The organism is Serratia sp. NA_112.1 (assembly GCF_052691715.1).
The window spans coordinates 1-49231 of record NZ_JBQZFO010000018.1 but is presented as its reverse complement, the minus strand read 5'-3'; the positions used below and the strand labels follow the sequence as shown (position 1 = coordinate 49231).

General features: G+C 56.1%; 48 protein-coding genes. 16 read left to right on the top strand and 32 right to left on the bottom strand.

What is annotated here, in order from left to right; all coding sequences use genetic code 11:
* From tuf to fkpA, 9 genes are all read right to left on the bottom strand, one after another.
* The coding region (tuf, locus tag ACUTQ5_RS21395) for an elongation factor Tu (protein ID WP_445652878.1) at positions 1–915 on the bottom strand (915 nt) is incomplete at its 3' end.
* Between the two features lie 70 nt (positions 916–985).
* Positions 986–3100 carry an elongation factor G gene (gene fusA, locus ACUTQ5_RS21390; protein ID WP_445652877.1) on the bottom strand — a complete coding sequence of 705 codons (2115 nt, stop codon included), beginning with the start codon at positions 3098–3100 and terminating at the stop codon, positions 986–988.
* Between the two features lie 97 nt (positions 3101–3197).
* Entirely contained in the window at positions 3198–3668 is a 471-nt protein-coding gene (rpsG, locus tag ACUTQ5_RS21385; RefSeq protein WP_012147229.1) for a 30S ribosomal protein S7, read from the bottom strand.
* A 96-nt stretch (positions 3669–3764) separates the two neighbouring features.
* Positions 3765–4139, bottom strand: coding sequence for a 30S ribosomal protein S12 (gene rpsL, locus ACUTQ5_RS21380; protein ID WP_004930426.1), 375 nt, complete (start codon positions 4137–4139; stop codon positions 3765–3767).
* Positions 4140–4281: 142 nt separating this feature from the next.
* Positions 4282–4569, bottom strand: a complete 288-nt coding sequence (gene tusB, locus ACUTQ5_RS21375) for a sulfurtransferase complex subunit TusB (RefSeq protein WP_445652876.1) — start codon at positions 4567–4569, stop codon at positions 4282–4284.
* A gap of 9 nt (positions 4570–4578) precedes the next feature.
* Positions 4579–4938 (bottom strand): sulfurtransferase complex subunit TusC, encoded by a 360-nt coding sequence (gene tusC, locus ACUTQ5_RS21370; protein ID WP_012147231.1) that lies wholly within the window; start codon positions 4936–4938, stop codon positions 4579–4581.
* An 8-nt stretch (positions 4939–4946) separates the two neighbouring features.
* Positions 4947–5336 (bottom strand): sulfurtransferase complex subunit TusD, encoded by a 390-nt coding sequence (gene tusD / locus ACUTQ5_RS21365; protein ID WP_445652875.1) that lies wholly within the window; start codon positions 5334–5336, stop codon positions 4947–4949.
* Complete coding sequence (locus tag ACUTQ5_RS21360) at positions 5336–6058, bottom strand: helix-turn-helix transcriptional regulator (RefSeq protein WP_012147233.1); 723 nt, start codon at positions 6056–6058, stop codon at positions 5336–5338. Before ACUTQ5_RS21360 ends, tusD begins: the two co-directional genes overlap by 1 nt.
* A 400-nt stretch (positions 6059–6458) precedes the next feature.
* The gene (gene fkpA, locus ACUTQ5_RS21355) at positions 6459–7292 is read right to left on the bottom strand and encodes an FKBP-type peptidyl-prolyl cis-trans isomerase (RefSeq protein WP_445652874.1); all 834 of its coding nucleotides are present in this window, start codon (positions 7290–7292) and stop codon (positions 6459–6461) included.
* Positions 7293–7661: 369 nt separating this feature from the next.
* On the opposite strand from fkpA, the gene ACUTQ5_RS21350 reads away from it, so the two are divergent.
* Positions 7662–7889, top strand: a complete 228-nt coding sequence (locus ACUTQ5_RS21350; protein WP_012147235.1) for a SlyX family protein — start codon at positions 7662–7664, stop codon at positions 7887–7889.
* 58 nt (positions 7890–7947) lie between these two features.
* On the opposite strand, the gene slyD is transcribed toward ACUTQ5_RS21350, so the two are convergent.
* From slyD to kefG, 4 genes are all read right to left on the bottom strand, one after another.
* Positions 7948–8550, bottom strand: coding sequence for a peptidylprolyl isomerase (slyD, locus tag ACUTQ5_RS21345; RefSeq protein WP_012147236.1), 603 nt, complete (start codon positions 8548–8550; stop codon positions 7948–7950).
* Positions 8551–8672: 122 nt separating this feature from the next.
* Positions 8673–8876 carry a YheV family putative zinc ribbon protein gene (locus tag ACUTQ5_RS21340; protein ID WP_445652873.1) on the bottom strand — a complete coding sequence of 68 codons (204 nt, stop codon included), beginning with the start codon at positions 8874–8876 and terminating at the stop codon, positions 8673–8675.
* A 14-nt stretch (positions 8877–8890) separates the two neighbouring features.
* Positions 8891–10699 (bottom strand): glutathione-regulated potassium-efflux system protein KefB, encoded by a 1809-nt coding sequence (gene kefB / locus ACUTQ5_RS21335; RefSeq protein ID WP_445652872.1) that lies wholly within the window; start codon positions 10697–10699, stop codon positions 8891–8893.
* 2 nt (positions 10700–10701) lie between these two features.
* Positions 10702–11253, bottom strand: a complete 552-nt coding sequence (kefG, locus tag ACUTQ5_RS21330; RefSeq protein ID WP_445652883.1) for a glutathione-regulated potassium-efflux system ancillary protein KefG — start codon at positions 11251–11253, stop codon at positions 10702–10704.
* A gap of 133 nt (positions 11254–11386) precedes the next feature.
* Here kefG and ACUTQ5_RS21325 point away from each other — a divergent pair, with 133 nt between their 5' ends.
* Positions 11387–13300, top strand: a complete 1914-nt coding sequence (locus tag ACUTQ5_RS21325) for an ABC transporter ATP-binding protein (RefSeq protein WP_445652871.1) — start codon at positions 11387–11389, stop codon at positions 13298–13300.
* Positions 13301–13311: 11 nt separating this feature from the next.
* Here the strand turns inward: ACUTQ5_RS21325 and tauD are convergent, their stop codons facing one another.
* The 9 genes from tauD to ACUTQ5_RS21280 all read right to left on the bottom strand — a co-directional run bounded on the left by tauD (position 13312) and on the right by ACUTQ5_RS21280 (position 22333).
* Positions 13312–14160, bottom strand: coding sequence for a taurine dioxygenase (gene tauD / locus ACUTQ5_RS21320; RefSeq protein WP_445652870.1), 849 nt, complete (start codon positions 14158–14160; stop codon positions 13312–13314).
* The gene (gene tauC / locus ACUTQ5_RS21315) at positions 14157–14996 is read right to left on the bottom strand and encodes a taurine ABC transporter permease TauC (RefSeq protein ID WP_445652869.1); all 840 of its coding nucleotides are present in this window, start codon (positions 14994–14996) and stop codon (positions 14157–14159) included. The genes tauD and tauC overlap by 4 nt, the downstream gene beginning before the upstream one ends.
* Positions 14993–15760, bottom strand: coding sequence for a taurine ABC transporter ATP-binding subunit (gene tauB / locus ACUTQ5_RS21310; protein WP_445652868.1), 768 nt, complete (start codon positions 15758–15760; stop codon positions 14993–14995). Before tauB ends, tauC begins: the two co-directional genes overlap by 4 nt.
* Before the next feature lie 9 nt (positions 15761–15769).
* Positions 15770–16765, bottom strand: a complete 996-nt coding sequence (gene tauA / locus ACUTQ5_RS21305) for a taurine ABC transporter substrate-binding protein (protein ID WP_445652867.1) — start codon at positions 16763–16765, stop codon at positions 15770–15772.
* Between the two features lie 93 nt (positions 16766–16858).
* Complete coding sequence (locus ACUTQ5_RS21300) at positions 16859–17995, bottom strand: Gfo/Idh/MocA family protein (RefSeq protein ID WP_445652866.1); 1137 nt, start codon at positions 17993–17995, stop codon at positions 16859–16861.
* A complete protein-coding gene (locus tag ACUTQ5_RS21295) occupies positions 17992–19056 on the bottom strand; it encodes a sugar phosphate isomerase/epimerase family protein (protein ID WP_445652865.1) in 1065 nt (354 codons plus the stop codon). The genes ACUTQ5_RS21300 and ACUTQ5_RS21295 overlap by 4 nt, the downstream gene beginning before the upstream one ends.
* The gene (locus ACUTQ5_RS21290) at positions 19053–20132 is read right to left on the bottom strand and encodes a Gfo/Idh/MocA family protein (protein ID WP_445652864.1); all 1080 of its coding nucleotides are present in this window, start codon (positions 20130–20132) and stop codon (positions 19053–19055) included. The genes ACUTQ5_RS21295 and ACUTQ5_RS21290 overlap by 4 nt, the downstream gene beginning before the upstream one ends.
* Positions 20125–21384 (bottom strand): MFS transporter, encoded by a 1260-nt coding sequence (locus ACUTQ5_RS21285; RefSeq protein WP_445652863.1) that lies wholly within the window; start codon positions 21382–21384, stop codon positions 20125–20127. The genes ACUTQ5_RS21290 and ACUTQ5_RS21285 overlap by 8 nt, the downstream gene beginning before the upstream one ends.
* 31 nt (positions 21385–21415) lie before the next feature.
* Positions 21416–22333, bottom strand: coding sequence for a GNAT family N-acetyltransferase (locus ACUTQ5_RS21280; RefSeq protein WP_445652862.1), 918 nt, complete (start codon positions 22331–22333; stop codon positions 21416–21418).
* Between the two features lie 243 nt (positions 22334–22576).
* Between ACUTQ5_RS21280 and ACUTQ5_RS21275 the strand changes: the two genes are divergently transcribed.
* Positions 22577–23557: a LacI family DNA-binding transcriptional regulator gene (locus ACUTQ5_RS21275; protein WP_445652861.1), complete on the top strand. Its 981-nt coding sequence runs from the start codon at positions 22577–22579 to the stop codon at positions 23555–23557.
* On the opposite strand, the gene ACUTQ5_RS21270 is transcribed toward ACUTQ5_RS21275, so the two are convergent.
* Positions 23558–24340, bottom strand: coding sequence for a PhzF family phenazine biosynthesis protein (locus tag ACUTQ5_RS21270; RefSeq protein WP_445652860.1), 783 nt, complete (start codon positions 24338–24340; stop codon positions 23558–23560). It abuts the gene before it with no gap.
* Between the two features lie 10 nt (positions 24341–24350).
* A complete protein-coding gene (locus ACUTQ5_RS21265; RefSeq protein WP_174355160.1) occupies positions 24351–24953 on the bottom strand; it encodes a LysE family translocator in 603 nt (200 codons plus the stop codon).
* Positions 24954–25071: 118 nt separating this feature from the next.
* Here ACUTQ5_RS21265 and ACUTQ5_RS21260 point away from each other — a divergent pair, with 118 nt between their 5' ends.
* From ACUTQ5_RS21260 to ACUTQ5_RS21250, 3 genes are all read left to right on the top strand, one after another.
* On the top strand, positions 25072–26052 hold the full coding sequence (locus ACUTQ5_RS21260) for a hydrolase (protein WP_445652859.1): 981 nt from the start codon (positions 25072–25074) through the stop codon (positions 26050–26052).
* Complete coding sequence (locus tag ACUTQ5_RS21255) at positions 26049–26282, top strand: YheU family protein (protein ID WP_445652858.1); 234 nt, start codon at positions 26049–26051, stop codon at positions 26280–26282. The genes ACUTQ5_RS21260 and ACUTQ5_RS21255 overlap by 4 nt, the downstream gene beginning before the upstream one ends.
* A 151-nt stretch (positions 26283–26433) precedes the next feature.
* Positions 26434–27303 carry a phosphoribulokinase gene (locus ACUTQ5_RS21250; protein WP_261097093.1) on the top strand — a complete coding sequence of 290 codons (870 nt, stop codon included), beginning with the start codon at positions 26434–26436 and terminating at the stop codon, positions 27301–27303.
* 39 nt (positions 27304–27342) lie between these two features.
* On the opposite strand, the gene ACUTQ5_RS21245 is transcribed toward ACUTQ5_RS21250, so the two are convergent.
* A complete protein-coding gene (locus ACUTQ5_RS21245; protein WP_012147257.1) occupies positions 27343–27750 on the bottom strand; it encodes an OsmC family protein in 408 nt (135 codons plus the stop codon).
* 379 nt (positions 27751–28129) lie between these two features.
* On the opposite strand from ACUTQ5_RS21245, the gene crp reads away from it, so the two are divergent.
* Positions 28130–28762: a cAMP-activated global transcriptional regulator CRP gene (crp, locus tag ACUTQ5_RS21240; protein ID WP_004718520.1), complete on the top strand. Its 633-nt coding sequence runs from the start codon at positions 28130–28132 to the stop codon at positions 28760–28762.
* Positions 28763–28816: 54 nt separating this feature from the next.
* Positions 28817–30892: a YccS/YhfK family putative transporter gene (locus ACUTQ5_RS21235; RefSeq protein WP_445652882.1), complete on the top strand. Its 2076-nt coding sequence runs from the start codon at positions 28817–28819 to the stop codon at positions 30890–30892.
* 43 nt (positions 30893–30935) lie between these two features.
* On the opposite strand, the gene argD is transcribed toward ACUTQ5_RS21235, so the two are convergent.
* The 6 genes from argD to ppiA form a co-directional block, all read right to left on the bottom strand.
* Positions 30936–32153: a bifunctional acetylornithine/succinyldiaminopimelate transaminase gene (gene argD / locus ACUTQ5_RS21230; protein WP_445652857.1), complete on the bottom strand. Its 1218-nt coding sequence runs from the start codon at positions 32151–32153 to the stop codon at positions 30936–30938.
* 131 nt (positions 32154–32284) lie between these two features.
* Positions 32285–32860 (bottom strand): aminodeoxychorismate synthase component II, encoded by a 576-nt coding sequence (locus ACUTQ5_RS21225; RefSeq protein ID WP_445652856.1) that lies wholly within the window; start codon positions 32858–32860, stop codon positions 32285–32287.
* A gap of 98 nt (positions 32861–32958) precedes the next feature.
* Complete coding sequence (locus ACUTQ5_RS21220) at positions 32959–34485, bottom strand: helicase HerA-like domain-containing protein (RefSeq protein WP_445652855.1); 1527 nt, start codon at positions 34483–34485, stop codon at positions 32959–32961.
* 140 nt (positions 34486–34625) lie between these two features.
* Positions 34626–35351, bottom strand: coding sequence for a two-component system response regulator BtsR (gene btsR / locus ACUTQ5_RS21215; RefSeq protein ID WP_445652854.1), 726 nt, complete (start codon positions 35349–35351; stop codon positions 34626–34628).
* Positions 35351–37036: a LytS/YhcK type 5TM receptor domain-containing protein gene (locus ACUTQ5_RS21210; RefSeq protein ID WP_445652853.1), complete on the bottom strand. Its 1686-nt coding sequence runs from the start codon at positions 37034–37036 to the stop codon at positions 35351–35353. Before ACUTQ5_RS21210 ends, btsR begins: the two co-directional genes overlap by 1 nt.
* A 161-nt stretch (positions 37037–37197) precedes the next feature.
* On the bottom strand, positions 37198–37767 hold the full coding sequence (gene ppiA, locus ACUTQ5_RS21205; protein WP_012147266.1) for a peptidylprolyl isomerase A: 570 nt from the start codon (positions 37765–37767) through the stop codon (positions 37198–37200).
* 355 nt (positions 37768–38122) lie between these two features.
* On the opposite strand from ppiA, the gene ACUTQ5_RS21200 reads away from it, so the two are divergent.
* From ACUTQ5_RS21200 to tsgA, 4 genes are all read left to right on the top strand, one after another.
* The gene (locus tag ACUTQ5_RS21200; RefSeq protein WP_445652881.1) at positions 38123–38467 is read left to right on the top strand and encodes a PTS lactose/cellobiose transporter subunit IIA; all 345 of its coding nucleotides are present in this window, start codon (positions 38123–38125) and stop codon (positions 38465–38467) included.
* Positions 38464–39771 carry a 6-phospho-beta-glucosidase gene (locus ACUTQ5_RS21195; protein WP_445652852.1) on the top strand — a complete coding sequence of 436 codons (1308 nt, stop codon included), beginning with the start codon at positions 38464–38466 and terminating at the stop codon, positions 39769–39771. Before ACUTQ5_RS21200 ends, ACUTQ5_RS21195 begins: the two co-directional genes overlap by 4 nt.
* A 95-nt stretch (positions 39772–39866) precedes the next feature.
* Positions 39867–40847 carry a LacI family DNA-binding transcriptional regulator gene (locus ACUTQ5_RS21190; RefSeq protein WP_445652880.1) on the top strand — a complete coding sequence of 327 codons (981 nt, stop codon included), beginning with the start codon at positions 39867–39869 and terminating at the stop codon, positions 40845–40847.
* Between the two features lie 312 nt (positions 40848–41159).
* A complete protein-coding gene (tsgA, locus tag ACUTQ5_RS21185) occupies positions 41160–42344 on the top strand; it encodes an MFS transporter TsgA (RefSeq protein WP_445652851.1) in 1185 nt (394 codons plus the stop codon).
* Positions 42345–42409: 65 nt separating this feature from the next.
* Here the strand turns inward: tsgA and ACUTQ5_RS21180 are convergent, their stop codons facing one another.
* Positions 42410–43678, bottom strand: coding sequence for a cytosine deaminase (locus ACUTQ5_RS21180; protein WP_445652879.1), 1269 nt, complete (start codon positions 43676–43678; stop codon positions 42410–42412).
* A gap of 303 nt (positions 43679–43981) precedes the next feature.
* On the opposite strand from ACUTQ5_RS21180, the gene nirB reads away from it, so the two are divergent.
* Genes nirB through cysG form a run of 4 tightly spaced genes read left to right on the top strand, consistent with a single transcriptional unit; the run spans position 43982 to position 49138 of the window.
* Positions 43982–46531 (top strand): nitrite reductase large subunit NirB, encoded by a 2550-nt coding sequence (gene nirB / locus ACUTQ5_RS21175; protein ID WP_445652850.1) that lies wholly within the window; start codon positions 43982–43984, stop codon positions 46529–46531.
* Positions 46528–46854 (top strand): nitrite reductase small subunit NirD, encoded by a 327-nt coding sequence (nirD, locus tag ACUTQ5_RS21170; protein ID WP_445652849.1) that lies wholly within the window; start codon positions 46528–46530, stop codon positions 46852–46854. Before nirB ends, nirD begins: the two co-directional genes overlap by 4 nt.
* A 30-nt stretch (positions 46855–46884) precedes the next feature.
* Positions 46885–47685, top strand: coding sequence for a nitrite transporter NirC (gene nirC, locus ACUTQ5_RS21165; protein ID WP_445652848.1), 801 nt, complete (start codon positions 46885–46887; stop codon positions 47683–47685).
* Between the two features lie 49 nt (positions 47686–47734).
* Positions 47735–49138, top strand: coding sequence for a siroheme synthase CysG (cysG, locus tag ACUTQ5_RS21160; protein ID WP_445652847.1), 1404 nt, complete (start codon positions 47735–47737; stop codon positions 49136–49138).
* Positions 49139–49231 lie beyond the last annotated feature (93 nt).

Below are 49231 nucleotides of genomic sequence, written 5' to 3'. Positions count from 1 at the left end.
GGCTTTGGTGTGTGGCTTGATAGAACCTGGTTTAGCCAGTACCTGACCACGTTCGATGTCTTCACGCTTGATACCACGCAGCAGAACACCAACGTTCTCACCAGCACGGCCTTCGTCCAGCAGTTTGCGGAACATTTCAACGCCAGTACAGGTAGACTTAACGGTGTCTTTGATACCCACGATTTCAACTTCTTCGCCAACTTTAACGATACCGCGCTCAACACGACCGGTAACAACGGTACCACGACCGGAGATGGAGAATACGTCTTCGATTGGCAGCAGGAACGGCTTGTCGATAGCACGCTCTGGTTCTGGGATGTAAGAATCCAGGTGACCAGCCAGCTCGATGATTTTAGCTTCCCACTCAGCTTCGCCTTCCAGTGCTTTCAGCGCTGAACCACGAACAACCGGCAGGTCATCACCAGGGAAGTCATAAGCAGACAGAAGTTCACGAACTTCCATTTCTACCAGTTCCAGCAGCTCTTCATCATCAACCATGTCGCATTTGTTCATGAATACGATGATGAAAGGAACGCCAACCTGACGACCCAGCAGGATGTGCTCACGGGTCTGAGGCATAGGGCCATCAGTCGCAGCAACAACCAGGATAGCGCCGTCCATCTGAGCAGCACCGGTGATCATGTTTTTAACGTAGTCGGCGTGCCCTGGGCAGTCAACGTGCGCGTAGTGACGAGTCGGGGTGTCATATTCAACGTGAGAAGTGTTGATGGTGATACCACGAGCTTTTTCTTCTGGCGCGTTATCGATCTGGTCGAAAGCACGTGCAGAACCGCCGTAGGTTTTAGCCAGAACGGTAGTGATTGCTGCAGTCAGGGTAGTTTTACCGTGGTCAACGTGGCCGATAGTACCAACGTTAACGTGCGGTTTGGAACGTTCAAATTTTTCTTTAGACACGGCTATATTCCTTACTCTTATGCTCTCCCCTCATGGAGAGAGCACTGATCAATGTGTTAAACCCGAAAGCTTATTTACCACGGGCTTCAATAACGGCCTGAGCGACGTTGTTCGGCGCATCATCGTACTTCAGGAACTCCATGGAGTAAGAAGCACGGCCTTTGGTCAGAGAACGCAGTTGAGTTGCGTAGCCGAACATCTCGGACAACGGAACTTCAGCGTGAATCTGAACGCCAGTAGCGTTGGATTCCTGACCTTTCAGTTGACCACGACGACGGCTAAGGTCACCGATGACGTCACCAGTGTTCTCTTCCGGCGTTTCAACTTCAACCTTCATGATTGGCTCAAGCAAAACAGGTTTCGCTTTCTTAAAGCCATCTTTAAAGGCGATAGAAGCGGCCAGTTTAAACGCCAATTCGGAGGAGTCAACATCGTGGTAAGAACCGAAATGCAGACGCACACCGAGATCAACTACCGGGTAACCGGCCAGTGGACCAGACTTAAGCTGCTCCTGGAGGCCTTTATCAATGGCACCGATGTATTCCGTTGGGATCACACCACCTTTAATGTCATTGATGAACTCGAAACCTTTCGGATTTGAGCCCGGCTCCAGTGGGTACATGTCGATCACAACGTGACCATACTGACCACGACCACCAGACTGCTTGGCGTGTTTACCTTCGATATCGGTAACTTTCGAACGAATCGCTTCACGGTAAGCAACCTGAGGTTTGCCCACGTTTGCTTCAACGTTGAATTCACGACGCATACGGTCAACCAGGATGTCCAGGTGAAGTTCACCCATACCTGCGATGATAGTCTGACCTGATTCTTCGTCAGTCCATACGCGGAATGATGGATCTTCCTTCGCCAGACGGCCCAGAGCCAGACCCATTTTTTCCTGGTCAGCTTTGGTTTTTGGTTCAACTGCAACGGAGATTACCGGCTCTGGGAACTCCATGCGCTCCAGAATGATCACGTTGTTCGGATCACACAGAGTGTCACCGGTAGTCACGTCTTTCAGGCCGATAGCTGCAGCGATGTCGCCTGCGCGAACTTCTTTGATCTCTTCACGCTTGTTAGCATGCATCTGAACGATACGGCCCAGACGTTCACGCTGAGATTTCACTGGGTTAAATACAGTGTCACCTGAGTTAACAAGACCGGAGTAAACACGGAAGAACGTCAGGTTACCCACGAATGGGTCAGTAGCGATTTTGAACGCCAGAGCAGAGAACGGCTCAGCATCGTCAGAACGACGAACTGCTGGAGTGTCTTTACCGTCATCCAAAATACCGTTGATTGCTTCAACGTCAGTTGGTGCTGGCAGATACTCAACAACAGCATCCAGCATTGCCTGTACGCCTTTGTTTTTAAACGCAGAACCACAGGTAACCAGGATGATTTCGTTTTTCAGAACGCGCTTACGCAGAGAAGCTTTGATCTCTTCTTCAGTCAGCTCTTCGCCACCAAAGAATTTCTCCATCAGCTCATCAGAACCTTCAGCAGCGGACTCAACCAGCTTCTGACGCCATTCTTCAGCCAGTTCTTGCATATCAGCCGGGATCTCTTCGTATTCGAAGGTCACGCCCTGATCGGCTTCGTTCCAGTTGATGGCTTTCATTTTCACCAGGTCAACAACACCGGTGAATTTCTCTTCTGCGCCGATAGCCAGCTGCAGAGGAACCGGAGTTGCGCCCAGACGTTTTTCAATCTGATCAACAACTTTCAGGAAGTTAGCACCCATGCGGTCCATTTTGTTAACGAACGCGATGCGTGGAACTTTATATTTGTTAGCCTGACGCCATACGGTTTCAGACTGTGGCTGAACGCCACCAACTGCACAGTAAACCATTACCGCGCCATCAAGAACACGCATGGAACGTTCTACTTCGATGGTGAAGTCAACGTGTCCTGGGGTGTCGATGATGTTGATGTGGTGTGCGTCGAACTGCTTGGCCATACCAGACCAGAAACAAGTAGTCGCAGCGGACGTGATGGTAATACCACGTTCCTGCTCCTGCTCCATCCAGTCCATGGTAGCAGCGCCGTCGTGCACTTCACCGATTTTGTGGTTTACACCGGTGTAGAACAAAACACGTTCGGTAGTGGTCGTTTTACCGGCGTCGATGTGGGCGCTGATACCGATGTTACGATAGCGCTCAATGGGTGTTTTACGAGCCATTTGATTCCTCTATTGCCTTAGGCGTTCAAGTTCAGTTAACCCAAGCGGGTTGGCTTCTTGAAGCGCCCGCTTGGTTAGCATAACTACTGCGTGGCAATTACCAGCGGTAGTGGGCGAACGCCTTGTTGGCTTCTGCCATACGGTGAACGTCTTCACGTTTCTTAACAGCAGAACCTTTGTTCTCAACTGCATCAGAAAGTTCGTTCGCCAAGCGCAGAGCCATGGATTTATCACCGCGTTTACGAGCAGCATCAACGATCCAGCGCATTGCCAGAGCATTACGACGGACCGGGCGGACTTCAACTGGTACCTGATAAGTAGAACCACCAACGCGGCGCGACTTAACTTCTACAGTCGGGCGAACGTTGTCGAGAGCTACTTCGAAAGCTTCCAGGTGATCTTTACCAGAACGCTGAGCCAGGGTTTCCAGCGCGGTATAGACGATTGCTTCTGCAGTAGATTTTTTACCATCTACCATCAGGATGTTTACAAATTTGGCCAACAGTTCGGATCCGAACTTAGGATCTGGAAGGATTTTACGTTGGCCGATTACGCGACGACGTGGCATGGAAATACTCCGTTGTTAATTCAGGATTGTCCAAAACTCTACGAGTTTATTTTGACATTAAAGTGAAAATGTTTGGCCTTACTTAACGGAGAACCATTAAGCCTTTGGCTTCTTCACGCCGTACTTGGAACGCGCTTGCTTACGGTCTTTAACACCGGAGCAGTCAAGTGCACCACGGACGGTGTGGTAACGCACACCTGGCAAGTCTTTTACACGACCGCCACGGATCAGGATCACGGAGTGTTCCTGCAGGTTATGACCTTCACCACCGATGTAGGAGGTAACTTCAAAACCGTTAGTCAAACGCACACGGCATACTTTACGCAGTGCGGAGTTTGGTTTCTTAGGAGTGGTGGTATATACGCGAGTACATACGCCACGTTTCTGCGGGCAAGCTTCCAGCGCTGGAACGTTGCTTTTAGCAGCCTTCACAGAGCGTGGTTTGCGTACCAGCTGATTAATTGTTGCCATTAAAAAGCTCCTGGTTTTTGCTTCGTTTGTTGCTTCGTAAACATATGATAAATCCCCCCGTATGCACTACAGGCAAAGTACGGGACGCAGAATTTTATGGCTGAGTAGTAGAGGTGTCAAGAAATATACAACATTACTCTCATCACCAAGACATTTGGCTGCAATGCTTTTCGGTTAATTCAACGAAGTGATTATAGCCGACGACGGTGATTTTGTGCGAAAAATAACCAATCAAGCCTCTGGCCTCCAGGTCATCTTGCAGCGCATAAAGGGATATGGGGGCATTAAGCAGCAATTCAAGATGCGCACTACCGGCCAGACCAGCCAGCACGCCATTCTGTAACAGCAGCAGGTCGTCGCTCGATGTAGTTAGCCGCAGCAGTGCAGGCAAATCGCATTGAGTGGGGGAACGGCTAAGGGTATACAGCATCAGAATTTCCTAAAAAGTCATCACCGCATCATAGCCGGCCAATAGCTGGCCCAGCGCGTCCGGTGCCAATACCTCGGCGTCCAGCACCCAGTCAGTCACCTGACTCAGACCGCGCTCCTGCAAGGATGCCTGGCACAGATAGCACCGTTCAACGTCATACAATGGCAGTACACCAAAGGTGGCGATATAATTACGCGCCAAAATTTTTTCCGGTTGCTGACCCGGCAATAGCTGCAGTACCCCATCGCCGATAAAAAACACGCCCAGATCTTCACTCAGCGCCGAGGTGGCCAGTAACGCATCAAGCCCTTCCCTGCCGCCGGCGTTGCCGTGAGGCCCCTGGGTAAAAACAAAAGCAACTCGTTTCATAAATTCTCTCAGAACTGCACCAGGCGGTCACTGCTCAGCGCAGCCTCGGCCAGTGAGCCCAACCCGCTGAGGATAAAACCCGGCTGGAGGTTTGCCGCAGGCAGCCCCTGTTGCGCCGCCTCCTGCTCATCGGTTACCCCACGTCGCAACGCGGCGGCAACGCAGACATTGAGCTCGATGCCATGCTGCTGCGCCAATTGTGCCCAGCCACGGACCAAATCAAACTCATCACCGGCGGGTGCAGTCAGTTGGTTGGCATTCAACACCCCTTCACGGTAAAAAAACACGCTGGATAGGCGGTGTCCTTTCGCCAAGAGAGCCAGAGCAAACTGATAGGCGCTACTGGCCTGCTGAGTGCCATATGCCGGGCCGGTGACCAAAAGGCAGTAATTCAGCATCAGCGCTCAGTTCCCAGCAGATCGCCGCTTTTGAACTGGCGGATGTACAGATAGACGGTGTGCTTGGAGATATTCAGACGATCCGCCACCTGATTAATCGCATCCTTGATATCAAAAATGCCCTTCTCATAGAGGTTCAGCACCACCTGACGATTTTTTGCATTGTTGGAAACATTGCGGTCGGCATTAACTTCTTCGATGGTGAACTCCAGCGTTTGTGCCACCAGATCGTCAACGGAGGACGCAAAGTTGACCGAAGGGGCCACTTCCTGGGTTTCCGGTGGCATAAAGGTCTGCATCACCTGCGAGAAAGGCACGTCGAGGTTCATGTTGATACACAGCAGGCCGATCACTCGCTGCTCGCGATTGCGGATGGCGATAGTCACCGACTTCATCAGCACACCGCTCTTGGCGCGAGTAAAATAGGCCTGCGATACGCTACTGTCATTGCCGGCCATATCGTGCAACATGCGCAGCGCCAGATCGGTAATCGGCGAACCGATTTGCCGCCCGGTATGCTCACCGTTGGCAATACGTACCGCCGAGCATTTCAAATCTTCCAGTGCGTGCAGCACGATCTCACAGTGCCCGCCGATCAACATCGCCAGGCCGTCAACTACTGCTTCGTAAGACTTCAAAATTTCATGATCCGTTTGGGTAAACGGACGTTCGTTCAGCAAATCAAGTTCGCTGGCTTCGCTGGATAAAAGCGAATTAGACATCGAAAATACCACCCTCAAAGATCGCCTGTGCCAGGGGGCGCAGCTAAAACTGCTCGTGCGGGTTCCCTTCCACAGGCGGCACACCCTTGTGATTACGCAGGGTGGCTGGCTGATATCAGTCTGAAACAGCACGATGTGCGTCCGCCGGCCTTGACGACCAGGAACAGTTTTAGGTACACGCCCTAAGGGGCAGGCGCATGACTTATAAGTCCGGACAATTAGTCTAGCAAAACAGCCAGAGTAAAGTCCTTGCGTTTGCGCGTGGTATTGACGTTAAGCCCGATGCCCGGCAGGCGTCAAGCGATCAGTGGGGGAGGAAGCGAAAGTTGCGCCTGATTTGGCAGGCTGAAATGAACACCGCCGCAAAGAATGTTCGCGGCGGTGTGGGGCTCAGGCAGACTTACTTCGCTTTGGCATCAGCCGCTGCATCAGCCGGTTTCTCAGCCTTGGCGTCCGCCTTCGGCGTGGCTTTCACATCCAGCAGCTCGACGTCGAACACCAGAGTGGAGTTAGCCGGAATACCCGGGACGCCAGTTTTACCGTAGGCCAGCGCCGGTGGGATAACCAGCTTGATTTTGCCGCCTTTCTTGATGTGTTTCAGGCCTTCAGTCCAGCCTGGGATCACACCGTCCAGACGGAATGACAGTGGCTCACCACGGGTGTAGGAGTTATCAAACTCGGTACCGTCGGTCAGGGTGCCTTTGTAGTTCACCACAACGGTATCGCTGTCTTTAGGTGCCGCGCCGGTACCTGGTTTCTCTACCTGATACAGCAGGCCAGACTCGGTTTTCTTCACGCCTTTTTCTTTAGCGAAGGTATCACGGTACTTGGTGCCTTTCGCTTCGTTATCTTTCGCGTCCTGCTCCATCTTCGCCTGAGCGGAAGCCTTCACGCGTGCTTCAAAGCTTTGCAGGGTTTTTTCGATATCTGCATCGTTCAGCTTGCTCTTGTTGGCAAAAGCGTCCTGAACGCCTGAGATCAACTGTTCTTTATCCAGCTTAATGCCCAGTTTTTCTTGCTCTTTCAGCGAGTTGTCCATGTAACGGCCAAGGGATGCACCCAATGCGTAGGCCGCTTGTTCGTCATCGTTCTTGAACTTGCCAGTGCTTGGTGCCGCGTCAGCAGCTTTAGCCGCTTCTGCTGGTTTAGCTGCATCAGCAGCCATAACCTGGGTCGCATTCAAAGCAAAAGCCATGGTGGTTGCCAGAAGCGTGACTTTAAACAAAGATTTCATCCATTTCTCCAGTGTCTGAAGCAATGCCCCAAACAATCATTAAGTAAGATAACCGGGCTACTATAGCTGTCCGAAACAAAACAAAACAGTCACACAGGTAACCAATCGAGTCAAAGTGTGACTCCAGCTTTAAACAGAAGTTTCCTTTAATGTGCTACCCGTATGATAAATCAGATTTTTCCATCATCCGACGCCCAACGATAACAAATCCGCCCGAGGTAAGCGCTCTATTTTTCAGCACTTTACACAGTGCTCTGAAGCGTTCGGTTATCACCCCCACGAAACGAGGTGAAATAGCGCAGCGCAAAGCCGGCGGCAGCTGTTAACATAACGTCAGATTCAGGATTAAACCGCGTCAGAGGTAGCACCATGCACAACGCCGATAACCACAGCCTGTTACTGCGGCTGGAAGAACTGGAGAGCCGCCAGGCCTTCCAAGAAGTCACCATCGAAGAGCTTAATCAGATCGTGGTGCAACACCAGTTTGAAATGCTGAAATTACAAGAGCACCTGCGCGTGCTGACCGATAAACTGCGTTCGAGCCAGACGTCGATGATCGCTTCGCAGTCGGAAGAAACTCCACCGCCACATTATTGATAAACAATAAAAAAGGCAGCCCCAGGGCCGCCCTTTTTTTGCCGTTACAGTATTGCGATTAGTGGCAACCGCAACCGCCGTTACCGCAACCGCCTTTCTTGGCTGGAGCCTGGTCGTGTGCATGGTCATGATCGTGGTCATGGCCATGACCGCCGCAGCAGCCTTCACCGTGTTCATGGTCGTGGTGATGATCGTGCTCGCCATGTACGTGGCCATGAGCCAGTTCTTCAGCGGTAGCTTCGCGGATCGCGACAACTTCCACGTTGAAGTTCAGGTTCTGACCCGCCAGCATGTGGTTACCGTCAACCACTACGTGGTCGCCGTCCACTTCGGTGATTTCGACCGGCACAGGGCCCTGATCGGTATCAGCCAGGAAGCGCATACCCACTTCCAACTCGTCAACGCCCATAAAGACGTCTTTCGGCACGCGCTGCACCAGGTTTTCGTCGTAGTTGCCGTACGCATCGTTAGCGCCAACATTCACGTCAAAACGATCGCCCGCTTCGTGGCCTTCGAGTGCTTTTTCCAGACCCGCAATCAGTGAACCATGCCCATGCAGATAGTCCAGCGGCGCACTCACCGGAGACTCATCAACCAACACACCGTCTTCTGTACGTACTTGGTAAGCCAGGCTGACCACCAAGTCTTTTGCTACTTTCATGATATCTCCTACCGTTGGATACTTGGACGCAACCGTCATGGGGGCCGCGCCTTAACCGGACAGATTGTATCGGAAATCTTTCCCGCTGTACCCTTCAGCATAAAAAATCGCGCCCAATAACGCTACTCCGGATGGAAAATACCGATCACCTGCTCCTGCGGCCGGACGTGCTTTTCCACCTGTTCTTCGGTCTGTCGCTGGTGATGGTCACACTTGACGCACTCCACCACTTCGACCTGGTCTTCCCGCCAAACTGCCAGCGTATCCATAGCCTTACAGCTCGGGCAGACAGCTCCGGCGATAAATCTTTTACGTGTTGCAGACATCTCAATGCTCCAAATTATTCGTATTCATCCCAGCCGTCGAACTGGCGACTCTCTTTTTGCATTTCTCGGTGGAAAAGTTCTTCCAACTCACGCCGCGCTTCTTTCACGCGGGAAATTTGCGCCACATCGCCGTGATGCGGCGGCATCAACTCACGCAGCATGCGCATGTCCAGCCGGCGGAAGTGCTGTTGCGCACGATAGGCCTGATGCGGATGCATGCCTAACTCCATCAGTGCCTTTCGCCCCAGCTCCAGCGCACTGGAGAAGGTTTCACGGCTGAACTGCTTGACCCCGGCCTGCAGCAATTCGTGAGCCTCCACACGACCACGTGCTCGCGCCAAAATGCTCAGATCGGGGAAATGCTGCTGGCACAGCCGCACAATTTCCATGGTGTCTTCCGGCTCATTACAGGTGATCACGATCGACCTGGCCTTCGCCGCACCGGCCGCTCGCAGCAGCTCCAGTTCGGTGGCGTCGCCGTAATAGACCTTGTAACCGTAGCGGCGCAGCACGCCAACGGCGCTGACATCGCGCTCCAATACGGTGATGCGCATCTTGTTGGCCATCAGCAACCGGCCGATCACCTGGCCAAAACGCCCGAAGCCAACAATAATCACCTGCGGGTCATCGTCCTCCACATACGGCGTCTCTTCGTCTTCATCCCTGGCGTTGTATCGCCGCACCAGAATACGGTCAATAATTTGCATCAACAGCGGCGTAGTCATCATCGACAAGGTCACCACCACCAGCAACAGCGCGAGTTGATCGGGCTGCAGCACCTTCTGCGTGCCCGCCGCCGAAAACAGTACGAAGGCAAACTCTCCGCCCTGGCTAAGCACGCCGGCAAACTGCAAACGCACCGAACTACGCAGGCCAAAAATACGCGACAACGAATACAGTACCCCTGACTTGATCGTCACCAGCAGCACCACTCCCAGCAGCACTTCGGCCAGATGGGTATAGAGTACGCCGATATTCAGCGCCATGCCCACCGAGATAAAGAACAACCCCAGCAGCAGCCCCTTGAACGGCTCGATTGAAATCTCCAGCTCATGGCGATATTCACTCTCCGCCAGCAACACGCCAGCGATAAAGGTGCCGAGCGCCATCGACAGGCCGAGCGCATCCATAAACAGCGCTGCCCCCAACACCACCAGCAGAGCGGCAGCGGTGAAGATTTCGCGTACCCCGGAAGAGGCGATATAGCGGAACAGTGGCCGCAACAGGAACCGCCCGCCAATCAGCATGCCGCCGAACGCCGCCACCTTGAGTGCAATTTGTGCCCAGTCGTCACTGCTGCCACCGGCCCCGGCAAGGATGGGGATCAACGCCAGCGCCGGGATCACCGCCATATCCTGGAATAGCAGCACCGAGAACCCCAGTTGGCCGCCCTCATTGCGGTTCATGCCTTTCTCGCGCATCAGCTGCAACGCCATGGCGGTTGACGACATCGCCAGCCCGATGCCGCCTATCACCGCGGCCTGCCAGGCAAAATGAGTCAGGTAAAGCAGGGCCCCCAGCACTGTGGCGGTAATCAGCACCTGCCCGGCACCGACGCCAAAGATTGAACGCCGCAACTCCCACAGCTTGCTGGGGTTCAGTTCCAGCCCGATGATAAACATCAGGAAAACCACGCCCAGTTCAGAGAAGTGCAGGATCTCATCGACATCGCGAATGAAGCCCAGCCCCCAGGGGCCGATGGCAATGCCGGCTATCAGGTAGCCCAATACCGCGCCAATACCCAGGCGGCGTGCAATCGGCACCGTGACCACCGCAGCGAACAGAAACAATAAAATTGCGGTCAGTAAAGTTGAGCCTTCCATGTTTACCTCCCTCCGTGTGGCAGCGGGTTGCGCAGCCAGTCGCCATACGCCGTGGCATGGCTTTCCAGCACCTCCGGCTTCTGCCGACGCGCCCAATACACCAGCATCGGCGTCAGCCAGTGCATATGGCACATGGCGGCGGTCAACTCAAACGGGCGCAAAATATCTTCTATCGGATAGCGGTTATAGCCGCCGGTACGGTAGGCTCCCTCCGGTTCACCGGTGGTGATCACCGAACGCCAGTACTTTCCCGTCAGCGCATTGCCCCCCATGCCGCTGGCAAAACCACGCGACAGCACGCGATCCAGCCATTCTTTCAGCAGAGCCGGGCAACTATAGGTATAGAGAGGATGTTGAAAAACAATGACCTGATGTTCACGCAGCAGTTGTTGTTCGTGGTGAATATCAATAAAAAAATCAGGATAGTGCGCGTATAAATCGTGCACGGTGACATGTTCCAACTGCTGTGCCGGTCGAAGCAAAACCCGATTCGCGACCGAGTCCTGGGATTCCGGATGGGCATACAGCAGCAAGACCTTCGGCGGCTGCGACATCATTCCCCTCCAAAGCGTCGTCAGGGTAGCGGTTTTCCGTTACCATGCTCCGCAAAGACTAATAATAGGACAGTCTGCGTCCTGTTAACTTAGAACTCACTCAATTTAACATACTCTGAACATACGGCACTTTATGATTGTATTTTCCTCGCTACAAATCCGACGCGGCACCCGCGTCCTGTTGGACAACGCCACGGCGACGGTTAATCCAGGTCAGAAGGTCGGCCTGGTGGGTAAAAACGGCTGCGGCAAATCCACGCTGCTGTCATTGCTGAAAGGCGAGATGGCCGCAGACGGCGGCAGCTACACCTTTCCAAGCAACTGGGCCCTGGCCTGGGTTAATCAGGAAACACCGGCGCTGGACGTCCCTGCGCTTGAGTATGTGATCGACGGTGACCGCGAATTCCGCCAGCTTGAAGCCGAACTGCAGGTGGCAAACGATAAAAACGACGGCCACGCCATCGCCACGTTGCACGGCAAACTCGATGCCCTTGATGCCTGGACCATCCGTTCACGCGCCGCCAGCCTGCTGCACGGCCTGGGCTTTTCCAACGAACAGTTGCTCAATCCGGTACGCGCCTTCTCGGGCGGCTGGCGTATGCGTCTGAACCTGGCACAAGCCCTGGTCTGTCGTTCAGACCTGCTGCTGCTCGACGAACCCACCAACCACCTGGATTTGGACGCGGTGATCTGGCTGGAACGCTGGTTGAAAAGCTACCCAGGCACGCTGGTGCTGATTTCGCACGACCGCGATTTCCTCGATCCGATCGTCGATAAGATTCTGCATATCGAACAAGAAACCATTAACGAATATACCGGTAACTACTCCTCGTTCGAACGTCAACGTTCGACCAAACTGGCACAGCAGCAGGCGCTGTACCAGAACCAACAGGAGAAAGTGGCACACCTGCAAAGCTACATTGACCGCTTCCGCGCCCAGGCCACCAAGGCTAAACAGGCGCAAAGCCGTATCAAAATGCTTGAACGCATGGAGCTGATTGCGCCTGCCCACGTCGATAACCCATTCAGCTTCAGCTTCCGTCAGCCGGAAAGCCTGCCGAATCCGCTGCTGCGCATGGAGAAGGTCAGCGCCGGTTATGGCGACAAGGTGATCCTGAACTCGATCAAACTCAACCTGGTACCCGGCTCACGTATCGGTCTGCTGGGCCGTAATGGCGCCGGTAAATCCACCCTGATCAAAATGCTGGCCGGTTCGCTGGAGCCGCTAAGCGGTGAGATTGGTCTGGCGAAAGGCATCAAACTGGGTTACTTCGCCCAGCATCAGTTGGAGTTCCTGCGCGCCGACGAATCCCCGCTGCAGCATCTGAGCCGCATCGCCCCGCGAGTGCTGGAGCAGCAGTTGCGCGACTACCTGGGCGGCTTTGGCTTCCAGGGCGATAAGGTCACCGAGATTACCGAACGTTTCTCCGGTGGCGAAAAGGCGCGGTTGGTGCTGGCGCTGATTGTCTGGCAGCGCCCTAACCTGCTGCTGCTCGATGAACCGACCAACCACCTGGATCTGGATATGCGTCAGGCGCTGACCGAAGCGCTGATCGACTTTGAAGGTGCGTTAGTGGTGGTCTCGCACGACCGTCACCTGTTGCGCTCCACCACCGACGATCTCTATCTGGTGCACGACGGCCAGGTGGAAGTATTCGACGGCGATTTGGACGACTATCAGCAATGGTTGGCTGACCTGCAACGCCAGGAAAACCAGCAGGATGCGCCGGACAAGGAAAACAACGCCAACAGCGCGCAAGCCCGTAAAGATCAGAAACGTCGGGAAGCCGAGTTCCGTAGCCAGACCCAGCCACTGCGCAAGCAGATCGCCAAGCTGGAACAGCAGATGGAAAAACTGAGTGCCGAACTGGCGGCGGTGGAAGAGAAGCTGGCGGACTCCGCGTTGTACGACATCAGCCGCAAGGCCGATTTAACGCTTTGTCTGCAACAGCAAAGCCAGGCCAAATCCGCGTTGGAAGAAACGGAAATGACCTGGCTGGATGCGCAAGAGCAGTTGGAACAGTTCACCAACGAGTTTAACCTTTAAGGCCTCTGCCCTTAAACCTTGTAGAAAGGTTTATCCCCCAGAATGGTCGCGCGGTGCATAATGCGCCGCTGTGGCAGATAATCCGCGTTGGCGTAATGCTGCGTCACGCGGTTATCCCAGATGGCAATGTCATTTTCCTGCCAGCGCCAACGCACCTGAAATTCCGGCTTGGTGACGTGGGCGAACAGGAAATTCAGCAGCGCGTCGCTTTCCTTCGGTGCCAGATCAACAATCCGCGTAGTGAAACCTTCATTGACGAACAGAGCCTGCCGGCCGCTGACCGGATGCGTGCGCACTACCGGATGCAGCAACGGTGGGTTTTTCTGTACCGCTGCCTGCCAGCGCTGATGTTCTTCCTCGCTGCCACGATGCTTGTGTTCCGGGAATGACTTGGTGAAGTCATGCTCCGCCTTCAGCCCAGCCAGCAGTTGCCGGAATGGCTCAGACAGCGCTTCATAGGCCGCAATCCCACTGGCCCATAGCGTATCACCACCGGTGGAAGGCAGGGTTTTCGCCGCCAGAATCGCCCCCAACGGTGGGTTTTCGATAAAGGTCACGTCGGTATGCCAGTTATCGTTGTCCGGCGGATTATTGTCATGGGTATCCAGCACGATAATCTCTTTCACCTCGGCGGCTTGCGGATAGACCGGGTGGATATGCAGGTCGCCGAAGCGACCGGCCAAATCCCGCTGTTGCAACGGGGTGATTGGCTGATTACGCAGGAACAGCACCTGATGTTTCAGCAGCGCATGGTAGAGCTGTTCGAATTGGCCGTCACCCAAGGGGCGTGCCAGATCAACGTTTTCCACCAGCGCACCGATATAAGGCCCCAACGGGGTGATACTTAAACGTTCGTTCATTGGTTTACTCCGTGCCACGGGGTCAATCGGCGCTGCAGGGCGCGTAACCCCAGCTCCAGCCCAAATGCAATAATCGCAATCACACCGATACCGGCCAGCACCACATCGGTAGCCAGAAACTCACCGGCGGATTGCACCATAAATCCCAGGCCGCGGGTGGCAGCGATCAGTTCTGCGGCCACCAGCGTCGACCAACCAACCCCCAGCCCAATTCGGATGCCGGTTAAAATCTCCGGCAAGGCGCTAGGCAGCACCACAAAACGCAGCAGCTGCCAACGGTTTGCCCCCAGCGCTTGGGCGGCCCGCACACGAACCAGCGCCACACTGCGCACACCGGCTACGGCAGAAAGCGTCACCGGGGCGAAGATCGCCAGATAAATCAGCAAGATTTTCGAGGTTTCGCCAATGCCGAACCAAATCACCATCAGCGGTAAATAGGCCAGCGGCGGCACCGGACGGTAAATCTCAATCAACGGATCGAGAATGCCGCGCACCGTATCGTTCAGCCCCATGGCGATACCCACCGGCACGCCGATAATCACCGCTGCCAACAGCGCCACCAGAATGCGCCCCAGGCTGGCGGCCAAATGCTGCCATAACGTGGCGTCCATAAAGCCTTGCGGGCTGGCGATGGTAATCAGTTGATGCAGCACCTGCTGCGGCGCCGGCAAGAACAACGGGCTGATCAGATTCAACGCGGTCACGCCCCACCAGATGGCCAATACCACCAGCAGGGTGATACTGCTTAGCCAAACATTACGCGGTACGCTAAAACGACGCGTCGGTGCTGCAACCTGCGGCTGAACCACCTCTTTGAGAGCGGAGTGCAGACTCATAGCAAGGCCTCGCGCTGTTGAAAGACTTTGCCCAGCACATATTCGCGCTGCGCAATAAATTCAGGGTCGGACTTAATCGAACGGCAGGGCTCTCCGTTGGCATAACGTTGACCAAAGTTAAGCGCCAGGCGTTCCACCACCTGCCCCGGTCCCGGTGATAGCAACAGCAGTTCACTGGCCAGAAACACCGCTTCTTCAATGTCATGGGTGATCAGCAGCACCTGTTTGCCGGTATCACGCCAAATGGTCAACAGCAGTTCCTGCATTTGCTCGCGGGTAAAAGCATCCAGCGCGCCAAACGGCTCATCCAGCAACAACAGGCGCGGATCGGCAGCCAAGGCACGGGCAATCCCTACCCGCTGACGCATACCACCGGAGAGCTGCCAGATAAAGTGCTGTTCATAGCCAGCCAAGCCGACGCGTTGCAACATCTTTTGCGCCACCTGACGTCGCTGCTGTTTGCCGACACCGGCCAGTTGCAGACCAAACTCCACGTTATCCACTACGTTGCGCCACGGCAGTAAACCCTCATGCTGGAACACCACACCCCGCTCGGCTCCGGGGCCGCTAACGGTCGTTCCATCAAGCGTGATGCTGCCAGCTGAAGGCTCAATAAACCCGGCGATCAAATTCAGCAGCGTGGTTTTGCCACAGCCCGAAGGCCCGAGCACCACCACCAGTTGCCCGGTGGCAATCTGGAAAGAGACGTCGCGCAGCGCGGGGCGGCCCTGATACTCTGCTGAAAGGTGATTAGCGTTTAACATTCTGCTCCCCTACGACTGCGGCGCAGCCTGCACCTGTTTTACAAACCGATCGGTGACGTAGGTACTGTAATCGCTGTCGACTCGTGGAATTTTTCCCTGTTGTTTAAGGAACTCGGCAGTATCGCGAATGGCCTTGTCCACAGGCTGGCCCAATTGAGTGATTTGTTCCGCCACCGGCAAATAGGTATTGCCCTTCACCAGCACCGGTATCTGTTCTTCCGGCACGCCGCTCAAGTGGGCCAGCGTGCTGAGATTGCCCTTGTCCTTCAGCCACTGCTCCGGCTGCGCCAGATAGGCTTTTTGCGCGTTCAGCGCGCTCGCAGCAAAGGCGGTCACCACTTCCGGGTGTTTTTCGGCAAAGTCTTTGCGCACTACCCAAACGTCGAGCGTTGGCGCGCCCCATTGTCCAACCTGGGCGGAATCGGTCAGTACCTTGCCCTGTTTGGCTAATTCATTCACCACCGGTGCCCAGACGTAAGCCCCGTCGATATCACCACGCTGCCAGGCTGCGGCAATGGCCGGCGGTTGCAGATTAATAATTTTGACCTGTTCAGGCTTGATGCCCCAATGCTTCAGCGAGGCCAGCAGGCTGTAGTGAGTGGTTGAGATAAAGGGCACGGCGATACGCTTGCCGATCAACTCCTGCGGGCTTTTGAGCTCTTTTTTCACCACCAGGGCTTCGGAGCTGCCGAGTTGGGAGGCGATAAGGAAGACTTCGATAGGGAGTTTTTGGCTGGCGGCCACCGCCAGTGGGCTGGAACCGATATTACCGATCTGCACGTCACCGGAAGCCAACGCGCGTAGCACGCTGGAGCCGCTGTCGAATTTACGCCAGTCGACGGTGGCGCCGGATTGTTTGGCGAAGCTGTTTTCCGCCTGCGCCACCTTGGCAGGTTCCGCAGACGTCTGGTAAGCCACGGTCACGTCCACCGCATAGGCGCTGGCTGCGCTGAGTGACAACACCAAAAGTGCCGCGCTGCGTAATGAAAACCGTTTGCTCGCCATGTTCCGCTCCGTTGATAAAAGTCTGTTCAGTTGCTGACAGTTTTATCTGAGCGGTGACGAGCTATAAAAGAATAAAAAAAACTGCGTTATTACTTATGGGAATAAAAGTTCATTCAGGTCGATCCATTGCCCTCCAGCAGCACTGCTACGTTGGGCAGCATCGATAAATGCCATGCCCTGCACCCCGGTATCAATCCCCGGTAACAGGGGGGCCGCCTGCGCCCCATCCCGCAATCGTGCCGCCGCCTCGCGGTAAATCTGACCAAATCCTTCCAGATAGCCTTCAGGATGCCCTGCCGGTACCCGTGCCAGTGAACGATTCTCCGTATACTGGAATGAAGAGGCGCGGGTTATGCAATAGGCTGGCGCATCCCGGGGCCGCATCCACAGCTGATTAGGTTGCTCCTGACAAAATTCCAGGCTGCCGTCGCTACCATAGATTCTCAAACGCAGGTCGTTCTCATGGCCGCAAGCCACCTGACTGGCCCACAGTCGACCTCTGGCACCGTTGGCGTAGCGCATTTGCACCCGCACATCGTCGTCTATCTGACGCCCAGCAATAAACGCAGTGAGTTCAGCGCTGATCGCCTGCGGCAACAGGCCGCTGACAAAGTGCGCCAACTGCCAGGCATGGGTACCCACATCACCAATACAGCCGGCCCCGGCCTTTTCTGGCTGGGAACGCCAGTCAGCCTGCTTGTTGTCGGTCAGTTCCAGCGGCTGCGCCAGCCATTCTTGTAAATACTCCACCTCGATAAAGCGGATTGCCCCCAATTCACCGGCTAATACCCGACTACGCGCCTCGCGCACCAATGGATAGGCACTGTAGTTATGGGTCAATATCAGCTGCTTTCCGCTACGCCGCACCGTCTCGGCCAACTGCAAGGCCTCGGCATAGCTGTTGCACAGAGGCTTGTCGCAGATGACGTCGATGCCGGCGTTAAGAAACGCGGTCGCCACCGGCGCATGCAGATAATTGGGGGTGACGATAGCCACCACATCGATGCCGTTTTCACGCGCCACCTCTGCCTGCGCCATTTGGTTAAAATCGTGATAACAGCGCTGTGGGTCGAGGTGTAGCCGTTCGCCGGTGCGGCGACAGTTTTCCCAATCCGCAGAGAAAGCCCCGGCTACCAGCTCAAACTCATCGTCCATCCGCGCCGCCAGACGATGCACTGCGCCGATAAAGGCTCCTTCGCCCCCGCCGACCATCCCCAAGCGTAATCTCATGGTTGCTCTCCCATACCCAACATCTGTCTGACCTGTTTGCGTTCACCGCCGACAGCGGCAAAGTCATCAAACGCCCTCTCAGCAACCGGAATAATATGGCGGGCGATAAACTCAGCCCCTTCCCGCGCACCGTCCTCCGATGATTTCAGACAGCACTCCCACTCCAGCGTGGCCCAGCCGGGAAAATCGTACTGCGCCAGCTTGCTGAAGATTGCCGGGAAGTCGATCTGCCCATCGCCGAGTGAACGAAAACGTCCGGGTCTTTCCAGCCACGGCTGATAACCGCCGTACACGCCGCTGCGAGCACTGGGCCGATATTCAGCATCCTTGACGTGAAACGCCCGGATGCGCGGGTGATAAACATCAAGAAAGCCAAGATAGTCCATCTGCTGCAAATGCAGATGGCTGGGGTCATACAGGATATGGCAACGCGGGTGATTACCAACCTGCCGCAGGAAGCGCTCAAAGGTCACACCGTCATGCAGATCCTCCCCCGGGTGCAGTTCATAGCAAAGGTCGACACCGACGTCGTCAAAAGCATCGAGGATCGGCCGCCAACGTTGTGCCAGTTGTCCGAAGGCTTCCTCCAGCAACAGCGCATTGTGCGGTGGCCAGGGGTAAAAATAGGGCCAGGCCAGCGCGCCGGAAAAAGTCACGTGTGCCGCTAAACCCAACCGCTGCGATGCCTGTGCTGCCATCAGCAATTGCTCCGTTGCCCATGCCTGCCGGGCCTGAGGATTGCCGCGCACCTGGACCGGAGCAAAGCCGTCAAAAGCCGGATCGTAAGCCGGATGCACCGCCACCAATTGCCCCTGCAAATGGGTGGATAACTCGGAGATCGTCAGGCCGTGTCCCGCCAGCAACGCGCGCACCTCATCACAATATTCCTGACTGTGGGCCGCCCGCTTGAGATCAAAAATAGCAGGGGACGTGGTCGGGATCTGCAGGCTTTTAAACCCCAGCCCGGCGGCCCAACCGGCCAACCCGTTCAGCGAATCAAACGGCGCTTGCGGGCCGATAAACTGGGCCAGAAACAGCCCCGGCCCCTGAATGGTTTTCATGCTGATGACCTCCCTAATATTACTGTTTGTCGGCTGCGCACCGCTTCGTCCGCCGCCAGTACCACCCGCAGGCTGTTCAGGGCATCCTGCCAATGCCGGTCGAGATCCAACCCGCCCTGGATCGCCTGAAGAAAATAGCGCTGCTCGCTCAGGCACAGCGCCAGATGGTCCGGTTCGTCCTGACAGTCAATCCAGCGGTCCGATTGGATAAACTGATTAGTGCTATCCAACGCCGCACTGTGGATACGCAACGAGTCGGTACGGGTGTGGCCGTCGACGTTATCTGAATCCGCATCCGCCTGCCGCGCGACGATCGAGACTGAGCCACGCGGCCCAATCACGTCTTTGACGAAGTAGGCGGTTTCGCTGATCATCGGCCCCCAGCCGGCTTCGTACCAGCCAACGGAGCCATCGGCAAAACGCACCTGTAACTGGCCATAGTTGTACATTTCCGGCGGCAGCTCCTCACTCAGTCGTGCACCGATGGCGCTGACGCTGACCGGCTCCGACTGGGTCATCTGGCACATCACGTCGAGGTAATGCACGCCACAGTCGACAATCGGCGACAGCGACTGCATCAAATTGCGGTGTACATCCCACATCGCACCGTGACTCTGTTGATTGAGGTTCATGCGCATCACCAGCGGTTTGCCCAGGTCACGGGCCAATGCGACAAATTGTTGCCATGACGGATGGTGACGCAGAATATAGCCGACCACCAGTTGCCGCCCGGTGGCCCGTGCGGCGGCAATCACTCGCTCCGCACCGACCAGGGTAGTGGCGAGCGGTTTTTCAATGAACAGATGGCAACCGGCAGCCAGCGCCGCCAACGCGTAGGCCTCATGGGTATCTGGCCAGGTGGTCAGGCAAACCGCATCCGGACGCGTCACCGTCAGCGCCTGGGCGAAATCACCGAACACCGGGTAGCCGCCCCCCAACCGAGTATTGAGCCGATGTCGGGAATCACCGCGCGCCACCAATCCACAAATCTCGACACCGTCCAGACCGTCATAGGCTTCAGCATGTGAAGCCCCCATATTGCCGCAGCCCACCACCAGTACGCGCAAGTCAGTCATCGCGTTTCTCCCCCTGCGGGATTTCCCGGTAATTGAAGGTGAAGAAGAACAGTGCCGCGATCACCAACGCACCAATGGCCGGATACCACCAGAAACTCTGCCACTGCGGCAGCGCTGCCGCCCCTTCTGCAGTCACCAAACGATTAAACAGGGCACCGCTGATTTGCGAACCGATCAACATGCCCAGACCATAGGTGAATAACACCAGCAGACTCTGGGCCTGGCCCTTGACTTTGTCACCGGCTACCTTGTCGGTGTAGATAAAACCGATCACGAAAAAGAAGTCGTAGCACATGCCGTGCAGAATGATGCCGAGGTAAATCATCCAACGCAGTTCTTCGGTAATCCCCAGCGCAAACATCACGTAGCGCAGGAACCACGCCAACATGCCAATCAGCAGCATCACCTTGATGCCCAGCCGTACAAACAGAAACGGGATCAGCAGCATAAAGAACAGTTCGGACATCTGCCCCAGCGACATCACCCCGCCGACATTGCTGAAACCGGTCGCCGCGATGAAAGGCGCGGCATAGGCATAGTAGGCCGCCAAAGGGATGGAAATCAGCGTCGCGCAGAGGATAAATACCAGGAAGTGTCGCTGCTTCAGCATGGCGAAAGCATCGGCACACAACAGGTCGCGCATTTTTATCGGTTTGCCGCGTTCCGGCGCCGGGGTGTGTGGCAGGGTGAAGCTGTAAATGGCCAACACCAACGAGGCCACCGCCGCCAGTGTGAAAATACCGGTACTGTCTGACAACCCGCTGGCACCGACGATCAGCCCAGCGACAATCCAGCCAAAGGTGCCGAACGCCCGCACCACAGGAAAGGCTTTTTCGCTGTTGCTCAGGCTATAAAACGCCACGTTGTTGCTGAGGGCGATAGTCGGCATATAACACAGCATATAACCGAAAATGATCCACAACAGACCGCTCTGTCCACTGTGGAAGAAGCCGGGCATCAGCCACAACAACCCGGCACCGATCAGATGCAGCACCCCCAGCACCTTCTGCGAGGCAAAGAAGCGATCGACCAGCATACCCAGCACGAACGGTGACAGAATCGAAGCGATCGGCCCGGTCGAGTAGGCATCGCCGATGATCGCCGCCAGACCGAACTTACCCATCACTACGCCGAGCGTAACGTACCACGCCCCCCAAACAAAGAACTGCAGAAACATCATCAGTGCCAACCGCGGCACCACCCATTTAAATGTGACGCTTTTGGTCCCCAGGACCGCGCTGTCAGTTTGCATAATTCCCCCATTGGTCTTGTTGTGGTGTTGTCTAACCGCTTTCCGGCAGGAAGGACGGCATAACCACACCGCCGGGTTGTAGCGCACGGCCTTTCACCTGCGCCAAATGCAATTCACAAATCCGCCCGCCCCACTGCAACAGTACCTGGCTGAGGGCGGAACGTTGCGCCGGTACCAGCACCACCGGCGTGGTACCGCGATGGTGGCGATCCAGCATCCAACTGAGCAACTCCAGGACAATCTCTTCGCTGTGGCTGCAGCCCGGCCCCAACAGGCGGGAAGCCGGATGCGCCACCGAAGCCAGATAACCGCCAATGCTGCCGTCAAGTTCCCACACGGCAGTCCGCCATAGCCCGCTGGCGTCGTTGAGGAAGTAGTCAATATCGCGCCGACGTTCGATGCCCAACAGCGTTCGTTCCAACTGCAGGATGCCGGGCAGATCCTCTGGCTGGGCGGCGCGCACTCTGCCGCGCGTCAGACTGGGGAAGGAAAATCCCTTTACCGGCACCGGGATCGTCATATCCTGGTAAATCGCATAGGGCGTAAAACCGGCGCGGTGGTACAGGGCGTAGGAATCCAGGTTCAGCGCGCTGGAAAGCAACCTTATAGGCCGCTCTCCCGCCAGTTCATCGGCCTTGCCCAACAGTTGCGCGGCGATACCACGGCCAAAGTAGTCGGGATGTACATTCATGATGCCCAGCCCGAGATGAGTTTCACGCGAGTGAAAGAAGCAGGAACCGCACAGCACGCCATGTTCATCGTGCGCAACCCAGTGCTGGCCGGGATCCAGATGGCGATAGACGTCAACAAACAGCCCGCAGCTGGTCGGCTCTGCGGAAAAGATGGCGCCCATGCCGTGGCGTTGATACCAGGCATTGGTCGACAGATGAATCAGTTGTGCGACCGCCTGGCGATCACCGTTTTCCGCTACTCTCAGTTGCACCTGCATCCGCCACCTCTTTTCAGATTATGGGTTCAGCGAAATAACGCGAAATCGCAAAATGTAATCGATTTCATTTCCACCATGAACAAAATGTAATCGATTTCTTTTTTTCGGCAACCTGATTAATCTGGCGCAAGGGACTGATAAGATGAATTTGTAACCCACATCACAATCCTGAGGTCAGACGCAGATTTTTTGTCGCACTTGGGCATATTGTGCGGGGCAATTGGGCAGAAGGAACAGCAAACCATGTCGATCGAAAAGGTGGCGAAACTCGCCGGCGTCTCTGCCGCGACGGTCTCACGGGTATTGAACGGCCAGCAAATCGTCAAACCGGCCACTCGCGACAAGGTACTGGCGGCGATCCACGCATGCGACTACCAACCCAACCTGCTGGCGCGTCAGCTACGCACTTCGCGTAGCCGTATGCTGCTGGTGTTGGTTTCCAGTATCACCAATCCTTTTTGTTCCCTGGTAGTACGCGGGATCGAAGAAGAAGCCGAACGCCACGGCTACCACATTTTACTGTGCAACTCCGAATCCAATCCAACCCGGGAGTCCGCCTATCTCAGCCTGCTGAGCGGTAAAGTGGTCGACGGCGTGATTACCATGGACGCCGTCAGTTGCCTGCCCGGCCTGACCGCAATGATTGGCGATTTCCCCTGGGTACAATGCGGTGAAGGCGATCCCGAGTTTCGCGCCTCTTCAGTCACCATTGACAACCATCAGGCGGCGATGGCCGGCGTGCGTTATTTAGTTGCACGGGGCCGACGACGTATTGCCCTGATCAACAGCGACATGCGTTATCTCTACTCGCAGCAGCGAGAGCAAGGTTATCGACAGGCGCTGGCCGAAGCCGGGTTCGACTATTGTCAGGTGGAATACGTCGAGGGGCTGGAATATGCCGCCGGTGCGTTGGCCATGGGTCGCCTGCTGGATACCGAGCCGCGGCCGGATGCGGTATTCACCATCTCCGACGTGATCGCCGGTGGAGCGATGAGCACCCTGCACCAACAGGAATTGCGCATTCCCGAAGATGTCGCGGTAATGGGCTTTGACGGCGTGCCATTCGGTGCCGTCACCACGCCACCGCTAACCACCGTCGAACAACCGATGCACCAGTTCGGCGTGCGCAGCGTGCAGTTACTGCTGGAAAAAATCAAAAATCCGCAACAACCGCCGCGCAATGAAATGCTTAAGTGGCGGCTGGTTGAGCGTGGCTCAGCCTGATTACAGGCTCAATTCCCCACGCAAAAACGTGTGCGCATAGCCACCAATCAAGGTGCGATCGCCCTTCAGCTCACAGAACAACTCTCCACCGCGCGCCGAAATCTGCAGTGCGTGCAACTGATGGCGACCAAGACGTGCGCTCCAGTATGGCATCAGCGTGCAGTGTGCGGATCCGGTCACCGGGTCTTCGCCGCCGTCGAGGGTAAAATAGCGCGAGACAAAATCCGCCGCCTCACCCGGAGCGCTGACAATCACTGCCCGGCCGACCAAGGCAATCAGTGCCGGGATATCCGGCTGCAATGCCCTGACCTGCGCTTCGTTTTCCAACACTACCAACAGCGCATTGGCCTGCCACACTTCCTGCGGATGAGCGCCCAGCAGCGCCGCCAACCCTTCAGGTTCCACAACCTTCTGCGGTGGCCGGGACGGGAAATCCAGGACCATGCGTTCGCCATCTTCGGCGTCGCGTTTGACGTACAGGTCGCCGCTCGCCGAGCGGAAACGAATATCCTGCAGCGCCGGGTTCACCACGCTGAACATCACGTGTGCCGCCGCCAGCGTGCCGTGACCGCACAAATCGACTTCTCGCTGGGGCGTGAACCAACGGATGGCCGACATATCGCCATCGTCCCAGACAAAACTGGTTTCCGGCAGGTTCAGTTCATTGGCGATGGCCTGCATCTCCGCAGCCGACAAAGGCTGTTTTAGCAGGCAGACGCCGGCCGGATTGCCACGAAACCCTTGACCGGTGAAGGCCGCAATATGGAAGTAATTCTCCACCATTCACAATTCCTCAATGCCAGATGAGTAACACACAGGCCGCGGTGAGCAACCCCATAGAAACGTTAAAAATGATCCAGGCCTTTTTGCTGCGCAGCAGGCGGCCAATCACCGTGCCAAATCCCAGCCAAATCACGCCGGCAATGATGTTCACCACGAATATGCCCAGTGAGATCGCCAGAATAGAGGAGTTGTATTGAGCACCAGCCAGGCTGAAGCTGGCCACCGCCCCCAGCGCCATCAACCAGGCCTTGGGATTAAGGAACTGTAGCAGCCAACCCTGGTACAGCCGTATCGGTTTGGGCGGTGCCACGTCGGTTTCAAGTTTTTCATAAGCGGCGGTAGCCACTTTCCATGCCAGCCACAGCAGATACAGGCTTCCGAGAATTTTCAGCACCAGATGCAGCGCCGGATAAACCAGAATCAAGCTGCCGACGCCGAACGCCACCAACAGCAAAATGCTTTGCATGCCGAGCATGATGCCAATCATCAGCAACAGTGAACGCATAAAGCCGAAGTTGGCACCGGAAGTGGTCAGTAACATATTGTTGGGGCCAGGTGTGATCGCGGCAACCCACAGAAAACCTAACATCGAAAGAAATAAACTCGCATCCATCAGGCGGGCGCTCCTCACCCAGGTCATTTTTTGCAGTATTATTGTTAACTCAGGGTAGTGAAGCTATCAGCGCACTAATCATCCCACAAGAGTGGCCAATAAGAATTTAATTCAAGCTATGCATGAATCCTTTCGCCCGTTGAGCGGGGCCAGTAATCCCCATCTGCAAACGCTGCTACCACGGCTGGTGCGTCGCCACGTGCAGTTGAAACCCCACTGGCAACGGCTGGAACTGCCCGACGGTGACTTTGTCGATCTCGCCTGGAGCGAAGATCCGGCTCAGGCCGGCGGCAAGCCGCGCGTGGTGCTGTTCCATGGCCTGGAAGGCAGTTTCTACAGCCCCTATGCCCATGGTCAACTCAACGCCTGGCGTGAAAAGGGCTGGCTCGGGGTGGTAATGCATTTTCGCGGTTGCAGTGGCGTGCCGAACCGCAAGCAACGCATCTATCATTCCGGTGAAACGGAAGATGCGCGCTTCTTCCTCCAGTGGCTGCGTACTACCTACGGAGAAGCCCCCACCGCTGCCGTTGGCGTCTCACTCGGCGGCAATATGCTGGCCTGTTATCTGGCACAGCAGGGCGCCGACAGTCTGCTGCAGGCGGCGGTGGTGGTTTCTGCGCCATTGATGCTGGAACCTTGCTCATGGCGGATGGATCAAGGCTTCTCGCGGGTTTATCAGCACTACCTGCTCGGCCAGTTGAAACAAAACGCCACCCGTAAACTGCTGCACTATCCTGATACCCTGCCGCTCAAGCTGCCGCAGCTCAAGGCATTGCGTCGGATCCGCGACTTTGATGATGCGATTACCTCGCGCATCCATGGCTTTAGCGATGCCACCGATTATTACCGCCGTTGCAGCGCCCTGCCACTGCTGCCGTCGATCCAAACGCCGCTGTTGATCATCCATGCCAAGGACGATCCTTTTATGACCGACGAAGTGATCCCCGAAACCGCCACGCTGCCGCACAACATTGAATATCAGTTGACCGAGTTTGGCGGCCACGTCGGTTTTGTCGGCGGTACATTGAAAAAACCCCATATGTGGCTGGAATACCGTATTCCATCCTGGCTTGCCCCTTACCTGGAAACAATCAAGTGATCATCCCCTGGAAAGAACTGGAAACCGAGACCCTCAATAGCCTGATTGAATCCTTTGTGCTGCGCGAAGGGACCGACTACGGTGAGCATGAACGTTCCCTGGAACATAAAGTGGAAGACGTGCGCCGCCAATTGAAAAACGGCGAGGTGCTACTGGTATGGTCAGAACTGCATGAGACCATCAACATCATGCCGCGCGGGCAGTTCCGTGCCGGGCAAGAAGAAATTTAGTGACTGTCGGTTCTATGACTGACGGAAAAAATCAGGTAACAATGAGGGATTGCAAACCAACGCGCGGAATTTTGCCCTTGGCGAAAAGGTGTCAAACAGACCAAAAATTTTAACTGACGCCTGCGCATTAAACACGGAGTGACCCATCACCATGTCCGCCAAACATCCCGTTATCGCAGTGACCGGCTCCAGCGGTGCCGGCACCACCACCACCAGCGTGGCGTTCCGTAAAATCTTTCAGCAGTTGAACATCCGCGCCGCGGAGCTGGAAGGTGACAGTTTCCACCGCTATACCCGGCCGGAAATGGACGCGGCGATCCGCAAAGCGCGCGATCTTGGCCGTCATATCAGCTATTTCGGCCCCGAAGCGAACGATTTTGGCCTGCTGCAACAAAGCTTTAGCGAGTACGGTACCAACGGCACCGGTCGTTCACGCAAGTATCTGCACACCTACGATGAAGCGGTGCCCTATAACCAGGTACCGGGGACCTTTACCCCGTGGGAAGCCTTACCGGCACCGACCGACGTGCTGTTTTATGAAGGGCTGCACGGCGGCGTAGTGACCGAACACAACGACGTGGCCAAGCATGTCGACTTGCTGGTCGGCGTGGTGCCTATTGTTAACCTGGAATGGATCCAAAAGTTAATTCGCGATACCGGCGAGCGTGGCCACTCCCGTGAAGCGGTGATGGATTCAGTGGTGCGTTCGATGGAAGACTACATCAACTACATCACACCGCAGTTTTCGCGCACCCATATCAACTTCCAGCGGGTGCCGACGGTAGATACCTCCAACCCGTTCGCCGCCAAGGCGATCCCCTCGCTGGACGAGAGCTTTGTGGTGATCCACTTCCGCGGCCTGGATCAGATCGATTTCCCTTATCTGCTGGCGATGCTGCAGGGATCTTTTATCTCGCATATCAATACGCTGGTGGTGCCGGGCGGCAAAATGGGATTGGCAATGGAGTTGATTATGGCGCCGCTGGTGCAGCAACTGCTGGAAGGCAAAAAAATCGGCTAACTTACCGGAGCGCGGCAACGGACCGCGCCCCTTTATCTATCAGGACACCGCGCGGATCTCAAAACTGTGGGTCACGCTGGCGGCCTTGCTCAGCATCAATGACACCGAACAGTACTTCTCGGCGGAAAGATTCACCGCGCGCTCAACAATTTTGTCACTTAAATCTTTACCGGTGACGATGAAATGCAGGTTGATATGGGTAAACAACCGTGGCGCTTCTTCGCGCCTTTCAGAGGTCAGCTTCACCTCGCAATCACGCACGTCGTTGCGTCCTTTTTGCAGGATCGACACCACATCTATCGCGCTGCATCCTCCCACCGACATCAGCACCATTTCCATCGGACTGGGCGCTTTATCGCCGGCGTTGCCGTCCATCAATACCTGATGGCCAGACGCGGATTCGCCCAGAAACGTCAACCCTTCCACCCACTTAACTCTTGCCTGCATGCTGGTCACTCCGGTTAATTTCTTAAAATCAGACTACGCTTTCGCATAGAAACTGGCAACGGAACCTGATGCTAATCATGCTGAAGCGAGACAACACAAGACACCCGCCTCACTCTGTGCTACAAACAGAGCCGCAATAAATCTTTCCGGGACACTGATTTCAGGGAAACTCCCAGGGAAAGGCTCCTTTACCGGTATGTTAACAGAATGTAGCTTGCAGCTCTCCCGGCAAGTTAATATGCTAGAGCGACAGCGTATATTTATGACACGCCTCAAAACCTGCTGCCAGCTACCATTAAAACAACGGCGACAGCACGTTTTACAGGGAACTCTGACCCCTGTGACACAAGGCAGCGATAACAACAGAGGATAACAGCGAATGGTTCTCGGCAAACCGCAAACAGACCCTACTCTCGAATGGTTCCTGTCTCATTGCCATATCCACAAATATCCATCCAAAAGTACGCTGATTCACCAAGGTGAAAAAGCCGAAACGCTTTACTACATCGTCAAAGGCTCCGTCGCGGTGCTGATTAAGGATGAAGAAGGTAAAGAGATGATCCTGTCCTACCTTAACCAGGGGGATTTCATCGGCGAGCTTGGATTATTTGAAGAAGGTCAGGAGCGTAGCGCCTGGGTTAGGGCGAAAACCGCCTGTGAAGTGGCTGAAATTTCCTACAAGAAATTCCGCCAGTTGATTCAGGTTAACCCGGACATCCTGATGCGCCTGTCAGCTCAGATGGCAAACCGTCTGCAGATCACCTCTGAGAAAGTGGGTAACCTTGCTTTCCTGGACGTTACAGGCCGCATCGCGCAAACCCTGCTGAACCTGGCGAAACAGCCTGATGCCATGACCCACCCGGATGGTATGCAGATTAAAATTACCCGTCAGGAAATTGGCCAGATCGTCGGTTGCTCACGTGAAACCGTTGGTCGTATTCTGAAAATGCTGGAAGATCAAAACCTGATCTCCGCCCACGGCAAAACTATTGTCGTTTACGGCACCCGTTAATCACTGAAAAAACGGCGCGATAATTCGCGCCGTTTTTTTATGCCCCTAGTCATCATGTGGCGCCGACTGATTTATCATCCGGAAGTTAATTACGCACTACGACAAACGCTGGTGCTGTGCCTGCCGGTTCTGCTCGGGCTGTTGATCGGCCAACTACAATACGGCCTGCTATTTTCCCTGGTTCCCGCCTGCTGCAACATCGCCGGGCTGGACACGCCTCATAAACGCTTCTTTAAACGCCTGATCGTCGGCGGTTCACTGTTTGCATTCAGCAGTTTGTTGCTGCAGCAAGCTCTGTTGTGGCAGTTGCCGCTGCCGATACTGATGCTCGGCCTGGCGCTGCTGCTCGGTGTCAACGGTGAAATAAGCCCGCTACACGCCCGTCTGCTGCCTGCTGCGCTAGTTGCCGCCATCTTCTCCCTCAGCATGGCCGGTACGGTGCCGCTTTGGCACGCGCCGGTGTTATATATCGTGGGCACGGCCTGGTACGGCCTGTTTACCTGGTTCTGGTTCAAGCTGTGGAAAGAACAGCCGATGCGCGAGTCGCTTAATCAGCTCTATCTGGAACTGGCGGACTACTTCGAAGCCAAATATTCGCTGTTGACCCAGCACACCGACCCGCAGACCGCATTACCTCCCCTGCTGGTGCGCCAGCAAAAGGTCATGGATCTGATCACCTTGCTGTATCAACAACTTAATTTTCTCCCCCATGCCAGCAATCTCGAACAAAAGCGCCTGCAACGCACCTTCCAGGTCGCGCTGGATTTGCAGGAACACATCACCGTCAGCCTGCACCTGCCGGAAGAGGTGCAAAAACTGGTAGAACAGAGCCAGGCCGAAGCCATTATCCGCCGCAATGCGCAGGTAATTGCCAATCGGCTGCGCACGGTGGCGCACGATATTCTCTACCACCAACATTCGCAACGCTTCAATATGGGCAATGAACTGACAGCATTGGAAAAAGTGGCGGCACAGCACCCGGAGAATCCGGTTGGGCAGTTCTGCTACTACCACTTCAGCCGCATCGCCCGCCTGCTGCGTACCCAGCATCCACTCTACCGGCGTGACCTGATGGCCAATCAAAACCGCCTGCCGTTTTGGCCGGCGCTGGTCAGTTATCTGTCGTTCAAATCCAATGCCATGCGTAATGCGGCACGATTAGGCGTCACGCTGGCGGCAGGCAGCAGCCTCGGGATGATGTTCAACCTGCCGAAACCCTACTGGATCCTGCTCACTATCATGCTGGTAAGCCAGAACGGCTACAATGCCACCCGGGTGCGCATCCAGCACCGTGCGCTCGGTACTCTGGCCGGACTCGTCATCGCCGCCGGTCTGCTGCAATTACAACTGCCCGAAGCCGAGACCCTGAGCGTGATGCTGGTGATTACGCTGCTGGCCTATCTGGTTTCACGTAAAAACTACGGATTGGCGGTTATTGGTTTTACGGTGACGGCGGTCTACACCCTGCAACTGCTGGCCCTCAACGGCACACATTTCCTGGTGCCGCGGCTGATCGACACGCTGATCGGCTGCGTGCTGGTGTTCGGCAGTACCATCTGGCTGTGGCCACAGTGGCAAAGCGGATTACTGCGCAAGAATGCCCATCAGGCGCTGGAAAACGATCAGCAGGCATTACGTCTGTTGCTGGAAGAGCAAGAGCCAGATCCCAGTGCACTGGCCTACGCACGTATGCAGGTCAATCAGGCGCACAATGCGTTATTCACCTCGCTGAATCAGGCCATGCAGGAGCCGGGGTTTGAATCGAACTATCTGGCGGATATGCGCCTGTGGGTGACGCACAGCCAGTTTATTGTCGAGCATCTGAATGCAATGACTATCCTGGCGCGCGAGCACTATATGCTGACGCCAAAGCTGGCGGAGGAGTATCTGCAATCTTGCGAGATTGCGCTGCAAAGCTGCCAGCAACGGCTGGAGTACGACGGGCCGAGCAGTGGCAACAGCATTATGCAGCCGCCGGATTTGCACCCTGAGATGCCGGTGACCGAAATGGAGCGCCACCTGCGGCGCATTCTTTCGCACCTGAGCGTCATGCATACCATCTCGTCATTAGCCTGGAGCCAACGCCCACACCACGGCATCTGGCTGAAACGCAAACTGCGCGATGAATAAGGGCGCCACACGGCGCCCGGTTAACCATGCAGCAAATAGCAAATTAAGCGTTAATCACGTCCTGCACCGCCAGCTCAAACAGCGCCATACCCTGGTCGATGTCTTGGGTTTCCACCACCAGCGAAGGGGCAAAGCGGATCACATTTGGCCCGGCATTGAGGATCATCAGCCCACGAGCGGCAGCTGCGGTCAGGAAATCGCGCGCTTTGCCGTGGTATTGCGGTGTTAATTCAGCGCCAATCAGCAGGCCCATGCCGCGAATATCGCTGAAAACACCGTACTTCTCGCCAATTTTCTTTAACGCCTGCACGTATAACCCATGACGCAACTCAATGCCGCTCAGCACTTCCGGCGTATTGATCACGTCCAACGCCGCTTCCGCCACAGCACAGGCCAGCGGATTACCGCCGTAAGTGGTGCCGTGGGCACCGACCTGCATCACCGAGGCGATCTCTTCGGTGGTCAGCATGGCACTGACCGGGAAACCGCCGCCAAGCGCTTTGGCCGTGGTGAGAATGTCCGGCGCCACACCATAATGCATATAGGCAAACAGCTTGCCGCTGCGCCCCATGCCGCTTTGCACTTCGTCGAACACCAGCAGCGCCTGGTGCTTGTCGCACAGTTCGCGTACTCCCTTGAGGAATTCGGCGTTAACCGGGGTAATGCCCCCTTCCCCCTGGATCGGTTCCATCACCACCGCACAGGTGTGGTCGTCCATCACTGCTTTCACCGCCGCCAGGTCGTTGAAGGGGACGTGCACGATGTCAGCCGGTTTTGGCCCAAAACCATCCGAATACTTGGCCTGCCCACCCACCGAGACGGTGAATAGCGTGCGACCGTGGAAAGCATTATAAAACGCGATGATTTTGGTTTTATACGGACTGTGGCGGGTAATGGCGTAATGACGAGCCAGCTTGAAGGCCGCTTCGTTGGCTTCTGCGCCGGAGTTGGCGAAAAACACCCGGTCGGCAAAGGTGACGTTGATCAACTTGGTGGCCAGACGCAGCGCCGGCTCGTTAGTAAAAACGTTGCTGGTATGCCACAGGGTTTCGCCCTGCTGTTTCAGCGCCTCGACCAAAGCCGGGTGACAGTGCCCTAACGCCGTCACCGCAATGCCGCCTGAGAAATCGATATACTCTTTCCCCTGCTGGTCCCACACGCGGCTGCCTTTGCCCCTGACCGGAACAAACTGCGCGGGTGCATAAACAGGCAGGATAACCTGGTCAAAGGTACTGCGGTTAACTGCGGATTTTTCGGTCATTATGGGGCCCACCCTGAATTTGACTCAGTCTTTTGGTTGCGATCAAGTGAGAATATAATCACAAAATATGCATAAAAAACCAATAAAGGGCAAACGCAAATCGTCTTCGCAGTTAAAAAAAACTTAACCAATTAACTTTTAAGGAAATTATCCAACAGCTGGTGGCCCTGCTCGCTAAGGATGCTCTCCGGGTGGAACTGTACCCCTTCCAGCGCCAGTTGGCGGTGACGGATCCCCATAATTTCATCGTGTACGCCGTCGCGCTCGCTCCAGGCCGTCACTTCAAAACAGTCCGGCAAAGTAGCGGCCTCAAGCACCAGCGAGTGGTAGCGGGTCACGGTCAACGGATTGTTCAGCCCGTGAAAAATACCGCTGTCGAAATGCCGGATCGCCGAGGTTTTACCGTGCATTACCTCACGGGCACGCACTACCTTAGCGCCAAAGGCCTGCCCCAGTGCCTGGTGCCCCAGGCAAACGCCAAGGATCGGCAGCTTGCCGGCGAAATACCGAATAGCTGCCAGCGAGATGCCGGCTTCGTTTGGGGTGCAAGGGCCAGGGGAGATAACCAAATGCTGCGGGGCCAGCCTTTCGATATCGGCCAGTTGCAGTTCATCGTTACGCTTCACCAGCACTTCGGCACCTAATTGGCAGAAGTACTGGTAAAGGTTATAGGTAAAAGAATCGTAGTTATCGATTAGCAGCAGCATAGGGGTTCCAACAAACAGCATAGTAAGGGGCTCGCCCCGATTGACACCGGTGCATTATACAACGCCCCTGCAATACTGCCGCCAGCGATAATTTCAGCTTACTTTTTGCGACCGCCCATAATCGACCCCAGCACCCCACGCAGGATCTGGCGGCCAAGGTCGCGCGCCATGCTCTTGGCGGCGGTCTGGACGATACCGTCACGCTTGCCACCGCGCGGGCCGGTGGAACCAAACAGGATATCGTTCAGACCGCCCATCAAGCCACCGCCCGCCTGCTGCTGCGCCTGTGGTTGCTGCGCCGGCTGACCCGGTTGCGGCGTGCCGACGGTAGCAAAACCTGACGAAGATAACTTCTCATAAGCGGATTCTCGGTCAATCATGTCCTCGTAGCGGCCATACAGCGGCGACTTGTTGATCGCACTGTTCAGCCCTTCGGCCCCCAGCATGCCCATTTTGGATTCCGGTGCGATCACCATCGCTCGCTCCACCACATTTGGCCGCCCTTTCTCATCCAGGAACGACACCAGCGCCTCGCCTACGCCCAGTTCGGTGATCGCCGTTTCGGCGTCGAAGGCCGGATTGGCACGCATGGTTTGTGCCGCCGCCTTCACCGCCTTCTGGTCGCGAGGAGTAAAAGCACGCAACGCATGCTGTACGCGGTTGCCTAGCTGACCCAGCACGCTGTCCGGAATATCCAGCGGGTTCTGGGTCACAAAGTAGATGCCGACGCCTTTGGAGCGGATCAGGCGTACCACCTGCTCGATTTTAGTCAGCAATGCCGCCGGCGCATCATTGAACAGCAGATGTGCTTCATCAAAGAAGAACACCAGCTTTGGCTGTTCCGGGTCGCCCACCTCTGGCAGGTGTTCGAACAATTCGGCCAGCAGCCACAGCAGGAACACCGAATACAGCTTCGGCTGATTAATCAGTTTGTCCGCCGCCAGCAGGTTAATCACCCCGTGGCCATTGGCATCGGTTTTCATCAGGTCGTTGATGTCGAGCATCGGTTCGCCGAAGAACTGGTTGGCACCCTGCTCTTCCAGCGTCAACAGCCCACGCTGGATAGCGCCCACCGAAGCCGAAGAAATATTGCCGTATTGGGTCTGGAACTGTTTGGCGTTGTCACCCACGTACTGCACCATGGCACGCAGATCTTTCATGTCCAACAACAGCAGCGCGTTATCGTCGGCAATTTTGAACACCAACTGCAGCACGCCACTTTGCACTTCGTTCAGATCCAGCAAACGCCCCAGCAGCAGCGGGCCCAAATCAGACACAGTGGCGCGGATTGGGTGACCCTTCTCGCCGTAAATGTCCCATGGAATAATGGTACAGGCCTGAGACTGCCAGTCAGTGACGCCAATGGCCGTCAGGCGTGTCTGCAGTTTCTCGGAAGGCACGGCTTCGGCACCAATCCCCGACAGGTCGCCTTTCACGTCGGACAAAAATACCGGAATGCCGATACGCGAGAACTGCTCGGCCATTTTTTGCAGCGTCACGGTTTTACCCGTCCCGGTTGCGCCGGTGATCAGACCATGGCGGTTCGCCAAAGCGGGCAGGATCGCCAGATCCTGTACCGGTTTCCCGTCTTTCATCGCTTTGGCGATAATCCGTGCTTCACTCATTTTCTTTTCCTTTGACGCTGACCCGGCGCGAAAAGCGCCTGTTGATGTCAATAAAGCTATAAGCGCGGCGTAACCCCGTCAAGGACAAACAAAAAGGGCGTCATCAAGACGCCCGCAAAGCCAATAATTTCAGAATCGCCCTAACCCCGCAGTCCCAGCTCTTCCTTCAGAGCTTTCAGGTAGCGGCGGCTGACCGGCACCGGTTCTCCGGCCGGCATGATCATCTCCGCCGCACCGCTGTCCTCGAAGCGAATTTCGCGTACCTGCTCCAGGTTGACCAGATACTGGCGGTGGCAGCGTACCAGCGGCGTACGGAGTTCCAGCGTCCGCAGCGTCAGTTCGGTGAAACACTCCATGCCGTCATTGCGCACCACGAACACCCCGCTCAACCGCGAACGGACAGCCACCACCTCGTCAAAACGCAGCAGGTAGATGCGACTGTGGCCGGAACAGGGAATGTATTTCAGATAGCCGGCACTCTCATCCAGTGCCGCGACATTCTGCTGCCCGCGGCGCTGCTGCAGGCGCTGCAGCGTTTTGCTCAACCGCTTCGGCTCCGCCGGTTTCAGCAGATAATCAAACGCATGTTCTTCAAAAGCCTGCACCGCATATTCGTCGTAGGCGGTCAGAAAGACGATGTGCGGCATACGATTGGGATCGAGCATGCCTACCATCTCCAGCCCGGTGAGGCGCGGCATCTGGATATCCAAAAACACCACGTCCGGCTGCAAGCGATGGATCCCGCTGATGGCCTCTATTGCATTGGCGCATTCGCCAACAATAGAGATACCTTCTTCAGCCTCCAGCAAATGCCGCAGGTTATCGCGCGCAGAAGGTTCATCGTCAACAATCAGTACATTTAACATCAGGCAGCCCTCGCCAAAGGGACATTGATCGTAATGCGAGTGAATGTTTGCGGCTCACAGGCTACCTGTACGCCATAGTCGTCGCCGTAGCGTACGCGGATACGCTTATCCACCAGGTTCATCCCCAGTCCACTGTTGTTCGGCTGCGACTGGAATAATCCGGCATTGTCGGTCACCTGCAGCAACAAGCACTCTCCTTCGCGCCGCGCACCGATATCAATCCGCCCTACCCCCAACAACTGCGAAGTACCATGCTTGATGGCATTCTCAACGATCGGCTGCAGTGAAAATGCCGGCAGCCGCACGGCCAACAGCTCTTGCGGCAACGAAACCACAACTTCCAACCGATCGGCAAAACGTGCCAGTTCGATTTGCAGGTAGGCATTCACGTGTTCCAGCTCGTCCGCCAGGCTGACCTCATCACCGGAACGCTTGAGGTTCTTGCGGAAAAAGGTCGAAAGGTTTTGCACCAACTCACAGGCCCGGTCGCCGTCACGGCGGATCACCGCCACCAGCGTATTCAGGGCGTTAAACAGGAAGTGCGGATTGACCTGTGCATGCAGTAATTTGATCTCTGACTGCGCCAGCAGCTGTTTATGTCGCTCATACTGACCGGCCATAATCTGTGCGGATAGCAGATTGGCGATACCTTCCCCCAGCGTACGGTTGATGGTACTGAACAAGCGGCTCTTCGGCTCATACAGTTTGATGGTGCCGATCACCCGCTCATTTTCACCGCGCAGCGGGATCACCAGCGTCGAGCCCAGTTTGCAACTGGAGTTAATCGAGCAGCTGTAGGAGTGCTCATTGCCGTCGGCGTAGACCACTTCATTGTTGTCGATCGCACGGTGCGAGTGCTTTGATGAAATCGGTGTGCCCGGCAGGTGGTGGTCGTCACCGATGCCGATAAACGCCAGCAGTTTATCGCGGTCGGTTATCGCTACGGCACCGATACCCAGCTCCTGATAGATCACCCGCGCCACTCTCATGCTGTTTTCCTGATCAAACCCCTGTCGCAAGATCCCTTCGGTACGTTCGGCAATCTTCAGCGCCTTGGCGGAAAACGCACCGGTGTATTTCTCGAACATCGCTCGCCTGTCCAGCAGGATTTGCATGAACATCGCGGCCCCCACCGTATTGGCGATCAACATTGGCAAAGCGATATGTTCCACCAGCCGCAGCGCCTCGTCGAACGGCCGGGCAATCGCCAGGATAATCACCATTTGCAGCACTTCGGCCACCAGCGCGACCCCGGCGACAAACAGCGGATTAAACAGCAGGTCGATACGCCGGTGACGCATGGCGATGCTATGCACCAGCCCCCCCACCAGTCCTTCCGCCACGGTTGATACCGCACAGGCAATATCGGTCATGCCGCCCAGGGTATAACGGTGCAGGCCACCGGTCAGCCCCACCAGTAGCCCTACTGAAGGCCCACCCAGCAGGCCGCCCAATACGGCACCGATCGCACGGGTGTTGGCAATGGAACCTTCGACATGCAGACCGAAATAGGTGCCCATGATGCAGAACACCGAGAAAATGACGTAGCACAATAGCTTGTGCGGCAGGCGAATGGTTACCTGTGTCAGTGGAATGAATAACGGGGTTTTGCTCAGTAAATAAGCAATGACAAGATAAACGCACATCTGCTGCAACAGCAGCAGAACCTGGCTAAATTCAAACATGGCAGCAGCTCATCCCTTAACAAAACAGATGCAGAACGCCGGGTTTCCGGTCTGGTTATAAGCTGGCGATTAAAACATGTGAAGGGGGAAAAAACAGTGATGCAGGCAAGGCTTCCGGGGAAAGCAACGCAGCCGGCCCACCTGGGGCCGGCGCAAAATCATTATGGCAGCACTTTTGCTGACAGGATGACGATAGGTTTGCTCGGAACATTCTGGTACGGACCGACGTTGCCGGTCGGTGCCTGGGAGATTTTATCTACCACGTCCATGCCTTTGACCACTTTACCGAATACCGCATAGCCGAAATCGCGCTGCCCGTGATCCAGGAAGGCGTTATCCGCCACGTTGAGGAAGAACTGGCTGGTGGCACTGTCTTTGTCGGCAGTACGCGCCATCGAAATGGTACCGCGCAGGTTGCGCAGGCCGTTATCCGCTTCGTTCTTGATCGGTGCCTGGGTGGATTTTTGCTGCATATCCGCAGTAAAACCACCGCCCTGAACCATAAAGCCCGGGATCACACGGTGGAAAATGGTGTTGTTGTAATAGCCGCTGTTCACGTAGTCGACGAAGTTCTTGGTGGAAACCGGAGCCTTCTGACTGTCGAGCGCCAATTCGATATTCCCTGCCGAGGTAGTCAGCATGACATGAGTTTCACCGGCGGCGAGCGCGGCAGGTGCCATTGCTGTCAGGGAACACAGCGCAACGAAGGTCACTAAAGTACGTTTGAACATTAACGGGTCCTTTCTCTGAGAGACAAACAACGGAAAAGCGCATTGATTCTAAAGAGCTGCGCCTGCGAGTGCCAGCCATTTACCTATATTTACTTAATTGTGGGACTTATCTCAGTCAGCCCCGGATTTTACTGCCAAAAGTATGATCGCCTTAGACCTTTTTGCCAACTGCATCACGCATCTTTTGCCCTTTTTACGCCTTGGTTGTTTTTTGCGACACAACTCCCGGTTTCATTTTCCATTCCCGTTACATTAGGTCAATGAGAGCGCTCTCATTTTGGCGCAACGATGAGAATAATGAATGTCCGCCGGCACCACCGCCGTGCAATACAGGAGAAATAACGTGAGTGAATTGATGCCTGAAACTGAAATCAGCCCCGATTTTGAAAGCACCATCATGGAGCTGTTGGTGTTCTCCGGTGGCGCCCGCAGCAGTGCGCTATTGGCGCTGCAACAAGCGCGTGCCGGCGACTTTGAAGCTTCAGCCAAACACATGGCCGAATCCAAACAGTCGGTAAAAAAGGCCCATCAGATCCAGACCCAACTGATCGGCCTGGACGAAGGCTGCGGCAAACTGACCATCAACCTGATTACCGTTCATGCTCAGGATCATCTGATGAACGCCATGGTGATCCAGGATCTGGCAGACGACATGATTGAGCTTTATCGCCGTCAGACCCAAATGGAGATTCGCGCATGAAACCGTTAAAAATCGCTGTCATCGGCGGCGGCAGCAGCTACACGCCAGAATTGGTCGATGGCTTGATCCAACGCATTGATGAGCTGCCGGTGACCGAACTGGCGTTGGTGGACGTTGAGCCTGGCCGTGAAAAGGTCGAGATTATTGCCGCCCTGACCGAACGCATGCTGGCGCGCCACGGGCTAGAACAGGTGAAGGTCAGCGTGCATTTCGAACTGGATGAGGCCATTCGTGACGCCAATTTCGTTCTGACTCAGTTCCGCGTTGGCCAGTTACCGGCACGCGCCGCCGACGAGCGCTTGGGGCTGAAGTACGATTTAATCGGCCAGGAAACCACCGGCGTAGGTGGTTTTGCCAAGGCACTACGCACCATTCCGGTGATGCTGGATATCGCACGCCGGGTGGAAAAACTGGCGCCTGACGCCTGGATCATCAACTTCACCAACCCAGCCGGCATCGTCACCGAAGCGGTCTCCCGCTACACCAAAGCGAAAATCATCGGCCTGTGCAACGTGCCGATCAGCATGCATCACATGATCGCCAATATGCTGAAAAGCCGTTATCAAGAGGTGCAGCTGCAGTTCGCCGGGCTGAACCACATGGTATGGGTGCATCAGGTGCTGCAAAACGGGCATGACGTCACCGACAAGGTGATTGACATGTTGTGTGACGGTGCGGCGCTGACCATGAACAACATCAAGGAAGAACCTTGGCAACCGGACTTCCTGCGCGCCGTCGGGGCGATCCCTTGCCCCTATCACCGCTATTTCTACCAAACCAAAGAAATGCTGGCCGAGGAAATTGCCGCTGCGGCCGAACGCGGTACCCGCGCCGAGCAGGTGATGAAGGTGGAGAAAGAGCTGTTTGAGCTGTACGCCGATCCGCATCTCGACAGCAAACCGGAACAGTTAAGTTTCCGCGGTGGATCATATTATTCGGAAGTGGCACTGGAGCTAATTCGTGCGATCCATAATAATCTCGGGACGCAATTAGTCGTTAATACCGCAAACCGTGGCGCTATTCGCGGTTTACCGGACGACGCGGTGATAGAAACCAACTGTATCGTCGATGCTCAGGGTGCCCATCCGCTGACCTTCGGCACGCTGCCGGACTCCATGCACGCGCTGACCCAACAGGTGAAAGCTTATGAGCGCCTGACCATCGAAGCTGCAGTGCACGGCGATCGCCGCAGTGGGCTGCTGGCGTTGGTCACCAACCCGTTGGTCGGCAATGCCAATGTGGCGCAGCCGCTGTTGGATGAAGTGCTGGCGGTGAATGCGCCTTATCTGCCCCAGTTCAAATAACCGTCGGGCCAACCGCGGTTGCTGATACATTGCTATACCTAATATACGGGGGCCGCTGCGTCGGCCCCATTTTTGTCGTAATCAGGAGTCGGATGATGGTGACACTGGAAGATGTCGCAGCCCTGGCGGGCGTGTCCCGCGCCACCGTGTCACGCGTAGTGAATGGCGATACCAACGTTAAGGGGCAAACCCGTGAGAAGGTTGAAAAGGCGGTGGCCCAACTTGGCTACACGCCCAATCCGGCCGCCCGCGCACTGGCCTCCAGCCACAGCAATACCCTGGGGCTGGTCACTACCTCCTATCGCGGCGGCTTCTTCGGCGCACTGATGGACTTCGTGCAAACCGAAGCCGAATCCCACGGCAAGCAGTTGTTGGTGACCCAGGGGCGTAACAGTGCGGAAAACGAATGGCAAGCGATCCAACGACTGTTCAATCTGCGCTGCGATGGCGTGATCCTGCACGTCCGTTTCCTCAGCGATGACCAGTTACGCCAACTGGCGGCAGAGCAACGCCGCTTTGTGCTGCTCGATCGTCTGGTGCCTGGTCTGGAAGCGCACTGCGTCACATTCGATCACCAGTGCGCCAGCCGCATGGCAACACAACAATTGATTGATGCCGGCCACCGGTACATTGCCTGCATCAGCGGCCCGCGCGACCGCCCTTCCAGTCTCTTGCGGCTGCAGGGTTTTGAACAGGCTATGCAGACGGCGCATATCAAGCCGGTCGCCTGCGTCGAGGGGCTTTACGATCTGGAGAGCGGTTATCGCTGCGCCGATCAACTGCTGAAAATGAAAACCCTGCCCACCGCCATCTACTGCTGCAATGAAGAGATGGCCATCGGCGCACTGCTGGCCGTCAACGAACACCGCCTGCGGGTGCCGCAAGATATCTCGCTAATCTGTTACGACAGCGGTGAACGCGCCCCCTTTGTCCGCCCGGCGCTGACCAGCGTGCATTTCCCGATCAGTGAAATGGCGCAATATGCCGCCCGCCTGCTGATTGACCCAGCCACGTCACCGGTTAGCTTTGCGCCGCTCGTTATCAGCCGCGACTCGATCGTGACGGCGAGAAAATAGATCACAAAAATATTTCAGCGCCTCTCATTGATTGCATCAAAAAGTAGATAGGCATCACAAAAACTCCCGTTGTCTGTGCTAGGATCCGCTCCCTGGTGGCCTGATCGGGACTTTTCCTGCTTTTGCCAGGAAAAGCCAGCGGCCTTAATCCAGCGTTATACCCTATGAATTTCAAATTGCAGCTAGGCACCCAGCTCACTCATCCCCAGGAGCTTACTTAGGTAAGTGAGTGGGGTAAGTTAGTGCAGGTAACAACGCTGCGGTTTGAAAGGCGACGGGAATAATCCTAACAGACATAATCAGGCCTATATAATGAATGACAGCAACCGTCTACGGCTTACCTGGATCAGCTATTTTTCTTATGCGCTGACCGGTGCTTTAGTTATCGTCACAGGGATGGTGATGGGGAACATTGCAGAGTACTTTAATCTGCCGGTTTCCAGCATGAGTAATACCTTTACCTTCCTTAACGCCGGTATTTTGATTTCGATCTTCCTCAATGCCTGGCTGATGGAAATTATCCCGCTGAAACGTCAACTGATATTTGGCTTTGTGCTGATGGTACTGGCTATTGCCGGACTGATGCTCGGCAAAAGCCTGACCATGTTCTCGTTGTGCATGTTTATCCTTGGCGTGGTCAGCGGTATCACCATGTCGATAGGCACCTTCCTGATCACCCATATGTATGCCGGCCGCCAACGCGGTTCGCGCCTGCTGTTCACTGACTCCTTCTTCAGCATGGCCGGGATGATTTTCCCGATTGTCGCCGCGATGCTGCTGGCACGTCAGATCGGCTGGTACTGGGTGTACGCCTGCATCGGCCTGCTGTATGTGGGTATTTTTGTGCTGGCCCTGTTCTCCGAGTTCCCGGTTTTGGGCAACAAAGGTGCCGACGCTGGCCAGCCGGTGGTGAAAGAAAAATGGGGTATCGGCGTGCTGTTCCTGTCGATCGCCGCACTGTGCTACATCCTCGGCCAACTTGGTTTCATTCAGTGGGTGCCGGAATACGCCACCAAGTCGTTCGGGATGGATATCAGCCAGGCCGGCAAGCTGGTGAGCGATTTCTGGACCTCGTACATGATCGGCATGTGGGTGTTCAGCTTTATCCTGCGCTTCTTCGATTTGCAGCGCATCGTCACGGTTCTGGCCGCTTTGGCGACCGGTGCGATGTACCTGTTTGTCAGCACCGACAATCCGGAACATCTGGGCTACTACATTATGGCTCTGGGCTTCGTTTCCAGCGCAATCTACACCACGCTGATCACGCTGGGCTCGCTGCAGACCAAGGTTTCCTCACCGAAACTGGTTAACTTCATCCTGACCTGCGGCACCATCGGTACCATGCTGACCTTCGTGGTGACCGGCCCGATCGTAGCCAAAGGCGGCGCGCACGCGGCGCTGACTACCGCTAACGGCCTGTATCTGGCGGTATTCGTGATGTGCCTGCTGCTCGGTTTCGTCACCAAGCACCGCAGCCACGGTCACGTGACCCACTGATCTGTCATCAATGACGTGATATTGAAAAGGCGCCCCGGCGCCTTTTTTATTAGGGTAGTTCTGCCTCAACGCCGGAAATCCACCTTCTCATCCTGCGCCAGATACAGCGTGGTTTCTGCTGGCTGGGTTTCGGCAATCACCGTGCCCTGACGTATCGAGTAACGCACCGGCGTCTGTCGGCGCAGCGCATCAAAGCCGCTATCGGCCGGCAATATCACCAGGTTGGCACTGTTGCCCGAGGTCAGGCCGTAGTCGGTCAGATGTAGAGTGCGCGCACTATAGCTGGTGATCAGTTTCAGCCCGTCGTCGATCTGGCCGTATCCCATCAGTTGGCACACGTGCAGCCCCATATGCAGCACCTGCAGCATGTTGGCAGTGCCCAGCGGATACCAGGGATCGAACACATCATCATGGCCGAAGCAGACGTTGATATCCGCCTCCAGCATCTCCTTCACCCGGGTGATACCGCGCCGTTTCGGGTAGCTGTCGAAGCGACCTTGCAGGTGAATATTAACCAAGGGATTGGCGACAAAGTTGATGCCGGACATTTTCAACAGGCGGAACAACCGTGAAGTGTAAGCCCCATTGTAGGAATGCATCGCCGTGGTGTGGCTGGCGGTGACTCTGGCGCCCATATCCAGCTTAAGCGCCAACGCCGCCACGGTTTCGACAAAGCGCGACTGTTCGTCGTCTATCTCATCACAGTGAACATCCACCAGCCGATCGTATTTCTGCGCCAGGGCGAACGCCTTGTGCAACGAATCCACGCCGTACTCACGCGTAAACTCAAAGTGCGGGATGGCTCCCACCACATCGGCCCCCAGCCGCAGCGCCTCTTCCAACAGCGCCTCGCCGTTGGGATAAGACATAATGCCTTCCTGCGGAAAAGCGACGATTTGCAGCGTGACCCAGGGGGCGACTTCCTGTTTCACCTCCAGCATCGCACGTAGCGCGGTCAGGGTTGGGTCGGAAACGTCAACATGGGTACGCACATACTGCACGCCGTTGGCGATCTGCCATTTCAGCGTCTGCCAGGCGCGTTGTTTGACGTCCTCGTGGGTCAGAAGCGCCTTGCGCTCTGCCCAGCGCTCAATGCCTTCAAACAGGGTGCCTGACTGGTTCCAGGCCGGTTGCCCGGCGGTCTGGGTAGTATCCAGATGGATATGCGGTTCGACAAACGCCGGCAGCGCCAGCCCGCCCTGCGCATCCAGCACATCATTGCGCCATTCCAGCCCTTCCGGCTGCGGCACGATATGGGCGATGCGCCCCTGCTCAATGGCCAATTGCCACAGCCCTTCATGCCCGCTCAGACGCAGGTTATCGATAAACTTCAATGGACTTTTGGCCACCCTTCACCTCTGCTGTTCCAGTCTGTTTCATTCATCATACTGGCAGCGGATCAGACTGACAAAGACGCCAAGAATTTATTACCCCACCCATTACTCCCGAATGGGTAGAATTCGCATTAACTGGCTCGTTTCAGCTAAAGATTAATAAAAACCGCAACTTAACAAATAACGATAAAAATCATTCATATACCACATTAGAGGTATATGGAGGGGCGATTGATTTGCATCAATAAATCGCCCACCGGGAGGAATAAGGTAACGCTAGGAAACCAGAATTTTGAGGCAATAATGAGCAGAGTCAAACTCGCTGTCATCGGCAATGGCATGGTCGGCCACCGGTTTATCGAAGATCTGTTGGAAAAAGCAGACAAAGACCAATTCGACATCACCGTATTTTGCGAAGAACCGCGCATCGCCTACGATCGCGTACACCTCTCTTCTTATTTCTCCCACCACACCGCCGAAGAACTTTCACTGGTACGTGAAGGCTTTTACGAGAAGCAGGGCGTGAAGGTTTTGGTCGGCGAACGCGCCATCACCATTAACCGCAGCGAGAAAGTCATTCACTCCAATACCGGCCGCACCGTCTACTACGACAAGCTGATCATGGCTACCGGCTCTTATCCGTGGATCCCACCGATTAAAGGTGCCGAAAGTCAGGACTGTTTCGTCTACCGTACCATTGAAGATCTGAACGCTATCGAAGCCTGCGCCCGCCGCAGCAAACGCGGTGCGGTGGTCGGCGGTGGCCTTCTGGGGCTGGAAGCCGCCGGTGCGCTGAAAAGCCTCGGTGTTGAAACTCACGTCATCGAGTTTGCGCCGGTACTGATGGCCGAACAGCTCGATCCGATGGGCGGCGATCAACTGCGCCGCAAGATTGAACGCATGGGCGTCAAAGTCCATACCGGTAAAAATACCCAGGAAATCGTCAACGGCGGTGAACAGGCGCGCAAAACCATGCAGTTTGCCGACGGCACCGCGCTGGAAGTGGACTTTATCGTCTTCTCCACCGGCATCCGCGCTCAGGACAAGCTGGCTCACCAGTGTGGCCTGGCTACCGCCCGCCGTGGCGGCATCGTGATTAACGACAGTTGTCAAACCTCCGATCCGGACGTTTACGCCATCGGCGAATGTGCCTCCTGGCATGAACGCACCTTCGGCCTGGTGGCGCCGGGCTATAAAATGGCGCAGGTCACGGCCGATCATCTGCTGGGCCGCGAAAATGCCTTCCAGGGCGCCGACATGAGCGCCAAACTGAAGCTACTGGGCGTAGACGTTGGCGGCATTGGCGATGCCCACGGTCGCACTGAAGGCGCACGCAGCTACGTTTATCTGGATGAAAGCAAAGAAGTCTATAAGCGCATCATCGTCAGCGCCGACAACAAAACCCTGCTCGGCGCGGTGCTGGTCGGCGACACCAGCGACTACGGCAACCTGTTGCAACTGGCGCTGAACTCCATTGAACTGCCGGAAAATCCGGACGGCCTGATCCTGCCGGCGCATGCGGGCAGCAAACCGGCCATCGGCGTAGATTCATTGCCGGAAACCGCGCAAATCTGTTCCTGCTTCGACGTCACCAAAGGCGACATCATCAAGGCGGTCGGGATGGGTTGCCACACCGTCGCGGCGATAAAATCAGAAACCAAGGCCGGTACCGGCTGCGGTGGCTGTATTCCTCTGATCACTCAGGTGTTGAACGCCGAACTGAGCAAACAGGGCATCGAGGTTAACCATCACCTGTGCGAACACTTCACCTATTCACGCCAGGAGTTGTACCACCTGATCCGCGTTGAAGGCATCAAGTCCTTCGACGCACTGCTGGCCAAATACGGCAAAGGTTACGGCTGCGAAGTCTGTAAACCGACCGTCGGCTCGCTGCTGGCTTCCTGCTGGAATGAGTTCGTGCTCAAACCGCAACACACGCCGCTGCAGGACACCAACGACAACTTCCTCGGCAATATCCAGAAAGACGGCACCTACTCGGTGATCCCACGCTCCGCCGGCGGTGAAATTACGCCGGACGGACTGATGGCGGTCGGCCAGATTGCCAAGGAATACAACCTGTATACCAAGATGACCGGTTCTCAGCGCATCGGCATGTTCGGCGCGCAGAAAGACGACCTGCCGGCCATCTGGAGCAAGCTGATTGCCGCCGGTTTTGAAACCGGCCACGCCTACGCCAAGGCGTTGCGCATGTCGAAAACCTGCGTCGGCAGCACCTGGTGTCGCTTTGGCGTGGGTGACAGCGTCGGGTTTGGCGTCAAACTGGAACACCGCTACAAAGGCATCCGTACGCCACACAAAATGAAGTTCGGCGTTTCCGGCTGTACCCGCGAATGCGCTGAAGCGCAGGGCAAGGACGTCGGCATTATCGCCACCGAGAACGGCTGGAACCTGTACGTGTGCGGTAACGGCGGCATGAAGCCCCGTCACGCCGACCTGCTGGCGGCGGATCTCGACAGCGCTACGCTGGAACGCTATCTGGACCGTTTCATGATGTTCTACATCCGTACCGCCGATAAGCTGCAACGCACCTCGGTGTGGCTGGAAAGCCTGGAAGGCGGCATCGATTATCTGCGCAAAGTGATCATTGACGACAAACTGGGCATCAACGATCAGTTGGAAGCCGAAATCGCCCGCTTGCGTGAGGCGGTGATCTGCGAGTGGAAAGAAGCCGTCGAAGATCCTCAGGCCCAGGTGCGTTTCGCCCACTTTATCAACAGCAGCCTGCGCGATCCGAACGTACAAGTCGTGGCCGAGCGCGAACAGCATCGGCCGGCGCGTCCGGATGAACGTATTCCCGTCACTCTGCTGGAAGCTGAGGAGAACAACCTATGAGCCAGTGGATCACCCTTTGCCCCGTTACTGATATCTTGCCAGGCACCGGCGTGTGCGCTCTGATCGGCGCACAGCAGGTGGCGATATTCCGCCCCCATGCCGACGAGCGGGTGTTTGCTATCAGCAATATCGATCCCTTCGCCCAGGCCAGCGTGCTGTCACGTGGCCTGATCGCCGAACATCAGGGGGAACTGTGGGTCGCCAGCCCGCTGAAAAAACAGCATTTCCGCCTGCACGACGGTTACTGCCTGGAAGATGGCAGCCGCAGCGTCGCGCATTTCACCAGCCGGGTTGTGGACGGCATGGTGCAGGTCGCGGCCTGATATTTTCTATTTAACCTCAGGGGAAGTAGCATGTTCACCGATACCATCAACAAATGCGCCGCCAACGCGGCACGCATCGTCAGGCTGTCGAAAGACAGCCCGCTGGGCTTCTGGATCAGCTCGGCGATGGCCGGGGCCTACGTCGGCCTCGGCATCATTTTGATCTTCACCCTTGGCAATCTGGTCGATCCTTCCCTTCGGCCATTAGTGATGGGTGCCACCTTCGGCATCGCGCTGACGCTGGTGATCATCGCCGGTTCCGAACTGTTTACCGGCCACACCATGTTCCTGACGCTGGGCGTCAAAGCCGGTACCATTCGCCACAGCCAGATGTGGGCGGTACTGCCGCAAACCTGGTTGGGTAACCTGCTGGGATCGGTGCTGGTCGCACTGATGTACTATTACGGCGGCGGCAGCCTGCTGCCGGTAGACACCAGTCTGATACATACTGCGGCACTGGCGAAAACCACTGCTCCGGCCGAAGTGCTGTTCTTCAAGGGCGTGCTGTGTAACTGGCTGGTTTGCCTGGCAATTTGGATGGCCATTCGCGTCGAGGGCGCCGCCAAATTCATCGCCATCTGGTGGTGCCTGCTGGCCTTTATCGCTTCCGGCTATGAACACTCCGTCGCCAACATGACGCTGTTCGCCCTGTCCTGGTTCGGTAATCACAGTGAGGCCTATACCCTGAGTGGGATCGGCCATAATCTGCTGTGGGTGACGCTGGGCAATATCCTGTCCGGTTCGGTCCTGATGGGCCTGGGTTATTGGTACGCCACGCCGCGCGCCGAACGGCCACAGGCAGAGAAAGCCGCAGCGCGCCAGACTGCATAATATTCCGGGGCGCCTTGCGCCCCACTGCTGATTGTCCCGAGGAGTGCCGATGGATTACCTGCCGATTTTCTGCCAACTGCAACACAAAGCCTGCCTGCTGGTCGGTGGCGGTGAGATTGCCGAGCGCAAGGCTCGCCTGCTGCTGGACGCCGGTGCGGCACTGACCGTCAACGCTTGTGCCTTCACCCCGCAGTTCCACGAATGGGCGGATCTTGGCCGGGTCACTCTGGCGGAAGGTGAATTCAGTACAGAGTTACTGGCAGAAAAGTGGTTGGTGATCGCCGCCACCGACCGGGTCGAGGTCAATGCGCTGGTGTACCAGTGTGCCAACCAGCAGCGGGTATTTTGCAACGTGGTCGACGATCCGAAACGCGCCAGTTTTATCATGCCGTCGATTATCGATCGCTCGCCGATCATGGTCGCGGTGTCCTCCGGCGGCAAAGCCCCGGTGCTGGCACGACTGCTGCGTGAAAAGCTGGAGGCCGTGCTGCCCCAACATCTTGGCAAGTTGGCACAGCTGGGGGGTTCGTTGCGTCAGCGGGTGAAAAAGCACTTCAGCGACATCGGCTCACGCCGCCGTTTTTGGGAAAAGCTGTTTGCCCACGATCGGCTGGCACAATCGCTGGCCAATAATGACGTAGTACTGGCGGAGCGGCAAATTGAGCAACTGTTTAGCCATCAACCGCAAGAATGTGGCGAAGTGGTGCTGGTGGGTGCCGGTCCGGGCGATGCCGGTTTGCTGACTCTGAAAGGCCTGCAGCAAATCCAGCAGGCTGACGTGGTGGTTTATGACCGGCTGGTGTCTGATGAAGTCATGACACTGGTACGCCGTGATGCCGAACGCATCTTCGTCGGCAAGCGCGCCGGCCATCATTGCGTACCGCAGGAGCAGATCAACCGCATCCTGCTGGAGCAAGCGCAACGGGGCAAACGCGTAGTCCGGCTGAAAGGCGGTGACCCGTTTATTTTCGGCCGTGGTGGCGAAGAGCTGGAAACCCTGACCGATGCCAACATCCCGTTCTCGGTAGTACCGGGTATTACCGCCGCCTCCGGCTGTTCGGCCTACAGCGGCATTCCCCTCACCCATCGCGACCATGCGCAGAGCGTGCGACTGGTGACCGGCCACGCCAAGAGCGACGGCGGGTTGGACTGGGCGACGCTGGCCGCCGGGCAACAAACGCTGGTGTTTTACATGGGCCTGACGCAGGCGGCAGAGATCCAGCGCCAACTGATCGCGCACGGCATGGCTGCCGCTACGCCGGTGGCGCTGGTAGAAAATGGGACTTCCTGCCGCCAGCGGGTCATCGAAGGTGAATTGAGCCAACTGGGGACGCTGGCCTTACAGGCTGCCAGCCCAAGTTTAATCATCGTCGGTAGCGTAGTCAGCCTGCGCAGTAAGCTGAACTGGTTCTCCAGCCAGCAGCCTCCGCAACCACTGGCTCAAATGGCCTGAGACCAACGTAAAAAAAGCGGCCAGTGGCCGCTTTAGGTTGCTGACAAAGCAGGAAAAAGCGTGGTTTTTCCTGCTTTGTGGTGAGCAGCCGAA

Coding starts and splice junctions, on each gene's coding strand:
- tusB (WP_445652876.1), bottom strand. CDS start 4,569: ATGCTGTATACCCTTAGCCGTTCCCCCACTCAATGCGATTTGCCTGCA.
- crp (WP_004718520.1), top strand. CDS start 28,130: ATGGTTCTCGGCAAACCGCAAACAGACCCTACTCTCGAATGGTTCCTG.
- fkpA (WP_445652874.1), bottom strand. CDS start 7,292: ATGAAATCTTTGTTTAAAGTCACGCTTCTGGCAACCACCATGGCTTTT.
- tauD (WP_445652870.1), bottom strand. CDS start 14,160: ATGAACGAACGTTTAAGTATCACCCCGTTGGGGCCTTATATCGGTGCG.
- ACUTQ5_RS21275 (WP_445652861.1), top strand. CDS start 22,577: ATGTCGATCGAAAAGGTGGCGAAACTCGCCGGCGTCTCTGCCGCGACG.
- btsR (WP_445652854.1), bottom strand. CDS start 35,351: ATGTTAAATGTACTGATTGTTGACGATGAACCTTCTGCGCGCGATAAC.
- kefG (WP_445652883.1), bottom strand. CDS start 11,253: ATGTCGCAGCCGCCGAAGGTCTTGCTGCTGTATGCCCATCCGGAATCC.
- tauA (WP_445652867.1), bottom strand. CDS start 16,765: ATGGCGAGCAAACGGTTTTCATTACGCAGCGCGGCACTTTTGGTGTTG.
- ACUTQ5_RS21210 (WP_445652853.1), bottom strand. CDS start 37,036: ATGTTTGAATTTAGCCAGGTTCTGCTGCTGTTGCAGCAGATGTGCGTT.
- fusA (WP_445652877.1), bottom strand. CDS start 3,100: ATGGCTCGTAAAACACCCATTGAGCGCTATCGTAACATCGGTATCAGC.
- ppiA (WP_012147266.1), bottom strand. CDS start 37,767: ATGTTCAAACGTACTTTAGTGACCTTCGTTGCGCTGTGTTCCCTGACA.
- ACUTQ5_RS21285 (WP_445652863.1), bottom strand. CDS start 21,384: ATGCAAACTGACAGCGCGGTCCTGGGGACCAAAAGCGTCACATTTAAA.
- ACUTQ5_RS21290 (WP_445652864.1), bottom strand. CDS start 20,132: ATGACTGACTTGCGCGTACTGGTGGTGGGCTGCGGCAATATGGGGGCT.
- tauC (WP_445652869.1), bottom strand. CDS start 14,996: ATGAGTCTGCACTCCGCTCTCAAAGAGGTGGTTCAGCCGCAGGTTGCA.
- ACUTQ5_RS21235 (WP_445652882.1), top strand. CDS start 28,817: ATGTGGCGCCGACTGATTTATCATCCGGAAGTTAATTACGCACTACGA.
- ACUTQ5_RS21190 (WP_445652880.1), top strand. CDS start 39,867: ATGGTGACACTGGAAGATGTCGCAGCCCTGGCGGGCGTGTCCCGCGCC.
- rpsG (WP_012147229.1), bottom strand. CDS start 3,668: ATGCCACGTCGTCGCGTAATCGGCCAACGTAAAATCCTTCCAGATCCT.
- slyD (WP_012147236.1), bottom strand. CDS start 8,550: ATGAAAGTAGCAAAAGACTTGGTGGTCAGCCTGGCTTACCAAGTACGT.
- ACUTQ5_RS21325 (WP_445652871.1), top strand. CDS start 11,387: ATGATTGTATTTTCCTCGCTACAAATCCGACGCGGCACCCGCGTCCTG.
- ACUTQ5_RS21220 (WP_445652855.1), bottom strand. CDS start 34,485: ATGAGTGAAGCACGGATTATCGCCAAAGCGATGAAAGACGGGAAACCG.
- ACUTQ5_RS21200 (WP_445652881.1), top strand. CDS start 38,123: ATGCCTGAAACTGAAATCAGCCCCGATTTTGAAAGCACCATCATGGAG.
- nirD (WP_445652849.1), top strand. CDS start 46,528: ATGAGCCAGTGGATCACCCTTTGCCCCGTTACTGATATCTTGCCAGGC.
- ACUTQ5_RS21340 (WP_445652873.1), bottom strand. CDS start 8,876: ATGTCTGCAACACGTAAAAGATTTATCGCCGGAGCTGTCTGCCCGAGC.
- ACUTQ5_RS21300 (WP_445652866.1), bottom strand. CDS start 17,995: ATGAGATTACGCTTGGGGATGGTCGGCGGGGGCGAAGGAGCCTTTATC.
- nirB (WP_445652850.1), top strand. CDS start 43,982: ATGAGCAGAGTCAAACTCGCTGTCATCGGCAATGGCATGGTCGGCCAC.
- ACUTQ5_RS21245 (WP_012147257.1), bottom strand. CDS start 27,750: ATGCAGGCAAGAGTTAAGTGGGTGGAAGGGTTGACGTTTCTGGGCGAA.
- nirC (WP_445652848.1), top strand. CDS start 46,885: ATGTTCACCGATACCATCAACAAATGCGCCGCCAACGCGGCACGCATC.
- tauB (WP_445652868.1), bottom strand. CDS start 15,760: ATGTTAAACGCTAATCACCTTTCAGCAGAGTATCAGGGCCGCCCCGCG.
- argD (WP_445652857.1), bottom strand. CDS start 32,153: ATGACCGAAAAATCCGCAGTTAACCGCAGTACCTTTGACCAGGTTATC.
- ACUTQ5_RS21265 (WP_174355160.1), bottom strand. CDS start 24,953: ATGGATGCGAGTTTATTTCTTTCGATGTTAGGTTTTCTGTGGGTTGCC.
- ACUTQ5_RS21270 (WP_445652860.1), bottom strand. CDS start 24,340: ATGGTGGAGAATTACTTCCATATTGCGGCCTTCACCGGTCAAGGGTTT.
- ACUTQ5_RS21295 (WP_445652865.1), bottom strand. CDS start 19,056: ATGAAAACCATTCAGGGGCCGGGGCTGTTTCTGGCCCAGTTTATCGGC.
- rpsL (WP_004930426.1), bottom strand. CDS start 4,139: ATGGCAACAATTAATCAGCTGGTACGCAAACCACGCTCTGTGAAGGCT.
- ACUTQ5_RS21260 (WP_445652859.1), top strand. CDS start 25,072: ATGCATGAATCCTTTCGCCCGTTGAGCGGGGCCAGTAATCCCCATCTG.
- tusD (WP_445652875.1), bottom strand. CDS start 5,336: ATGCTGAATTACTGCCTTTTGGTCACCGGCCCGGCATATGGCACTCAG.
- ACUTQ5_RS21250 (WP_261097093.1), top strand. CDS start 26,434: ATGTCCGCCAAACATCCCGTTATCGCAGTGACCGGCTCCAGCGGTGCC.
- ACUTQ5_RS21280 (WP_445652862.1), bottom strand. CDS start 22,333: ATGCAGGTGCAACTGAGAGTAGCGGAAAACGGTGATCGCCAGGCGGTC.
- ACUTQ5_RS21350 (WP_012147235.1), top strand. CDS start 7,662: ATGCACAACGCCGATAACCACAGCCTGTTACTGCGGCTGGAAGAACTG.
- ACUTQ5_RS21225 (WP_445652856.1), bottom strand. CDS start 32,860: ATGCTGCTGCTAATCGATAACTACGATTCTTTTACCTATAACCTTTAC.
- kefB (WP_445652872.1), bottom strand. CDS start 10,699: ATGGAAGGCTCAACTTTACTGACCGCAATTTTATTGTTTCTGTTCGCT.
- ACUTQ5_RS21360 (WP_012147233.1), bottom strand. CDS start 6,058: ATGTCTAATTCGCTTTTATCCAGCGAAGCCAGCGAACTTGATTTGCTG.
- cysG (WP_445652847.1), top strand. CDS start 47,735: ATGGATTACCTGCCGATTTTCTGCCAACTGCAACACAAAGCCTGCCTG.
- tusC (WP_012147231.1), bottom strand. CDS start 4,938: ATGAAACGAGTTGCTTTTGTTTTTACCCAGGGGCCTCACGGCAACGCC.
- tsgA (WP_445652851.1), top strand. CDS start 41,160: ATGAATGACAGCAACCGTCTACGGCTTACCTGGATCAGCTATTTTTCT.
- ACUTQ5_RS21195 (WP_445652852.1), top strand. CDS start 38,464: ATGAAACCGTTAAAAATCGCTGTCATCGGCGGCGGCAGCAGCTACACG.